The following is a 56352-nucleotide window of genomic DNA, read 5'->3' on the forward strand; positions in this document are numbered from 1 at the left end:
ACGAGTTCTGGCTGGCGCTGCTGGCCGAAGCCGGCGCCGACCGGCTGCTGACGGGCGAGGCCGAGGCGGACGGGATCGAGGCGGCGGACTGGCTCAGCCGTTGGGCACTGCACCGCAAGCACGGCTCCTCGGTCAGCGGCCGATCACCGGCCACCCTCGCCCTCGTGGAGCGCATGGCCCCGCGCCTGCGCGCCCAGGGCCGCCCCGTGGACCTCTTCACGGGCCGCTGGCACGCCGCCGCCGACCTCGACCTGCTGGACCTGTGCGCGGCGCAGGGCGTACCACTGACCCTGCCCGGCGCCGACGAGGACGTCTTCCTCCCCGTCAGCCAATGGCTGAACGAGACCAGGCCCGGACGGCGCGATCTGACGGCCGTCGCGGCGGACCCACGCTGCCGGCGCCTGCTGTACAGGTCCGTCGGCAATCTGAGCGGCCACCGCGTCGGCACCGGGCTGCTGGACGAAGTGGCCGGGCACCCCGTGCTCGCCGACGTACTGCGCGAGTGGCTGGACGACGCAGCAGGCGAGCTGGACGCCGCGGCCGGTCTGCCCGACGCGCGCGCGGCGCTGGAACGGCTGCGTCCGTTCCGTGCGGTCGCCACCCGGATCAGCGAGCAGGCCGTCGCCCGGGTCGCCGCACTCGACGTCGCGCCGCTGCTGGGCCGCACCCTGCGCGCCGGCATCCCGGACGAACTCGGCTGGCCCGCCCTCGACGAGGCGCTGCGGCGCCTCGACGCGGAGACCCGGCGCGACCGCGACGACACCCTCTGCGTCCACGAGGCCTGGCCGGCCCTGATCCTCTCCCGCGGGCACAAGGCGATCGTCGTGGGACCGCAGGACATCCTGCTGGAGCACGACCTGCGGCTGCCCGTGGAGCTGGACCGCAGGCAGCGTCCGTCGTTCCGTTACACGGACGGCGAACTGCTGGTGATGTGGCGGCAGGACAGCAAGCAGTACGGCTACTGGTCCGCCCGCCCGACCGAGGTGTTCCCGCTCGGCGGCGAGAGGCTCCCGCACTGGTACGGCAGCGGCGACGCGGGCGAGACCTCGATCCCGCTGCCGGGCGGCGGCCGCGCCACCGGTGGGCGCACCCTGCACGCCGGCGACACGGTCCTGCCGCCCGCCCGCCCAGTCCTCGGGGACGGCACCACGTACTGGCGCCAGGGCCGGCAGGGACGGCAGCAGGTGTGGCTCGAGTACGACCCGGCCACCGGCACCCACGGGCGCGCCTCGCTGCCCGCGTTCCTGCGATCCGGCATCCGCGAAGGCGCACGCCTGCTCCAGCAGCACTGCACGGTGCTGCCGCTCCTGCCCGGCCTCGAACACAGCCCGTTCGGCACGGACGGCACCGTCCTCGGCCGCTGGGTGCGCACCGAGAACGACGGCGACGAGCCCCGCACCACCGTCGGCACACCGGACGGCCGGACCGTCACCCTGCCCACGGCACCCGGCCGGAGGCCGGGCGTACCGCTCGGCGCGCTGCGACTGCCCGGCGGCGCCGAGCCCGTCGCCGTCGCCGGGCACCGGCAGATCGCCCTCTACACCGGCGACGACGGCACCGGGGTGCGGGAACTGGGCCGGGTCACCGTGCTGGAGCGCGGCGGCGAGTTCGCCGCCGGCACCCGACTCGTGCCGCCGGCCGACTTCTGGCACGCGCTGCGGCCGCGCGACGAGGACGCGTCGGCGCTGCTGCGGGCCCTCAGCGACGAGCAGGCCGGCGAACTGCTCCGCGCCGGCGCGCAGGCACTGGCGGAACGGCAGGCGAAGGTCGCGGCGGCGGCCGCACAGGAGAAGGCGGCCGGTGATCCGGACGCCGGGCGGCGGAACACCGCCGCGGCCACCACCCCGAAGCCCGCCGTGCCGACCGCCGACGAGGTCCTGCGGGACGTCGTTTCCCGCTCCCTGCCCGCCCTCACCGAACCCCACCTGATCACCGGCGTCGCCGCCCTCGTGCGCGCGGTGCTGCGCCTGGCGGAGTCCGTCACCACGTTCGTGACGCCTCCGGTGGAGCGGCCCAGGACCGAGCGGCGGCACGTCGAGGGCATGTTCGCCGACTACAGCCCCGAGGACGGTGACGACCAGACGCTGCGTGAGGCGACCGACGGTCTCGCCGTGCAGCAGGGCTGGTGGGGCGGCGGGCGGCGCTGGAGCGTGCTGCGTCAGATCCGCGCCGTCAACCACGTCCTGTCCGGGAAGCCCGCCGACGGCACACCCCTGCCCGACGCCTCACGGCTCGCCGGGACCGCCGACGGGTGGCGCAGCGACGAATTCACCGTTCCGGGCATCGGCGCGGTGTGGCCGTCCGTGCTGGACGTACTGCGCCCGCTCGCCTACCGCGCCGCCTCACCGGCCCTCACACAGGCGCACCGGCAGGCGCTGCTGCTGCTGTTCGAGGCCATCACGGACGGCCCGTTGGCCGCGCCGGGCGGCGCGCTGCGCGAGATCGTGCTGGGCGAACCGCACGGCAAGCAGGAGCGCGCCGGTCAGGTGCTGCGCCGGGACGGCCGCACCGTCGTCGTCCTCGGCTGCCAGAACGCCGACCGCCGCAACGGGCGCGTCACCTGGCTGGCCCTGGACCACGACCCGGCCGGCGCGTTCGGCGCGGTCGCACACTTCACGCTGGAGCGGGAGACCGCACACCCGCCGGTGTTCCCGGCCGACGCGCTGGCCGCGGTGACCGGGCTGATCCGGGACAAGGGCGCCGCGCCCTGGCAGCCGGAGGCGCCCGCCGCCCTGGCCGCCGCGACGCGCGACGGGGTGGGGCCGGTGCAGGCGGCGCTGCTGCTCGCCGGGAAGCCCTCGCAGCTCACCGACGAGGTCATCGCCGCCACCGGGCTGAAGCCGCGTCAGAAGCAGCTCGGGGACGCGCTGCTGTCCTCGCTGGAGTTCGGTGACCGGGCGGCGCTCGTCGGCGCACTGCTGCCGGAGAACCCCGGTGACCTGTGGACGGCCGGACCGGACACGGACACGGCGGGCCGGGTGTGGGCCGAGCGCCTCGACGGGTTCGTCCGCCTGCCCGAGGACCTCGCCGGGGAGCTCTCCCTGACGGGTCTGCCCACCGGCTCCGTCGAGCAGGTGCTCAACCCGCGCCGCACCCCCTGGATGAGCCGCACCACCGTGCTGCGGCCCGACAAGGACGGCAGACTCGTACCTCAGGACCCGCGCGCGCTGCCCGGGCGGTACGACCTGATCCGAGCCGTGGCCGCCCTCGGCGGGCTCGCCTACTCCCTGCCGTACGGACATCCGTTGCGCGCCGTCCTTCCGGAGGGACTGGCCGCGCTGCGCCGCCGCGTCGCGGATCCGCAGCTGCTGCTCGACCTCGACCTGGCATGGACGGAGAAGGGCTCGCCGACCGCCGTCGAGCTGCGCAAGGCGTACGGACTGCCCGCCACCGGCGGCGGCGACCCGCACGGCCTGACACCCGTCGGTGAGGCACTGGTACTGCGCCCCTGGTACGGCGACCAGGAGGCCGTCCTGGTGCGCGCAGGTGCCCTGACCAGCGCGGACGACCCCGTGTTCGGGCTGGTCGAGGGACTCGTCGGGCCCGGAGGGGGTCAGGGCATGCAGGCGCTGCGGACGATCCTGGACGACGAACTCGCCCGCGCCCTCGCGGCCGGGACCGATCCCGAAGGACCCACGGGCCACGCCCAGGATCCGGCCGGCAGCGTGCCCGACCTGGTGACCGAGGTCGCCGAAACCCACGGCCTGGGCGAGGATGCGGCGGTGCTCTACCTGCAACTGCTCGCCCTGCCCGACCCGACGGACCGCAACTGCGCCCGATGGACGGGCTGGAAACCCGCCCGCATGAAGAAGGCCCGCGCCGAACTGGCGGCCACCGGCCTGGTCGTCGAGGCGAAGCGGGCGCGTGCCGGGCGCACCCTCTTCCTGCCGTGCGGCTGGCTCGACCTGAAGTCCCCCGCGCTGCCGGTGGAGATCTGGAAGCAGGGCCTCTACCCGATCCGCGACCACTCCCGCGCGCTGCCGCTGATGCCGGTTCCCGAGCTGTTCACCCGCGCGTGGGACCGCGTCCGCGCCGGTGACGCCCCGGCCTACGAGGAACTCACCACCCGCGCCACCCGCAAGGGCCGCCGCCGATGACCACCGTCACCCGCAAGGGCCGCCGCCGATGACCACCGTCCACCCGCACCTGGAAGAACCCGCACCGATGACCACCATGGCTCCGCCCGCTCCGCCCGCCCGCCAGATCGTCCCGCCCGAGGACCGGTACGCGACCGAACTGGCCTTCCTCGCCGCCTACGACGACGGGCCGCGCCCGCCCGCGTGGCGGCTCACCCCGCGCGCGGTCGTCACGTTCGTCATGGGCAGCGACGGCGGGGCCCTGAAGCTGCCCGACGACGCGGAGGTGCCCGACGGGGTGCCGCGCCGCCTGGTGATCGAGGGCAAGTTCGTCGGCGACCGGGCGCTGGTCGAGCGATGCGTGGTGACCCTCGCCGGGGAGCGCGGTCTGCTGCTCGTCGGCGAACCCGGCACCGCCAAGTCGATGCTGTCGGAGCTGCTCTCCGCCGCCGTGTGCGGCACCAGCGGCCTGGTGGTGCAGGGCACCGCCGGCACCACCGAGGACCAGCTCAAGTACGGCTGGAACTACGCGCTGCTGCTCGCGCAGGGCCCCAGCCGGCAGGCGCTCGTGCCGTCGCCCGTCCTGACCGCCATGTCCCGGGGCGCCGTCGCCCGCGTCGAGGAGGTCACCCGCTGCCTGCCCGAGGTGCAGGACTCGCTGGTGTCGTTGCTCTCCGAGCGGCGGATCGCCGTGCCCGAACTGGCCGGCACCGACGACGCCCTGGCGCACGCGGCGCCCGGCTTCACCCTCATCGCCACCGCCAACCTCCGGGACAAGGGCGTCTCCGAGATGTCCGCGGCCCTCAAGCGCCGCTTCAACTTCGAGACGGTCGGCCCCATCGGGGACCTCGACGCGGAGACCGCGCTGGTGCGCGGCCAGGCCCGGGCGTCCGTGGAACGGGCCGGGGCCCCGTTCCAGGTCGACGACGCCGTGCTGGAGGCACTGGTCACCGCTTTCCGGGACCTGCGCGAGGGCCGGTCGGCGGAGGGCTGGGAGGTGGAGCGGCCGTCGACGGTGATGAGCACCGCGGAGGCCGTCTCCGTCGCCGGCGCGCTCGCTCTCGCCTCGGCGTACTTCCCGGGCGACCGCGACGTGCTCGCACTGCTGCCGGGTCACCTGCTCGGCGTGGTCCGCAAGGACGACCCCGCCGACGCCGCCCGGCTGCGCGGCTACTGGGACGGCCCCGTCCGGCGCCGCGCCGAGCAGGGTTCCGCGACCTGGCGCACCCTGTGGGACCTGCGTACGGTCCTGGAGGGCTGACGGCCGTGTCCCACTCCCACGGGGCTGCTTCCGCCCCGCCCGACCCCGGCGGCTCGACCGCCCCGCCGGAAGAGGCGCTCGCCGTCCTCACCGGACCGTCCGCGCCCTTCCTCGTCGGCGTACGGCACCACGCGCCCTCCCTGGCCGCCGCCGTGCCCGCGCTGCTGGACGAGGCGAAACCGGAGGTGCTGCTCGTCGAACTGCCCGCCGAGATGCAGCAGTGGCTGCCCTGGCTGGGCCACGAGGAGACGCGGGCCCCGGTGGCGCTCGCCGCCGCTCCCGGCGACGGGAGCGGCGCGGGACCGGCGTTCTATCCGTTCGCCGACTTCTCTCCCGAACTGGCCGCCGTGCGCTGGGCAGCCCGGCACGGCGTGCCGGTGGTGGCCTGCGACCTGCCGCTCGCCGACCGCGCGTGGACCGGGGGACGGCAGGCCGCGGGGACGCGGACCGGCGGCCCCGGTCTCGCCACCGCCGTGCGGGCCCGGCTCACCGGCCGCCCCGGGGACGACCTCTGGGACCGGCTCGTCGAGGCGACCGCCCCCGGCTCCCCGCCCGAGGCCCTGCGCCGGGCCGCCCTGCTCACCGGGTGGGCACTGCGCGAGGACGCGGAAGCCTCCGGCGGCGTACCGGAACTGGACCTGCGGCGCGAGCGGTGGATGCGCGCCCGGCTGGCGGAGGCCACCGCGCGGGGTGAGCGGGCCGCCGTGGTGGTCGGCGCGTTCCACGCCCCCGCGCTCGTACGGCAGGACACCGGCGAGGAGGACGCGACGGCCACCGACGCACAGCGCCCCGCCTGGACGACCTCGCTGATCCCGTACACGTACGCCCTCCTCGACGAGCGGTCCGGTTACCCGGCGGGCATCCGGGACCCGGAGTGGCAGGACATGGTCCTGCGCGCGGCGGGCGACCCGACGGCGCTGGAGGAGGCGCTGACCCGGGCGGCCGTACGTATCTGTGCCGAACTGCGGAGCCTTGGTCACCCCTCGGGCCCCGCCGACGCACGGGAGATCAGCCGGCTCGCCTCCGACCTGGCCCGGCTGCGCGGTCTGCCTGCGGCCGGGCGCGGTGAACTGGTCGAAGCCGTGCAGACGGTGCTCGCACAGGGGGAGCCCTACGGGCGGGGGAGGGCCGTGGCGCGCGCGATGGAGCGCGTGCTCGTCGGCGCGCGCGGCGGTCGCCCCGCCCCGCAGGCGCCGCGCAGCGGCCTTGCCCCCGCGGTCGAGGCCGAGGCGGCGAGGCTCGGCCTGCCCGGCCCGGAGGCGGGCGGCCCTGGCCCCGCACGCGACCTACGGCTGGATCCGTTGCGGTCCGACCTCGACCGGAGCCGTGAACTGCTGCTGCGCCGGCTGTCGGTGTGCGGGGTCCCCTACGGGGAGGCCAAGGAGGTCGTCGGCGCGGGCGGCGCCGAGGCCCTCACCTCCCGCTGGGAGGTGCGCTGGACACCGGCCACGGCGGCCATGCTGACCGCGGCCGGCGTGCGCGGAGTCACCCCCGCGCAGGCCGCCGAAGGCGTCCTGCGGGAACGGCGGCGCCTCGAGCGCGAGGAGGGCGGGCCGACGGCCGCACAGGCCCTCGAAGGGCTCGAACGGGCGGCGGAGTGCGGCCTGGCGCAGCTCGCGGACGAACGGCTCGGCGATGTCGCCGACGTCCTGCCCCAGGCCGCTACCCTGCCGGAACTCCTTTCCGGTCTGTCCCTGCTGGACCGGCTGCGGGCCGGTCATGTGCCGGGGCTCGGCGCCGAGCCGGACCGTGTGGCCCGGGCGGCCGCCGTCGCGGAACTGCTCACGGCGGCAGCGGTCCGGCAGGTGGACGGCCTGACCGGGTCCGAGGACCTCGCCGACGCCCATGCCCTGCTCGAACTCGCCCACCGTGCCGACCTGTTGGGCGGCATCCGGCTCGCCGACGCCCTGGGCCGCCTGGCCGCCGCCGGCTCGCCGCTGATGCGCGGTGCCGCCGGCGCCGTTCGTGTCCTGCTCGGGCACGAGGACGCGCGGGTCTTCGGCGACCGCGTGGCCTCCTGGATCGACGGGGCCACCGAACCCGACTCCCGCGCCGCGCTCACCGCCCGGCTCAGCGGACTGCTGACCGCCGCGGGCCCGTTGCTGGAGGCGGCGCCGCCCGCGCTGGAACCCCTGCTGACCCGCGTGTCCGAGCTGCCCGACAAGGCGTTCCTCGACCGGCTCCCCGCGCTGCGCGGCGGCTTCGAGACCCTGAGCCCCGCGGCCCGTGACCGTCTCTTCGCGACCGTCGAGGAGCGCCTCGGCGCCGCACCCGTCGGCGACACGGACGGCGTCGACCCGACCGCGCTCGCCACCTGGACCGGGGCGGACTTCGCGGCCCGCGAGGTGCTGCGGTCACTGGGGCTGCTGCCCGCGCCGCGCGGCGGTCCAAAGGACGTCATCGCGGAGCCCGTGCCGGACGTCATCGTGGAGCCCGAGCCGGACGACACCACGGAGCCCGCGCCGAGTGTCACGGCGACGGGCGGTCCCGCTGAGGCCGCCGCGCCCCGGACCGAGGACCACCACCTCGCCCCGGCCGACCGCTGGCGCCTCCTCCTCGGCCGCCGTACCGAGCGACTGCCGCCGTCCGCCGCCCGGTTGGCGACCGCGCTGGACGAGTTGTACGGCAGTGGACGCGGCGAAGGCAGCCGGGGGAATCTCACGGGCCCGGGCAACGGCGGCGGACGTGAGGCACCGTACCCCGGTGCGCGGGAGTGGTCCGAGGAACTGGCCGCGCTCTTCGGGCCGGGTATCCGGGAGGAAGTGCTGGCGGCGGCCGCCGCGTCGGGCCGCAGGGACGTTCTCACCGAGCTGGACGCGGACCGTGTGCGGCCCTCGGTGGACCTGCTGCGCACCGTGCTGCGGCACGCGGGCGGACTGCCCGAGGCCCGCCTGGCCGCGCTGCGCCCGCTCGTGCGGCGACTGGTCGACGCGCTGACCAGGCAACTGGCCACCCGGCTGCGCCCCGCCCTGCACGGCACGGTCCTGCCGCGCCCCAGCAGACGGCCCGGCGGCGGCCTGGACCTGCCCCGCACCCTGCGGGCCAACCTGGCGACCGCGCGCCGCGCCCCGGACGGCACGGTGCAGGTGATCCCCGAGCGCCCGGTCTTCCGTACCCGGGCGCGCCGGGCCGCCGACTGGCGGCTGATCCTGGTCACGGACGTCTCGGCATCCATGGAGGCGTCCACCGTGTGGGCCGCGCTGACCGCCTCGGTGCTGGCGGGTGTGCCGACGCTCTCCACCCACTTCCTGGCGTTCTCCACGGAGGTCATCGACCTCACCGGGCACGTCGACGACCCGCTGTCTCTGCTGCTGGAGGTCAGCGTCGGCGGCGGCACCCACATCGCCGCCGGACTGCGCCACGCGCGCGAACTCGTCACCGTGCCGTCGCGCACCCTCGTCGTGGTCGTCAGCGACTTCGAGGAGGGCTATCCGCTGGGCGGGCTGCTCGCCGAGGTCCGCGCGCTGGTCTCGGCCGGCTGCCACGTCCTGGGGTGCGCGAGCCTCGACGACACGGGCAGGCCCCGCTACGCCACGGGGGTCGCGGGTCAGCTCGTCGCCGCCGGCATGCCGGTCGCCGCCCTCAGCCCGCTCGAACTCGCCCGCTGGGTAGGGGAGAAGATCACATGAGCCCGGACCTGCCTCCGGTCGTCCCGTCCGTCACCGCCGAACTCGTCGAAGCGCTCTCGCCCCGGCTCCGCAAGCGGCTGGACGCGGGCATCACCAAACTCCTGGCGCGTCCGGTCGCCCGTGACGGCGACACCGTGCGGATCGCCGTCGACGACGAGACCGACGTCGTCCTGCACGCGCCCGGCGGGACGGTGACCGGCGCGGACGCGATCCATTGCGGATGCCTGCTGGCCCCCGACTGCCTGCACCGCGCGGCTGCCGCCTCGGCCGCACCGGTCGCGGACGCCGCCGAGGCCGCCGGCGCGGCGCGGGAGGAGACGGTGACGCGGGAAACGGCACCGACGCCGACCGGCGGCGTACGACCGGCGGAGGCGGAGACCGCCACGGCCGATCAACGCGCCGCCGCCCGAACGGTGTTCGACGCGGCCGCCGCCGTGCTGGAAGCCGGCACGGACGGCGCCGGGGCCGTGCTCCAGGCCGAACTCCTGCACGCCGCGCACACCGCCCGCCTCGCCGGCCTCCCGCGGGCCTCCGCCGCCGCGATCTCCGTGGTCACCGGGGTGCGCGCGGCCCGCTCGGCCGACCCCGGCTACCGACTCGCCGACCTCGCCGGCGCACTGGTCGACGTCCTCGGCGTCGCCCACCGCCTCCCGCACGCCACCGGCCCGGACCTGACCGAACTGCGCGGTACGGTCCGGCAGCCGTACCGCCCGGACGGCTCCCTGCGTCTGTACGGGCTCTTCTCCGAACCCGTCCTCACGGCCACCGGCTACGCCGGCGCGGTCACCTGGACCGCCGACGCCCACGGACGTCTGTACACGGTGTCGGACGTGGCCCCGGGCGGGCCCGCCCGGGCGACCGGCGCCGCGGACCGGGCCGTACGGATCGGCGACACCTCCCTGACACACCGTGAACTGTCGCGTGCCGGGCTGGCCGTCTCCGGTGCGACCGTCTCTCCGGCGGGCCGTCTCGGTGCGGGGGCCGGGGTGCGCGCGGTCCGCGCGCCGGGCGTCTCCTGGCGCTCCGAGCCGCTGGACCGGCTGTGGGCGGTACCGGCCGCCGAGCAAGTGGCGCGGGCGCTGAACGGCGGGCAGGACCTGCTGTTCCTCGAGGTGACCGTCACGGGCACGGTGCGCGAGACCACGGGCGACTGTCTGCTGGCCGACTGCGCGGGCGTGGCCCTGCGGCTGGCCACCGCCCACGACGATCCCTCACTCCCGTACCGCGACAACCTCCGTCTGCTCGCAGCCGCCAGGGGCAGACTGCTGCGGATCGTCGCGCGCCTGGCGCCCGGACCGCTTCCCCGTGCCCTGCTGCTCGCCGCCGAGCACCCCACCGACCCCGCCGCCCGGACGGACCTCGGCCTGGACCGTCTCCAGCACGCCGACCTGCCCACCGGGGCGGCGGCGCCACCGGCCGCGGTCGTCCCCACGGGGGACGAGGCGCCACTGCACCTGCTGCGGCGTCGCGTCCACCAGGCGGTGCCGGGAGGCCGCGGTGTCCTCGCCCTCACCGCAAGCGGGTCGGGCGACGGCGTCCGCCTGCGCCGCCTCGGCCTCGCCACCGCGGGCGACCTCCTCGACGCCCTCCACGCGGCCGCCGCGGACCGTTCCCGCGACCCCTTCGGCCGCCTGCTCCCGGCCGACACGGCCCACTTCGCCCGGTCCTGGCTCGCCGCAGCCCTCTACACCGACACGGTCGAACGGGCGCTGTGCGCGAACGCGTGGGGAGCCACCACGACCGAGGCGCCGGCCACGGCCCTCGCGCCGTCGACGGCCCGGTGACCGCCCACGGTGTCCCCCGCGTGCGCGGGGGACACACGGCGACGGGACGCCCCACCGGCAGAGGCGGCCGCCCAGGGAGATGCGCGGGCGGTGCCCGGCCGCCTGCCCTGGGGCGAACCGCTGCCGTCCACGCCGGGGGCGGCCCGACGGGAGAGGCGGGGGAGTGCCGGACGCGTACGAGGTCATGGAGGGGCGCCGAGTCGAGGAAGGCGTCCGACGCGTGGTCCGGCTGTCCGGACGCCCGGACGGGCGAGAAACCCGAGGTACGGGCCCGGTTCCGGGCCCTGCCCGATGCGGCGCGGACGGCCGCTGCCGAGGGCGATCCGGGCACCGCACGCGCCTTCGTGGGGGACATGTACGACGAGGCCCGCGCAGCCGGCCTCCCCTGGGCACTCTCGCGGCCCCGCCCGTGCGGAGCGGACCGGCAGGCGCGCGACTACGCCGAGGACGCCCTGCCGCAGGTGCTGCCCCTGGGCCTGAGGGACCGTCTCGACCAGGCCGCGCCCTTCCTGTCCGTCACGGCCCGTCGCCTTGAGGCCGCCCCGGACTCGACGCGGCGCTGCGCCAGGACAGCCTCTCCAGCGCGGCCCGCGCCGGAACGGCCCTCGACCTCGCCCACCCGACCGCGGCGCGACGCGGACTCGAACGCCTCACGGCGATCGCCCGACGCTGCGGCGTGGAACCCTGACCAGTCGAGCCGTGGTGGCTCGGACCGACACCGTACGAGGATCTGAGGACGACCCGGTGGACTCCCGTCTCCATGACCGCATGGCCTTCCGCATCCGCATCCGCATCCGCGCCCGCGGCGGTGGCGACCCCACACGGACCCGCCGTGCGGCGGTCGTCGCCGCGCCGGCGATCGTCGGCGCGGGGCTGGGGCTCAGGGCCGTGGCGGCGGGGGACGTGGCCAAGTACGGAGGGGACGCCCTGTACACGCTGCTGATCATGGCCCTCGTCATCGCCGTGGCCCCGCGGGTGACACCGCTGAAAGCCGCCGGAGTCGCGCTGGCCGTCAGTTGGGGGGTCGAGTTCCTGCAACTCACCGGGCTGCCGGCGGAACTCTCCCGGCACAGCACCGCTGCCCGCCTGATCCTCGGCTCCACCTTCAACGCGCCGGACCTGTTCTGGTACGCGGTCGGCGCGGCGGTCGGCTGGCCGGCCCTCAGCGGACGTATGGTCCCGGGGCGAAATCCCGGTCCGGACGTCGCCAAGTGAGCCCCCGAGCGGAGGCGTTGGGGCGCGGCCACTCGGCATGAGCGTCCGCCACCCGGCCCGCTGACCCCCTTCCGTCTGTACGAACGCCCGCCTCGTCGACGTATCCACACGTGCCGTTCCGCTGCGCAGAGGTTTGGCCCACGTGCGGACGCCGGCTGCGACCACGGCGGCGTTCACCCTGCTGCGCACACCACACGGCCGGGCCGCGGCAGGCCGGATCCTCTCCGGCGACAGGTCCTTTCCCGACCCCGCCCCTGTGTGAACGCACCGGCCCCGGCGTCGTACACGGGCGGAGACCGCCCGCGGGCCCACCGCATCCCCGCCGGTCGGCCGACCGGACGGCGGCCCGATCGGGCCGGGACCCCGGCATGCGCGCGGATGCCACTCATTGCACGCTGGTGTCATGGCGAGCGACCAGCCCATCGTGATCTACCCGCCCGGCGAGGACGGTGGCCGGCGCGTCCGTGCGGACGGGCGGTTCCTGGGCATGGCGTACGGGCTGCTGGACGTCGTGGAGTTCCTTCGCCTTGCCGGGCTGGAGAGCGTCGACGACGACTGGGTGCGGCAGTCCGCCCTGGTCGAGTGGCGGGGAGGCGGCCCGGACGCATGGAGTGCCCGCAGCTGATCGGGCGATGCCGCGTCGGTGCCGCGCCGCGGTCGGCCTGTGGCCGACGCACCCGGGCCGTCGTGGCCCGTGGTCCAGGCAGGAACGGGAATCCCGCCCCCGGTCGGCCGACGACCTCGCGGCGCGGTCAGCCCTTGACCATCACGCTCTCGCCGCCGGGAAGCCCCTTGTCCCACCAGTGCCCGTGGCGCCGGTAGACCTGTGGATCACGGCCGGCGAGCAGCGCCGACAGGTTCTCGGCCTCCGCGGTCAGACCTCGCCACGCGGCCCTGCCGAGCTGGTGGAACGCGGTCAGTTCCAGCCCGTCGCCGGTCGCGCGCCACACTCCCGCGACCTGCCCGTCGACGAGCAGGCAGGGCAGTACGTCGCCGTTGCGCCGGACCACCACGGGCCGGACTTCCGGGGACATGAACCGTCCGGGGACGGCGTGGGCCAGCAGTGTGCTGTCCCACATGGGCAGCAGCCTCGGCGGCGCCGGGGTGCTGTCGGCGGGCACGGTGGCGTCCGCCAGGTCGAACAGGGGGGCGCGGCCCGGCCCGGCCACCCGCACCACCCTCGGAGGGTGTGAGCCCGGTCGCGGTGAACCGGCGGTCGTACAGGCGCGACGCCCGCAGGGTGCTCAACATGGCCGCGCGGTAGGACGCGTAGTCCTCGGCATGGACGGCGTGCGGCGTGATCCGCATGAGGGACGCCTTCACGACCCGGCGGTCCGCGAACGCCGCGTCGAGATCCTCCGGCGCGAAGTCCCGCACGCGGTTCCACAGCGCGAGGTACGGCGATGCCGGTGACTGCGCCTGCAGAGCACACACCCGGCGAACGGCCTCCGCCACATCGAGGCGCCGCCGTTCCAGCAACAGCTGACGGTCCAAAGTGGCCAGGGCGAGCTGTCGGGAAGTGAGTGTCACACCCCGCATTGTGCGCGCCCCCTCGGCGGCGCTCCGGGCGACGGTGGTGCGGACGGGACCGTCCGGACCGCGAAACGACACTGGAATGAGAATCCAAGTGTTAGATTGTGATTCCAATGATGTACTCGTTGCCGAGACGGCACCGGTCGGGAAGGAGCACAGTGCTGCACACGGAATCGGGCGAATCCGCCGTCGGGGTCGCGGCGCTGCCCTACGGGGACTGCGTGGAGATCGAGGCGCTCGCCCGCCTGCGGACGGTATCGGGGGACGCGGATGCCGCCTGAGGAGCCGGAAGGGCAGCGGACACGTGAACAGGACGCGATCATCGCGGCATTGACGCCCGTGGTCGACGGCATCGCCGCGACCCTGGGATCCTTCTGCGAGGTGGTCGTCCACGACTTCCGCCGCCCCGAAAGGTCGGTCGTCGCCATCGCCGGATCGGTCACCGGACGCGCCGTGGGCGGATCGATGAGCGAGATCGGCATGGGCATCCTCGCCCGGGGCGACACGGCCGAGGACAAGCTCAACTACATCACCCGCACTCCCGGGGGAAAGCTGCTCAAGTCCTCCACGATGGTGCTGCGTGACTCCACCGGCACGGCCTTCGGGGCACTGTGCGTCAACCTCGACATCACCGCCGTACACCAGGTCGGCTCCCTGATCGGTCAACTCGCCGGTGTCCAGGACCCGGTCACCGTCCCCACGACGACATTCGGCAACGACATCGACTCCGTCGTGGACGCCCTCGTCGACGCCCACCAACTGCGCCACACCAAGCCGTGGAGCGCGCTCGACCGAGAAGAACGCCTACGGCTGTTCGCGCGTCTGGACGCCGATGGAGTCTTCGCGGTCCGCGGCGCACCGGGGCGGGTCGCGGAACGGCTCGGCATCTCCCGGGCGTCCGCCTACAACTACCTCGCCCAAGCCAGAAACGCACCACCCGACCTCGAGCCGGGCGGCCCCGAGCACGAGCACAACGATCGAAACGGAGAACGGACATGACGCTCACCCTGGACGACGTGCGAGACGCGGCGGCGCGGATCGAGGGAGTCGCGCACCGCACGCCGGTGCTGCGCTCCCGCACCCTGAACGCCCTGGTGGGCGCCGAGGTGTTCGTCAAGTGCGAGAACCTGCAGCGCGTCGGTGCCTTCAAGTTCCGTGGCGCGTACAACGCGGCATCACGTCTCACCCCGGAGCAGTTGGCCCGGGGCATCGCCGCCTACTCCTCCGGAAACCACGCACAGGCCGTGGCGCTGGCCGCCCGTGAGCTCGGCACCACGGCGGTGATCCTGATGCCGGAGGACACCCCGCGCTCCAAGGTGGAGGCCACGCTGGGCTACGGCGCCGAGGTGGTGACCTACGACCGTTACACCGGCGACAGGGTCGCCATCGGCGAAGCACTGGCCGCCGAGCGCGGTCTCACGCTGATCCCGCCCTACGAGCACCCGCACGTCATCGCGGGCCAGGGCACCGCCGCGCTGGAACTGATCGAAGAGGTCGGCGACCTCGACGCCCTGGTGGTGCCGGTCGGCGGCGGAGGGCTGATCGCAGGCAGCGCCACAGCCGCCAAGGGGCTGCTGCCCGGCATCAAGGTCATCGGAGTGGAACCGGAGGAGGGGGACGACACCAAGCGGTCCCTGGAGGCGGGCCGGCGGGTCTCCATCCCCGTACCCCGGACCATCGCCGACGGGCAGGCAATCGACATCCCGGGAGAACTCACCTTCTCCCTGAACCGTAAGCTCGTGGACGACATCGCTCTCGTCACCGACGACCAGATCCGTCAGGCGATGCGCACGGCCTTCGAACGGATGAAGATCGTCGTCGAACCGAGTGGGGCCACGTCACTGGCCGCTCTGCTCTCGGGCCGCATCGCCCCGGTGCCCCGCCGTATCGGTGTCATCGTCTCCGGCGGCAACATCGACACCCAGCGGTTCGCATCGCTCCTCGGGTGACGGCCGGGCGGCGGCCGTGCGAGAGAGCGGGCACCGGTCCCTCACACGGCCTCCGTCCGCGACCCGGTGGTGGAGGATGCCGCCGCTCGGGCGGCAGCACGGGCGCAGGGCACCACAACGCGCGCATCAGCGGCGCCGACGACGTGCGAGGCGGCGGAACGCCTTCGGGCCGCCGGTCGGTGTGGGCAGGGTGCCCGCCACCGCATCGGCCAGCAGGGAGCCGACGGTCTCGGCCGCGCAGGCGCGGTTGGCGCCGATGCCTCCCGAGGGTCCGCGCTTGATCCAGCCGACGACGTACGTCCCGGGCCTTCCGGTCACCCGGCCGCGCTCGTGCGGCACGGTCCCGGTGGCCTCGTCGAACGGCAGCCCCGCCTGGGGCACACCGCGATAGCCGACCGCCCGCAGGACCAGACCGGCCGGGATCTCCAGCTCGCCGGGGCCGCCGGTGACGCGCACGGCACGGGTCTCCTCGCCCCCGCACACCGCCACAGGTGCGGAGAGGAAGCGGAGCACGATGCGCCGCCGCTCTCCTGCCGCACCCGGCGACAGGGACCAGTCGACCGCCTCCCGTTCCACACCCCGCAGCACCGCCGCTTTGTCCGTCGAGGAAGCGGCATCGATCGCCGTGCCGATCCGCGGATCGTGGTCGTCGATGAGCAGGTCCACTCCGGAGAGGTGCTTCAGGGCGAGCAACTCGGACCTGGTGTACGCGGCGTGCTGCGGCCCGCGGCGACCGAGCAGCACCACCTCGCGCACCTTGCTGCGGCGCAGCTCCGCCAGCGCGTGGCCGGCGATCTCGGTACCGGCCAGCGTCTGCGGATCGGACACCAGGATCCGGGCGACGTCCAGCGCGACGTTGCCGTTGCCGACCACGACGACGCGTTCGGCCGACAGGTCGACGGCATCCGGCGCGACCTCCGGATGCGCGTTGTACCAGGCGACGAAGGTGGTCGCGGAGACGCTGCCCGGCCGGTCCTCGCCCGGGATGCCGAGCCGCCGGTCCGTGGCGGCACCGACCGCGTAGATCACCGCGTCGTGATGAGCGGCGAGTTCCTCCGCCGTGAGGTCGGCGCCCACGTCGAGGCCCAGATATCTCCGCACGCGCGGATGGGTGTGGAAGCGGGCGAAGCTCTCGCTCACGTTCCTGGTGGCCGGGTGGTCCGGAGCGACGCCGTAGCGAACGAGTCCGCCGGCGACCGGAAGCCGGTCGATGAGCGTCACCTCGGCGCGCGTGTGCAGCAGCAGGTCCTTGGCCGCGTACATGCCGGCCGGGCCGGTGCCGACGATCGCGACCCGCAGCGGCCCGAAGTCCGAGGGCAGTACGCGGTCGAAGACGGGCTCGCTCCAGGCGTGGAAGATGGGGCTTGAATCCCCCGGCTGCTGCGCCGGTGTCTCCACTGCCTCGGAGGACTCCGTCTCGACATGCTCGAAGTAGGCCGCGTTGATCTGCGCGTACTCCCGCTGCCCGTCGGCCAGCCGGTCGACGGGGAAGACGGCGTCCACCGGGCAGGCGTCGGCGCAGGCACCGCAGTCGATGCAGGTCTTCGGGTCGATGTGCAGCATCTCCGTGCTGCCGAAGGCCCGTTCCTCGGGCGTGGGGTGAATGCAGTTGACCGGGCAGACGGACACGCAGGTGGCGTCGTTGCAGCAGGTCTGGGTGATCGCGAAGGCCATGGTCGTCCGCTCCGCTGAAGGCCGGGATGGGTGCAGGCTGAAGGTCGTCAGATGAGGTTGGCGCGCCGGTAGAAATAGAGCGCGGGCCTGGTGAGCAGTCCCACCGAGGCCAGGAACTCCATCAGGCCCGAACAGCTCGCGCGCATCATGGACTTGTGGTGCTCGTTGGCCTTCGCCTCACGGATGGCGCGTTCCTCGTCCAGGCCCGCGTTCGCGTACACCTTCCGGTTCACCATGCTGGTGACGATGACGTACGCCGCGACGGCGATCAGGAGGGCGTGGATGCGGCGGCGCAGCCGTCCGGCACGCGCGAGATGCTTGCGCGTCTCGTCCCGGGCGAACTTCATGTGCCGCGACTCCTCGACGACATGGATGTTGTTGATGGTGCGGACGAAGGGAACGACCCGCTCGTCGCGCATCCAGTCGCGCTGCATGACGTCGAGGACCTCCTCGGCGACCAGGATCGCCGCGTAGGCGGCCTCACCGAAGGCGACGGTCTTGAAGAACCGGCCGAGCTCGACCGCGATGCGGTGCGGGCGGTAGGCCGGGGCCCCCAGCTTCTTCGCGCCGCGGGCGAACATGATCGAGTGCCGGCACTCGTCGGCGATCTCGGTGAGCGCCCACTGGACGGTGTCGTCCGTCGGGTCCTTGGCGTAGATGTCCCGCAGCACCATCTGCTGCAGGATCATCTCGAACCAGATGCCGGTGCTGGCGACGGATGCGGCCTCCTGGCGCGTCAGTGCCTTGCGCTGCGCGTCGGTCATCTCGTTCCAGTACGCCGTCCCGTAGAGCGTGCTCCACTCCGGGCTGGCGCCGTGGAAGTTCGTGTCGAGCGGCGTGTCCCAGTCGACCTCGGTGAGCGGGTCGTAGGAGAGCTGTGCGGACGAGTCGAGCAGCCGCCGGGCCACGCCGTCGTCCGAGGGCTGGTTCCTGGCCTGCGGCTTTGAGGTGCTGATGGCCATGCTGAAGGCTCCTCGAGTCGAGTCCGGGTGCTATTACCTCGGGTAACCATCCTGACTTGCTGACGAACTGTATAGCAAGAGGTGTCGTGTTCCTAGCCTGGTGACGTCTCGGGGTGTGGCGGGGAGTGGCGACCGCCGGGCCGGCCCGCACCGGCCGTGAGAGCTGTTTGGTGCGAACATGACAAAACGCGAAGCTGGGTCTTCGCGCCGGTGGTCGACAACCCGTACGGCAAGTGGGCCGCCGGCACGACGGCGACCACCCCGCAAGGGGAGGCGAGCGAGGACATCGAAAGGCCCAGGTGTCCTGGTCCGCCGTGTGCGGGCCCCGGCCGTGGTCCGTGTCGGTGCTGCGGGTGGGCCCGGCTGCCCGGCGGACAGGACAGCCGGGCAGCTCTCAGCAGCTGAGGTTGCCGCCGGGCTCCACGCCGAGGAGCTGAGTGAAACGCTCGTAGTGGTCGATCCGGCTCCGCACCTGGGCCGGATTGCCGCCGTCGCACTCCAGGCTGCCGTTGATGGCACGGATGGTCTCGCCGAACCCGGCGCCGTTGACCATGGCGTCGTGCGGTGTCATCGTGCCGGGCCCGCTCTGTGTGTTCCAGTACCACAGGCCCGTCTTCCAGGCGACGGACGCGTCGTTCTGCACGAGGTCGGGGTTGTTGAGCAGGTCGATGCCCAGGGCGTCGCCGGCGGCCTTGTAGTTGAAGTTCCAGCTGAGCTGGACCGGGCCGCGTCCGTAGTACTTGTCGTGGCCGGCCGGGCAGCCGTACGGCTGGGTGGTGTCGCAGTAGTGCGGGTAGTTGTCGGTGTTCTGCTCGACGACATGGACGAGCCCGCCGGTCTCGTGGCTGACGTTGGCGAGGAAGGCGGCGGCCTCCTGCTTCTTCACGGTGTCGCTGCCGGTGTTGGTGAAACCCGGGTAGGCGCTGAGCGCGGCGGTCAGGCCGCTGTAGGTGTAGAAGGGGTTCCTGTTCGGGAACATGTCGTCGAACTGCGCCTCGGTGACCACGAATTCCGCGGCAGCGGGTTTCGCTTCGGCCTTGGTCCCGGTCTTCTCGGCGGCGGCTGTCGGGGCCTGTGTGAGGGTGCAGAGGGCAGCGGCCACGCCGATGGCGGCGGCCAGGGGGAGTTTGCGCGGGTGCACGATCTCGGGTCTCCTGCGGTGTGTGGGGGGAAGACACGTGAGAGGGCGGGGAAAGAGGGGCCCGCCGTGAGGGGCGCCTCGTCCGGACGGTGCGCCGTGGTCCCGGAACGGGGCGCCCACTCGGGAATCGCTCCGGCGTGGACTGTCAGCCGCCGACGTTGACGTCGATGCAGGCGTAGAACGCGTTGTCGGTGTCGGCCACGTTCCAGACGGCGAGAACCTTCTGCTGTCCGGTGAGACCGCCGAAGTCGACCTGGTGGTTCACCACCTCGCCCGGCTGGGCCCCGCCGTCGTCGAACAGCGCGATCCGCTGCCCGCCGGCGTAGTACTCCCAGGTGGTGGTCGAGTGCCGTGCGGTGAGCTTCCACGAGAAGGTGGTGCTCTTCGAGACCGGTGTGACGGCCCAGCCCTTGCTGTCGTCGTCCAGTTCGGCGAAGCGGCTGTTGCCGCCGCTGCAACTGGTCAGTCCCTTGGGCCCTTCGACACTCTGCGGTTCGTAGGCGATGTCCCCGCAGGAGACCGTGCCCGCGGCGCACTGGGCCTGGCGGCTGGGCGGATCGGAGATGTACCCGTGTGCGCTCGCCGAGGAGGCGGGGAGGCAGACGGCGACGACAGGGGCGAGAGCCGCGCCGATCAGCGCGGCCTTCTTCTTGTTGGTACGCATGAGGAACTCCTTCACATCGGATCGTCCACGGGGCGCGTGTGGTCATCAGTGGGGGGACCGCACGCGGCAGGACGACCGCTCGTGGGTGGGGCCAAGAGGCGCGAAGGTGGCGCGCGTACTCACCGTCCCCGCGGGGAAGTGGTCGGGGCCCGCGAAGGATCAACTCCCGAAGTGGAGCGGCGAGTTCTGTTGGACTAGACCATACAAGCGGTGAGCGTGACCCTGTCAAGGGTGTGGTGCGTTGGCCCGCCCGCCGCCGTCCGGCGGCTCGACGAGCCCGCCAACCCGCCCGCCGGGCGGCCCGCGAGGCCGGCCTCAGAGCTCGGCGGCGACGTCGACCTCGATGCCGTACTTCTCGATGAGTACCTCGGCCTCTTCCCTGCGGACCCGGCTCAGGATCCGGGGCGCCGACTCGGGGATCCCGCCGCGCAGCGCCACGCAGACGACCGCGGTGACCGCGCTGCTCGCGAGTGACCGGCGCCGGCCTCCGTCGACGTCGGCGAAGAGCGTGCCGACGACCGTGGCGAAGGCGTAGCCGAGGTACCAGCTGATCTCCGGACCGGCGGGTACCAGCTGATCTCCGGACCGGCGAGGAGCTGTCCGCGGCCGTGGCGGGGCGCGTACTCCCACAGCAGTGGGGCGCCGATCGCGTACTCACCACCGATGGCCACGCCCATCAGCAGGCGGATGAGGAAGAGTTGGAGGCCGTCGGCGACGAAGAACCGGCTTCGAACGGACCGGCCGCGCCCTGCGCCCGGCACCCCCGGCCGACGGCGACTGGGAACGCGCGACGCTCGCGGCCGTACGCGAGACCTCCGCTTCCCGGGACATCACACAGCCGGGGCGGACCTTGGCGCCCGCCCCGACATGCTGCGGTCCATCGAGCGAGGAGCGCTCAACGCCGCGGTCACCCGCAACGCGCCTCGGCAGCCGGCCGAAGAGGAGATCCCCACCATCCTCGAAGCGACCTTCCGATTCCCCGCCGACTCGCCCTGCGGTGGTGAAACCGGATCCGGCACACAACGGTTCCCGGCGGCCGTGGCGGATCGCCGAGAAGCCGGCGACAACTCTAGGCCGCCGCCCGGCCGTCGACCGGGACGCCCAGCCGGCCGGCCACGGCGGTGAGGGCTGCTCCCAGGGGGAGCGCGACCCGGGCGAGGGCGTGCCGGTCGCCCCGCGTCGCGTCCCGGTTGACGATCAGCACCGGCTTCCCGGCCTGGGCCGCCTGCCGTACGAACCGCAGCCCGGACATCACCGTCAGTGAGGAGCCCAGGACCAGCAGCGAGGCCGCCTCACGGACCAGCTCGCGGCAGTGCTCGACCCGCTGTGGTGGAACGGTTTCGCCGAAGAACACCACGTCCGGCTTGAGGATGCCGCCGCAGACCGTGCAGGACACCACGCGGAAGTCCCCGACCTGTTCGTCGGTGAGGTCGGCGTCACCGTCCGGGTTGATCCCCGCGGCCACCGGCTCGAAACCCGCGTTGGCCTCCTCCAGCCGTCGGGCGAGTTCGCGGCGCGGGCTGAAGGTGCCGCAGGAAAGGCAGACGACCCGGTCCAGGCTTCCATGGAGCTCCACGACGCCCTCGCTGCCCGCGGCCTGGTGCAGGCCGTCCACGTTCTGTGTGATGACACCCGACAGCAGACCGTGCCGCCCGAACGCGGCCACGGCCCGGTGCCCGGCGTTGGGCAGGGCGCGGCCGAAGGTGCGCCAGCCGAGGTGGCTGCGCGCCCAGTACCGGCGCCGGGCCTGGGCGCCGCCGGTGAAGTCCTGGTACGTCATCGGGGTGTGCCGGCTCAGGCTCCCGCCCTCGCCCCGGTAGTCGGGGATGCCCGACTCCGTGGAGATGCCCGCCCCGCTGAGCACCAGCACACCGCCGGTGCTCAGGGCATCGGCGACCGGGGCCAGGTCCGTGGTGCCCGGCGGCAGGTCCTCGGTGGGTGTCCAGCTCAGAGTGGGGCGCATGCGCATGCCGCAAGGGTACGCAAGAGGGGGAGCGGCGCGCCGTGGTCCATGGCGCTCTCGGCGAAGGCAGGCGCCGAGGCGGGTTCGGGTGTCCGGACCGATGCCGTAGCGCTCCCGGCCGCCTTCGGCGAAGGCGGCCAGGCGGCGGAACGCCGGCGGTCGTGTGTGGCCGGGACGTGCTGTTGCCGGCCCTGAAGGAGGCCGACGTCCCGTCCCCGGCCCCGTGCCGGCCGTGATCGACGGAGCGCCAACTTCTACTGTTCGGGGGTGCGCGCGGTGAGGTCTTCGTCGGTGATGGTGCGGACGACTCGGCAAGGAGTTCCGAATGCGACGGTCATCGGGGGGATGCTGCGGCTGACGACGCTGCCGGCGCCGATGACGGACCCGTATCCGATGCGGACGCCGGGCAGGACGACTGCGTTGCTGCCGATCCACACGTTGTCCTCGATCACGATGGGCTCGGAGAATCGCCCGAAGTCAGTGCGTCGTGAAGGATGTACCGGGTGCCCGGTCGTGGTCAGTGTCACGCTCGGGGCGATCATGACACCGTCACCTATGCGGATGTCGACGTCGTCGACGAAGGTGAGGTTCACGTTCCCGAAGAAGTCGTCGCCGATGTGGACGTTGCTGCCGAACCCGGCGTGGAACGGCGGCAGGAGTACGGTGCGTTCGCCGACGGACCCGAAGATCGCGGCGAGCAGTGAGCGACGCTTCTCCGTTTCGTTCGGCGGTGTGTGGTTGTACTCGAAGATCTGCTGGGTGCGGCGACGAGGGGCCTGGAAGGCTGCTTCCGACTCGGTGTAGATGAGGCCCTTGGCGATCCGGGCCAGGACGTCGTCTTCATGAGAGTGCGTCACAGCGGAGCGCTCCGTTCGTTCGACCTTCGGGCACGCACCCGACGCACCCTCGGCGGCGCGCACCGAGAGCCTATGTGTACCGCGAAGCCTCATGAGTGATGTCCGTCGCGGTGGCCGGGGCCGACGCCGAGCAGTGGCGCCGGCGGATCCACGGTCACCTGTACCTGCGCGACCGGCGCGACCACAAGCCGTTCGACGACGAGGCCGTGCCGGTGCGGCGGGCGTCGCCATGGGCGACGCCCGCCTGTTCGGGCAGACGCGCGGGCGCCGAGTACGTCCCACGGCTGCCGCCGCCCGCACCGACCGACATCGAGCGCTCCTCGGCGGCCGCGGTCTGCCGGCCCGCCACCGCCCCCCGGCCACCACCTGGGCGGCGACTGGTACGACACCCTGCCGCGCCCGGACGGCAGCTTGCGCAGCCGTCATCGCGGCCGTCGAGGGCGCCACAGCGGCCATGGTGCGACGGGGTTCGGGGCCCGTCAGCCGCGCGCGAGCCGGGGATGGAGTGCCTCGACGCCGGCGGACAGGCCGGCCTGCACGTTCTTGCTGACGTCGTCGGCGACTACTTCCAGCAGGCCCTTCTCCAGGCCTTCGAGGGCGATCCGGGCGATCTCGGCAGGGTCGGCCTTCGGCACGTCGAGTGAGGCGATCATGTCGGTGTCCATGTAGCCGACGTGCAGTGCGGTCACGTGCGTGCCCTGATCCGCCAGCTGCACGCGCAGCGAGTTGGTGATCGACCATTCGGCGGCCTTGGCCGCGCAGTACGCGGCCGACTGCGGCAAGGACAGCCAGGACAGGACGGACAGCACGTTGAGGACGGCTCCACCGCCGTTGCGGGCGAGGACGGGAGCGAAGGAGCGGGTGACGTCGAGTGTGCCCAGGACGTGGGTGTCGTACTCGAGCCGGAAGGCGGCGAAGTCGCCGTCGAGGATTCCGGCGCCGGTGGACGATCCGGCGTTGTTGATCAGCAGGGTGACGTCCTGTGCCTGTTCGGCGGCGGCGAGCACGGAGGCGTGATCGGTGAGGTCCAGGGCGATCGGCACCACACCTTCGGCGGTGATGGTTCGAGGGTCCCGGGCTGCTGCGTAGACCTTGCTCGCGCCGGCTTCGAGCAGGGCTTGGACGAACTTGTCGCCGAGGCCGCGGTTGCCGCCGGTGACGAGGGCGACGGAGCCGTTGAGGGTCATGAAAGGGACCTTCCTCCCGGGATGTGACCGTGATCCGGTCGCAGCCGCACGACAGAACAGGAAACCGATCGGTTTCCTGGATGTGGGTCCGACTGTAAACCGATCGGTTTCCCGTGTCGAGTCGGCGAGGTAGCCTCACGGGTATGACCACGAAGAAGGCCGCAGCCGGAACGCCCGGCAAGGCGACGCCGCGTGACCGGCTGCTCGACGCCGCGGGCGAGCTGTTCTACCGCGAGGGTGTCGGCATCCCCACCGACGCGCTCTGCAAGGCCGCAGGTGTCTCGAAGCGCTCGATGTACCAGCTCTTCGACAGCAAGGACGCCGTGTTCGCGGCCGCCTTGGAGCGCGGCGCTCCCGCCCTCGTCGCCTGGCTGCTGCCTCCGCCGGAAGGTGAGCTCGGCCCTCGCGAGCGCCTGCTGTATGTCTTCGAGCGGCTCGAGCAGGCTGCCCGGTCGCCGAACTACCTCGGCTGCCCCTACGCGGCCGCGCAGGTCGAACTCAAGGACCCTTCACACGCGGCGAGCGTTGTGGCTGCCCGGGCCAAGCGGCAGCTGGTGGACTTCTTCCGCGCTGAGGCCCAGCGGGCGGGAGTCGCCGAGCCCGACCTGCTCGCTCGGCAGCTGGCCGTGGTCTACGACGGTGCCAGCACTCGTGCCGGTATCGGCGCGGACGACTTGCGAGGACTGGCAGTCGCCACGGCTGCCACACTCATCGATGCCGCCCGCCTCGCCGAGTGACCCGCACGAGCCGCCTGACGTGCGGTGGGCGACGAAGGCGAGCGGACTGAGGCGGTGCTGCGCACGGGAGTCTGAAGGCGATGTCGCGCCCCGCGACGTCTCTGGCGGCTGTGTCCCACCCAGCCGCGGATCACCCAGGTCGGGGCCGACCGCGGCTACGCCGGAACGTCCGTGGCGTGTTCTCGGTGCGCTCCCAGCCCTCGTCGATGAGGTCGTTGGCCACCTTCGTGATGTCCACGGCGGTATGAAAAAGGTGAAGTCGAAGGGTGTGTATACCGAGGTGGACCAGCCCTTGGCCGCCGAACGACGCGCTGGAGGGGCACAGGTGGGTGTTCGCGCACAAGCCCCGGCAATGACGTCCGCAACGCTCACGGCGACGTCCGCACAGGGCCCGGCATCCAGCACTCCGCCCGGACCACGGCGCCTCCAGCCAGGAAAGCGCCGAAGTGCTGTCCGCGCTCGACCTCTGGGGGAGCGAGCGGCACCCTGACCACGACTCCAATTCTCATACCGGTATAACATTAACGGTATAGTTATTGGTCGCGTGAGAAAGGCGCCACATGATCGAGATCCTGAACCCCACCCTGCTGGCCCGAGCAAGAGGCACAGGCGCACTGGTCGCCGACATCCTGCAGACGCTGAAGAGTCGCAGCACCATCGGCACGAACCTTCTGGACATCGACCGGTGGGCCAAGGCCATGATCGTCGAGGCGGGAGCCACGTCCTGTTACGTCGACTACGAACCGTCCTTCGGACGCGGCCCGTTCGGCCACTACATCTGCACGGCCGTCAACGACGCGGTCCTCCACGGGCGACCGTACGACTACACGCTTGCCGACGGCGATCTGCTGACACTCGACCTCGCCGTCTCCCAAGGCGGAGTCGCCGCAGACGCCGCCATCAGCTTCCTCGTGGGCGACGCGAAGCCCCCGGAGAGCGTCGCCATGATCAGTGCAACCGAACGCGCGCTGGCCGCCGGCATCGCCGCCGCGAGGCCCGGGGCCCGCATCGGCGACATCTCCCATGCCATCGGCACGGTCCTCAGCGAGGCGGGGTACCCGATCAACACCGAGTTCGGAGGTCACGGCATCGGATCGACGATGCACCAGGACCCGCACATCTCGAACACCGGACGGCCCGGCCGTGGATACAAACTGCGCCCTGGACTGCTGCTGGCACTGGAGCCGTGGGTCATGGCGGACACCGCTCAACTCGTCACCGATGCCGACGGGTGGACGCTCCGAAGCGCGACAGGCTGCCGGACGGCACACAGCGAGCACACGATCGCCATCACCCACGACGGAGCCGAAATCCTTACCCTGCCGAAGCAGGCGCAGCCGTGAGGTCATAGCCCCGCATTCCGCTGCCCTGACTCCCCGAAGCCATCTCGGCGTCGCTCGTCAAGGGGCTGTCCGGGCGGTCATGTGACTGCCCCGTGCCTGGATCGTTGTCGTGGCCATGGGGCGGGGCGATCTGGCAGATCAGAACACCGGGGCGAAACACCGTGGCAAAGCCTGCTCGCCCGGCTGGTGGAGGTGGTGCGGGAGGTGAGGATGTGGGGCCGCACGCGGGGCGGGTTCACCAGCCAGCTCCACCTGAGCGCGGACGGCCGTTGCCGCCCGCCGTCCCTGGTCGTCACCGGCGGACAGCGGGCGGACTGCACCCAGTTCCAAATGGTGCCGGCGAAGTTCCGCGTTCCGCGAATCGGTCCGGGCCGTGCCCGCACGCGACCCGGCAGCCTCGCGGCCGACAAGCGGTACAGCAACGGCCCGTGCCGCGCGTACCTCCGGTGCCGGGGCGTCCGGCACACGATTCCGGAGAAGTCGGAGTTGAGTCCCGACCTCACGGAGCGATCGTTCGATACGCCAAGGCCTGATCGACTACCTCATCAGCCGAAAGCTCCCGCTCCGGCGGCCAGAAGACCAAGTCGCCGACATGACCGGACGGGCATGCCAGGACCTTGTCGAGCGTGTCCAGCCAGCCGTCCACCGCGTCGTCTGAGGTGTAGTCCGCGTCCATGATCCGCTGCACGAGCGCGACGGCATCCGCGCGACTCATCTCCACAGCACTCATCAAATCCCTCCGCCGAGTCACCCTAGTCCAGGGTGTAGGCAGCTCGGCCCGGTCCCCGCAAGTGAACTGGCGGGCGGATTGCGGGGGACAGCGGAACGACTGCGACCCTCACGGTCCCTTGAGAACCAGTGAACGGAAACACAATCGAGTAGGCGTGAGGCATGACCTGTTCCTTCCCTGACGGGCAAACAGTTTCCGGCTCTGCCTGCTGGAGGCGTTGCACCTCATCGTTCTCGGCGTCAACCGCGTGCCGGCGCTGAGGAAGTGGTGCTCGGCCGGAAGTCAGCTGACGGAAGGTGCGCCGTACAGCTGTGCGGGGTCGGCGGAGAGGGCCGCCTTCACGAAGCGGCTGGGGTCGTCGACCAGTACCTCGATGGCTTCCGCCTGTACGCCGTCGAGGGCGGCGCGTGCGACGTCCGTCGGGTCGACCTTGAGCGTGTCGCGTCCCGCCATCATGTCGGTGTCTGCGGCTCCCAGATGTACGCCTTGGACGAGGGTCTTCTGGCCGGCGAGCTCGACGCGTACACCGTTGGTCATGTTCCACTCCGCGGCCTTGGCCACTGAGTACGACCCCGATCCTTCGGCGGTGGCCACCCACGACAGCACGGAGAGGATGTTGACGATCGCGCCGCCGCCGTTGGAGGCCAGGGCCGGGGCGAAGGCGCGGATGACCCTCAGGGTGCCGAAGAGGTGCGTCTCCAGGTCCTGCCGGATCAGGTCCAGGCCGCTGGTCAGGAGGTCGGCGCCGGTGGTGATGCCGGCGTTGTTCACCAGCAGCGTGACGTCCGGCGCCGCTGCGGCCGCCTGTGAGATCGATTCCTCGTCCAGCAGGTCCAGATACAGCGGCACGACCCGAGAGTCCGAAAAGCTGATCGACTCCGGGTGGCGAGCGGATGCGTAGACCCTCACGGCTCCGCGCTCCAGCAACTGCTCGACGAAGCGTCGGCCGATCCCGCGATTGGCCCCGGTCACGAGTGCGGTGGAACCGGCAATGTCCATGGTCGTTCCCTCTCCCGGGCGGGCATACGGTTCGTTCCCGCTCCGTGTCGCCTACGCTAGAACTTGACGTCGGCGTGAAGTGCAAGTCGGCGGGCGGCGACAGCACGAGCAGAAGGAGTCCCGTTGCGTATTGGTGAGCTGGCCGAGCAGGCCGGAGTCAGCACGCGGGCTCTGCGCTACTACGAGGAGCAGCTACTGCTCAGTCCGCAACGCACGTCCGGCGGCCAGCGCGTCTACCCCGAGACGGCTGTCGGCCGAGTGAAGATCATCCGGCAGCTCTACGCCGCAGGCCTCAGCAGCCGCCTGATCGCCGAGCTCCTGCCCGCCATCGATGCCCGCTCGATGGAGCCCGAGCTGTTGGACCGGTTGTCCGCCGAGCGTGCCCGCATCGAAGCGAAGGCCGCCGAGCTCCAGGCCGCGAGCCGTAGGCTGGAGGTGCTGATCGGCCTCGCCACGCATCCCGACACGGAATCCTGCCCGGCTTCACTCGACCCGGGCCCGAGCGGTGCGAGGCGGGACAACTCCCCTACCAGCGGTGTCGGCACTGACGCGGAACTGCCCTCTCTTCGCCGTGTCCCGGCATACAGCACGTGAACTGCGCGTGCCCCGGGAGTGGACCGCGAGGGCCACTACCTGCCGGAGCACGCTAGCGGCACGCGAACTGGTCAAGCGACAGGTACTCGAAGAACCACCGCAGCGTGCGGTCGGCACCGCTCAATACATCGCTCGAAGGGCCACTGAGGCGGGGACGGATGCAGCTGCTTTCCTCCGCCGCGCCGGCGAGTCGCGTGCCGCCACCGAGCTCGCGGAGGGGGTGCGTCAAGGCGTCCATCCTGATGACGTCGCACTCTGTCTTGACCTCGACCGGTTCCCCTTTGCCATGGTGGCGACCTCGGAAGACTCGCTCATGGTCCTCCGTCCGTGCGCCGTACCTTCGCTGACCGACGAGGCTTCGATCTGACCGCTGGTGAGGCTCGCCGTACGAGAGCCCGCATCCGGTCGGGAACGCGGCATCACCGAACTCGTCACGTGGTCCGCGACGGCTGTCGACCGCCCGGGTTGTCGATACGTTGGTCGAGGCGCGGGAAGCCGCAGCAGCGCCAAGGAGCTCGACGTCAACCGCTCGCAGACGTTCAGTCTCTTCACTGCACCGGCGTAGGTGCTTGACGCTGCACTGCCTCTTCTCCGTTCAAGGCACCGGCAGGCAGGCAGGGGCGGTGTGGGCCCTGCCTGCGCGCCTCGGTGATGCAGTCGTCCAGCCGGTTGCGCGCGTCCCGCAGGTCCGTCATCTGCCGGTCGAGGCGGTCGCGTTCGGCCGCGAGCAACTCCAGCAGTTCCGGCGACGCCTCACCGGAGTCGGCGAAAGGCAGTATCTCGCGGATGGTTCTGCTGGGCAGGCCCGCGGAGTAGAGCCGTTGGATTGTCCTGACCCGTTCGACGGCACCGGCCGGGTACTGGCGCTGGCCACCCGGATTCCGGGTGGAGTGCAGCAGGCCCTGCTGCTCGTAGTAGCGCAGCGCCCTGACGCTGACTCCCGCCTTCGCGGCGACCTCACCGATCCGCAACCCCGGCCTCCCGACTCGATGTCCGCGTCCGGCTTGCACCTGACGTCGGCGTCAGGTTTTAGCGTAGCGAACACCGGCGCGAGCCATCCCTTCCGAACTCTGGAGCCTGCCTATGACCAGCGCGTTCTCCGTAGCGGACCGCAATCGGGAGATCGTCCGCACGGTGTGCGAAGTCGCCGACAGCGCTGCGCTCGACGAACCGGGCGCATACCTGACCGACGGCTGCACCCTCACCCGGGCGGCGGCGGCCCTGCGCCCGGTCAGTGGGCCGGAGCCGGCGCCGACAACCACCCTGAGCCGGCTGTTCCCGATGGCCGGAACCCGCTGCGTGACCGTCCGCCAACTCGTCGCCGATCGCCCGAACCGTGTCCTCGGCCTGGTCGACACACCCATCGCGTGAGCCCGGCCGGCGACTCCTGGACCATGCCCGTCGCCAGGCTCTTCCGGAGCGAGGACGGGAAGGCCACCGACATCCGCCCCCCCCCACCGCTGGGACCCGTCGAGTTCCGCCGCATCGCCGGCATGGACTGAACGACGGCCACCTCCAGCTCACTTCTCAGTCACACCCCCAGGAAGGATCAGCAATGCTCATCAGGAACACGGCCGCGATCGTCGAGAGGGCAGCGTGGTCGGCATGACCGACATGGACAAAGTCGTCGTCGTCCTGGGCGCCACGGGACAGCAGGGAGGATCGGTCGCCGCGGCACTGCGGGCCGACGGCTGGGCGGTGCGCGCGGTCGTGCGCGATCCGTCCGGCCACCGGGCCCGGTCCCTCTCCGCCGCCGGCGTCGAAACCGTTCGCGGTGACCTCGGCGATCCTGAGTCTCTCCGCGCGGCCTTCTCCGAGGCCCATGGTGTCTTCAGTGTCCAGCCGAGTGCAGGCCAGGCCGGCGCCGACGTGACCAACGAGGAAGAGGTCCGCTTCGGCACGACGGTGGCCGACGTCGCCGAGCGCTGCGGCGTCGCCCACCTCGTCTACAGCTCGACGGTCGCTGCGGGGCCGACACCGACGGGCGTCGCCCATCTCGATACCAAGAGCCGTGTCGAGGCCCATGTCCGCAGTCTCGGCATCGCGACCACCATCATTCGGCCGGCCACGTTCATGGAGCTCCTGATGCTCCCCGGAATGGGCCTCGCCCGGGGACACCTGTCCTTCCTGATGAGCCCCGACCGGGTCCACCAGTTGATCGCGGTACGCGATATCGGCCGGATCGTCGCCACGGTCTTCGGCTCACCCGACCGGTACGCCGGCCGCACCATGGAGATCGCCGGTGACGCTCTCACCGGCAAGGCCCTGGCCGAGCATCTGACCCAGGCCGCTGGCCGGCCGATCAGCTACAGCCGTCTGCCGGCGACGCTGCTGGCGCAGGATGAGGTCCTCGGCAAGTTGGCAGCACTCGCCGACGACGGCAGGCTGGCGGGAAACGCGAACCTCGACGCATTGCGCGCGGAGTTCCCCTTCCTGCTGCGCTTCGACCGCTGGCTGGCGGGCCCCGGTGCGGGCCTCCTCGAGGAGGCGCTCCGTTCCGTGGACACGGGCACCGCTCTGCGCTGAACGAGGCCCTGTGTCCGATCCGGTCAGACCCTGCCGGCGCACCGGTTCGCGAAGCGGCCGATCCGCGGTAGGTAGTTCCGCTCCGTGAGGGGCGAGTGGCTCTGTAAGTGTGTTCTGCGACTGCAGCGCCACTGCACTCCGGTGCGATCTGCGTACAAGATCGCGCGCAGCTCTCGGGCGGCTGCCCGAAGGCCGGGCCCGGCTGTGGCGCTCGGCCCGCCGGGACCGGCTTCACCAACTCTCAGCGGACATTGGACACAGCGCTCGGATACGCACGCCGGTTGTCCGACCGGTCCGGCCGGGCCGCTCAGTTGGCGGAACCGGTTCCGGCACCGCCTGGCCGGGGCACTCGTCCGAGTGCGGTGACCACGAGGGCGCCCAGGGCGAGCGCGCCGCCCAGCCACAGCACGGGCCGGGTGCCGAAGGCGTCCACCACTCGGCCGCCCGCGAAGGCGCCCAGGGCGATGGCCCCGTTGAACACGGCCACGAACAGCGAGGTGACGCCCTCCCGGGCTCTCGGGGCGGCCAAGGCCAGCCAGGTCTGGGTGCTCACCGACACACCGCCGTAGGCCAGGCCCCACACCGCCAGCAGGATGGCCGCACCCGCCGTGGACAGCCCGAGCAACGGCACCAGCAGCACGGAGGCGGCCAGCGCGACGCCGACCACCAAAAGGGTGCCGCGCACCGACCGGCCCACCCGGGCGCCGGCCGCGAAGTTGCCCGTGATGCCGCCGATCCCATAGACCAGCAGCAAGGTACCTACCGTCGACGCCTCGACACCCGAGACGTTCTCCAGGATCGGCCGCACGTAGGTGTACGCGGCGAAATGGCCGGTCACCAGGAGGGCCACCACCGCGAGCCCGGTGGCCACCTGAAGCTTGCCGAACAGTCGCATCACACCGCCCAGTGCGACCGCCTCCTCGGCGGGCAGCGGCGGCAGCAGCACGGCCATGGCCACGGTCACGAGCAGCGCCAGTCCGCCGACCGCGTAAAACGCCGCGCGCCAGCCGACCAACTCACCGATGTACGCACCGGCCGGCACGCCCACCACTGAGGCGATGGCGATTCCGCTGAAAATCATGGAGGTCGCGGGCCCGATGGACTCGGATGCGACCAGCCGCACCGCCAGACCGCCGGCGAGCGCCCAGACGCCGCCCATTCCGATGCCGACCAGCACCCGGGCCAGCATCATGACCGCGAAGTTCGGTGACCACGCGGCCAGCACGTTGGCCGCCGCCACGAGGACCATGAGGGAACAGAGGATCGCACGCCGGTCGATCCGGCCCACCGCCGCGGTGACCAGCGGCGCGGAGAAGGCACCGACCAGACCGGTGTCGGTGAGCGTCAGTCCGGCCGTGCCCTCGCTCACCTCCAACGAACCGCTGATGGGTGTGAGCAGGCCCACCGGCAGCATTTCGGACGTGACCACGGTGAAGGTACCGGCCGCCACCGCTACCACCGCGGGCCATCCGCCCCTCGGGGATCTCCCCGGCGCGGGCGCGTCCACAGACAGGTCATCAACTTTCGCCATGGCCCCAGCCAACTTTCCCGCGAGGCCCGGAACAAGCGCGAAGTTCTCATGCTTCCATGAGGTGAGCTAATCGAACTACGGTGTGGACGAAGAGCGGACCGCACCGGGGCGGGGGCGACACCGTGACAGTCAACGGACCGGGGAGTGCCGGTGGGCAGTGGGCACCAGCGAGCACGGTCGAGATCCGCGAGCTGGAGTGCTTCCTCGTCCTCGCGGACGAACTGCACTTCGGACGGACCGGGGAACGGCTGTACGTGTCCCAGAGCCGGGTCAGCCAGCTGATCCGCTCCCTGGAGCAGCGCATCGGCGCCCGTCTGGTGGACCGCACCAGCCGCCGGGTGCGGCTCACCCGACTCGGCGAGGACTTCCTCCAGGCCCTCCGCCCCGCCTACGCCGCACTGCGCGACACCGTCGACAACGCCCGCGCCGCAGCTTCGGGGCTCAACGGGCCGCTGCGCATCGGGTTCCAGGGCATCGTCGGATACGCATTCATGGACGTCATCGGCGAGTTCGAGGACCGGTACCCCGAATGCGCCGTCCGGCTCACCGAACTGCCGCTGTCCGACCCTTTCGGACCCCTGTACCGCGGTGAGGTGGACACCGCGGTGGTGCTGCTGCCGGTCACGGAGCCGACGCTCGTACTCGGGCCGGTATTCTCCCGCCAGCCGCAGTACCTGGCGGTCTCCCGCAGGCATGCCTTCGCCACCCGGACCACCCTGGACGCCGAGGACCTGGCAACGACACCACTCCTCGGCGTCGCCGCCCCCGCACCGGACTACTGGCGCGAGGCGCAGGCACCCACCCGTACCCCGTCCGGCACCCCGGTGCCGCAGGGACCGACGATCGGCACTCTCCAGGAGGGTCTGTCGCTGGTGGCCGCCAACCGGGGCGTCATGCTGCTGTGCCACCCCACCACCGAACACCACCACCGCCGTGACGTGGCATACGTCCCGGTGACCGGCCTACCCGACTCCGCACTCGGTCTCATCTGGCGCCGCGACCTCCACAACGCCCGGGTGCGCGCCTTCGCCGAGGCGGTGGCCAACGCCTCGGTCCACCAGCAGGACTCGACAGAACCGATCCAGCAGCAGGCATCATCTGTTCACTGACGCCGCCGCAGCCCGCCCGCTGCCACCTTGGTCGTGCCAGGCGGGGTTGGCCCGCTCCTTGCCGTTGCCGATGCCGGTGTCCACCAGGATGCGCAGCCCGCCGACGGTGAACGCGAAGCTGTGGCCGTCGATGTGCAGAACGTCCTCGTCATCGGCGAAGTGGGGGCGCAGCCAGTCCTGTTGGTTGACGACGTCCGGGGTGGCGCCGGGCAGCAGCCACGGTCCGGTGACGGGCGGCAGGAGGACCTCGTCGATGCGGTGGACGGTGACGTCGCCCACGGCCCAGGAGGGGATGGCGGTCGGGCAGGCGGCCGGGGGAGTGCTCATGATCGGTCGTTTCCTCATGTCTCGTCACGGAAGGTCGTTGAGTGCGCTGTGGGGGCTGCCGCGTCGCGACATGGCGAGTGCTGCCAGGGCCACGACGGCGAGCAGGGCGGCGGTGATGGCGCAGGCGTGGGCGGTGGTACGCAGCCCGTAGTGCTGGGTGGCGACTTCAGCGGCAAGCCGTGCAGGAACACGGTCGCAAGGCGCGAGCCGCAGGCAGTGGCGTTGAGAGGGCGCCGTCGCTGACCTCGATGGCGCTGGTAGCCGAAGCCCGGGGATGCCCGGTGCCACTGTGCTGCTTTTGCACAGGGTTTCTGACGGCAGTGTCAGAGGTGCCGCCTAGATTTCGCTCATGCCCGGACCCTTGAGTGAAGATCTCAGACAGTTGTTGAACGACTTGCCGCCGGGTCGGCTGGTGGGGCGGTGTCTTGCTCCGCATCCGATGGTGTGGATGAGCGACGGACCGGTCCTGGACGCGGCCGACTGGTGGAAGCGTCTGTACGCGCGCCGGTATGAGACCGGCCTGTACCCGCTGCTGCTGGAGTACCCCGATGACTCATTCGATCCGGTGGGTGGTGACTACGGGGCCGACATCGATGCCGCCTCGTACTTCCGGAGCCAGTGGACGGACGATGCCTGGCCGCCTTTTCGTAAGTGGCCCGGTCTCGCGAGGCCGGCGGCGGCGTCCACTGACGTTGACGTCTGCGCGGGTGAAGTGGCGTCCGCTGTCGTCCACGACGGCCGCGCCCGGTGCCTCGCACTCGTCCAGGTCACGCGAGGTGCTGACGCGCCCGCCGCCCTGAACTGGCTCGGGATGACGAATCACATGACCGCGCAGGAACTGTCGGCAGTGCTGCGATCCTGGGAGGACCGGTTCGGTCTTCGTGTCATTGGCTTCGGACACGGGAGTCTGTATGTCTCTGTTGCCGCCCGGCCGACGGATGTCCACCAGGCCCACGTCCTCACAGCGGAGCACTACCTTGCCTGCCCGGATGTGTTTCATGTGGACCCCGGTCTGGACTGGTCCACGTACCACGAGGACCTCATGAAGCGTCGCGCATGGTGGTTCTGGTGGGACTGAGAAGCCAGTGGACCGCGCCGTAGGAGCGGAGCTTGTCGGTGACGATCAACCGCCGCACCGTGCGGATCATCTTCATCAGCCTGCGGAAGAAACGCCTGGCCGCAGCCTTGTCCCGGCGGTCCTGCACCAGGACGCCCAGCACGTTGCCGTCGTGGTCGACGGCACGTCACAGGTGCTTCCGTTCCCCCATGGATGCCGATGGAGACCTCGTCCAGGTGCCGTGTGTCACCAGGCCGAGGCTGCCGACGGCGCAGCGCGCTCGCGTACCGCTGTCCGAACCCGGCGCACCAGAGGCGCACCGTCTCGTGGGAGACGACGATCCCGCGCTCGAGCATGAGCTCCTCCAACGTGACCGTGCCCCTGGCGGAGTTCTCGGCGAACGTGAACAAGCACACGCGCCGCCTGAGAGGCAGCGGAGCCCAGAAGGGCCGTTCGGGTGCATCGCGCCCGAACCGGTGGGAACATGGAGGTGACTCGGTGGTTCGGCAACCCACCGCCCCGAGGGGAGGAGCGTCTGACCTTCCCAGCGGGGCCCATGTGCCCGCCACCCCAGCAGTAACCGAACACGTCCCCACAGCGCTCACCCGGCCCCGCCCCTCACCGAGCCCCCGTCGATCCCGATCCGCCGCGTCGCGGCGCCCCTGCCCACCGCAGCCCGGCTCCTCCAGCTACAGAGTCTGAGGTGCCTGGCGATCTTCGGAACAGGTTCGGACGAGCCGTTCCTGCTTTCGGAACGGTGAGCGGACCTGGTCGGGGACGATGAGGGACGGTGACACCCGGGACGTCATCGTCCGACTGATCCCAATCCGACGGCCTCGTCCAACCTTCGACGAGCATCCCGACAGCGAGGACGCCCCCTGAGCAGCGGCACGATCAGGTCGTCCGAGGAGGCCGGCCAGGTGGAGTTGCACGGGGAAGGCGACTACCTGCTCACCCACAGGCTCGCGCCGGTGGCGATCCCGTGACCGGCGGCAGGACAGAAACGAGGTGGTCACCGTGGTGACGGTGACGACACCGGTGGCCGCGACGGTCACCGGCATCAGCGAGGCGAACGGGCTGAACAACTCGGGAGCCGTCGTCGGCCAGGAGGACACCGTCTTCCCCTTCGTCTGGAACCCGCAGCAGCCGAACGGCACGACCGGCACCGCAACCCAGCTTCCGCTGCTCTTCACCGGCGGCGCCCCGGGAACCGGGCGGGCGGTGTCCATCAACAGCGCCGGCGACATCTGCGGCTCGTCGGAAGGGCTCGACGCGAACGGGAACGCTGTCACTCGGGCCGTCCGGTGGATCGGAGGCGCCGTGCAGGACCTGGGAACCCTCATCCCCGACCCTTTCAACCCCGGCTTTTTCCTCGGCGACAGCCGCGCCATCGACATCAACGACGCCGGCCAGATCGTCGGAGCCTCCGACACGGTGGTCGGCTCCGAGCACGCCTTCCTGTTCGACCCGGCCCTGCAGGTCATGCGTGATCTCGGCTCGCTGGCACTCGTCCCTCCCAACCCCGGCCGGGCCACCAGCATCAACGGTGCCGGTGATGTCGTCGGGGTCTCCGCCGCGCTCGACGCCGCCGGGAACAGCGTCGAGCGGGCGTTCGTCCTCGCGGCCGGCGCCCTGTTCCCGAGCGATCTCGGAACGCTGATCCCGGACCAGGCCAACCCGGGGAACTTCCTCGGCAACAGCGCAGCCTTCGGCATCAACGACAACGGCCGGATCATCGGAACCTCGGATGACGGAGTGTCCTCCGCCGGCACCCAACTGACCGGGGCTGTCAGGTTCTTCACGGCGGGGGCACCGGTCCCCCTGCTCCCCGTCCACAGTGACGGATTCGACGTCGGGCCGGCCAACGACGTGGTGGGCAGCTTCAACCAGCCTGCTCAGGGATTCTCCTTCAACACGGCCACCGGAATGGTCGATCTCACCGCCCTGGTGGCGACCACCGGCACCGACGTGGTGATGGGGACCGGCGTCAACGCCTCCGGGCAGATCACCGCCCAGGCGGAGATCGGAGGCTCGAGTGTGGGCATCCTCATCACTGTGTGAGCAGTCATCAGGCCTTGAACCGTGCCCTATGTGGTGAGGCGGATGGGTCTCTCGCAGCAGCGCAGGGCGGCGAGGCGGAGAAAGGCCAGGTAGTTCCGTCTGTCTCAAACCCCGCCAGTCATCACCGTCTCGGGCCTCACGGTTGGCGCCTACCTCGCCTTCGCCGCCTGAGGCAGGACGGCACATCTTCTGAACCTGGTGGCACGCACAGAGTACGGGCCACTCATTCGGAAACGATCAGTAAGTACTGCGGGGGTGTTGCGCCGGGATACACGTCAAGCGCGTGCTCCGGCCGGCGGGCCTGTTGCGTGTCAGCTGTCGCAGCCGGTGCCGTCGCCGTCACGGTCCAGGTGGGAGCCGTACCCGGGTTCGCCCCGGCGGACGGGTGCGGCACCGGCGGCGCGGGCGGCGTCGCAGTTCTGGTAGTAGACGCTGCCGCCGCCGCTGCTGTCATCGCCGCTGCTGTACCCGCCGCCGGATCCGCCGGCGGGTTCTTCGGTGACGGTCTCCGTCACCTCCACCTCCACCTCCACCTCGACGGTCTTGGTAACCGTAGGGGCGGGCTTCGGCTTGGCGGTGGGGCTCGCCGTGACGGTTTCGGTGACCGTCGCGGACGGGACCGCCTTGGCCGCGACAGGCTTTGCATCGTTCTGCGGCTGGGGGTCGCTGGCGCCGGCTCCGATACCGATGAAGAACGCGAAGCCGAGCGCAGGCAACACGTACCGCTTACGCGCCCACTTGGGGGCGGGGCGGCCAGTGGCGGGAGGTACGGGCGTGTATGGGCTGGTCATTGATTTCCCGTCAGGTGGGTGTGGACGGGTTGACGGTAGCGTTCGAGTGAAGGGAATGTGAAACCGTGACATCGGGTTCGATCATGGGATGGTCATGGTGATTCCGCCCCTCGGGTGACATGCCTGCAGTTCAGGCCGATGCAGAGGGCGAGGACCGGTGCCGCCGGGACATGCCAAAAATCTTGCTGCGCGGTTCGCTCGCCGCCGCCTTCCTAGGGCCTGTCTGACAATTTCCGCCTGCCTCGCGACGCCATGCACGCACTCCCGCCGCACCGGGCGCAGAGCCGAGTACATCCCGTACGAGGCTCTACGCCCGGCACGCCGAGAGCACGCACCTGACGCCGCGAGGCCGCCCTGCGGGCGACGACGCGAATGGTCAGACAGGCAGGCGACCACAGAACCACTCGAAGAGTCACGAACCGTCCTCTGAAACCCGGCCTACCCCGGTCCGCCGGGCTCGGACCTGTGGGTTGGCCCCGAGGAGCTGGTCGCTCGCCCTCGGCCAGAAGGCGGCGGCCGGTTTCGCTTGGGTGTGTCTCGGTCGGATAAGCGGGGCGGTCGGGGGTAGAACGGCTTCAGGCTCCTGCAGTGGCAGGAGCTGGAGCATGCCCGGTTCGAAGGGCTGTTCCCAGGCATGAACGAAGGATCGACGGTATGGCCAGCGGCACCGTGAAATGGTTCAACTCCGAGAAGGGCTTCGGTTTCATTGAGCAGGACGGCGGGGGTCCGGATGTCTTCGCGCACTATTCCGAGATCCAGGGCAGCGGGTACCGCGAGCTGACCGAGGGCGAGCATGTGACCTTCGACATTGGCCAGGGGCAGAAGGGGCCGCAGGCACAGAACATCGTCCGGGGCTGAGCGGGCGGGGGAAGCGTGGAGTGAGGCGGCTGTCCGGTCCGGCAGCCGCCTCAATTCATGCAGCGGCGCAATTCCCGCCCGACCTCCAAGGGTCCGGGTCCACGCGGTGCGCCGCTCGGACCGCCTGGGCTCGCGCTCCCGGCGGCACACCGTTCGCCGTGCCCGCTGCCCCGAGATCCCGCCTGCGGCCGTCCCGCACGGACCAAAAGGCCCGCTACGTCCTGGAGCAGCGAACGACGTCGCCACGGTGGAGCAGACCTGCCGGACGTTCGAGGCCGCCGCCAACATGGCCGCCAAGCTCCAGGACGGCATCCGGGACCGCGCCTTCGCTTACGGCCCCGACACGGCCGCAAGTGGAACGCGCAGGTCAGATCGCGGCCAGGTGGGTGGCGAAGCAGGCGGTGAGTTTGGCGATGGCCGGAGTGACGTGCTCGTCCTTGTCGTAGAGGGAGATGTGGGTGGCCCCGTCGATGACGAAGAGTTCTTTGGGCTCGGCTGCCTTCTCGACGGATTCACGGCTGATGTATGCCGTGTTCGCGTCGGATCCGATGATCATCAAGAGAGGGCGGGGTGAGATGAGGCGGATCAGGGCGTAGGAGTCGTACTGGATGATCTGGTCGAGGGTGCGGACGGGCCAGGGCTGGACCGCGCGGGGGTGGTGACCGCGTGGGGTGCGGTAGTACTCGTAGGTCTCGGCGTCCACGGCCTCGGTGATCCACTCCTGCCGGGGGACGCCCTCGCCGCGGGCCTCCGCGGTGCGTGCGGCATTCGCGAGCTGGAGCATCGAGCGCAGGGTCTGCGGGTCCTGGGTGCGGCCGAGGCCCTCACGCATCACCGATCCCAGGTCTCCCGCGCTGATGGTGGCGACGGCCTTGATGCGCAGGTCGGTCTGGGCGGCGTAGGGGACGTAGCCACCGGAGGCATAGATGCCCAGAGCGCCGATCCGGTCCGGATCGATCTCGTCGCGGGTGGCCAGGAAGCTCACGGCGGACTTGATGTCCTCGGCGCGCTGGAAGGGGTCCTCAAGACCGCGAGGCTCGCCCTCGCTCTCGCCCTGGTAGGCGGCGTCGAACACCAGCGCGGCGAAGCCCCCGCGGGCCAGGCGCTCGGCGTAAATGCTCGCGGTCTGCTCCTTCACGCCGCCGCTCGGATGGCCGACGACGACGGCAGGGAGCCGATCGGCGGTGGGCGTGTCGGGCAGGAAGAGGATGCCGGCGAGCGTGAGATTGCCGCTGAGGAAGGTGACGTCTGTCTTCATGCCCTCGACCCTGGCAGGCGTCACACACTGGGATAAGGGGACAGAACCGGCCCCCCCAACGGCCGGTCCTCGGTGCGAGACTTGATCGCATGAGCAGCGAACTGGGGGACTTCCTCAAGGCCCGACGCAAGGAGCTGAGCCCCGCCACGGCCGGCCTGCCCGACGACGGGCGGCGGCGGGTTCCGGGCCTGCGCCGGGAGGAAGTCGCCTTGCTGGCGTCGATCAGCCCCGATTACTACACCCGCCTGGAACAGGGGCGTCGCCGGGCCTCCGAGCCGGTACTGGACGCCCTGGCACGCGCGCTGCGGCTCAGCAAGGACGAACGTGCCTACCTCTTCGAGCTCTCCGGCAAGGATGCCGGCCGACCGCCCCGGCGGCCCGCGCAACGCGTCCAGCCGCAGCTGCAGCGCCTGCTCGACGATCTCACCAACACCCCGGCCCTCGTCCTTGGCCGGTGCACCGACATCCTGGCGTGGAACCCGCTGGCCGCCGCGCTGTTCACCGACTTCGCACTCCTCCCGGAGCACAGACGCAATTTCGTACGGTTGGTGTTCTGCGACCCGACCGTACGGGCCCTGTATACCGACTGGGACTACATGGCGCGGGCCTGCGTGGCGCAGCTGCGGATGGAGGCAGCCCGGGACCCGGAGAATCCGCGCCTGACGATGCTGGTGGGGGAGTTGTCGGTGCGGGACCCGGACTTTCGGACCTGGTGGGGCGACCACCGCGTGGCCGTGCGCACCGCGGGCACCAAGGCCCTGCGCCACCCGTTGGTCGGCGCACTCGCCCTCGACTGGTCCACACTGACGGACACGGCCGACCCGGACCAGCAGCTCATCGCCCTGACCGCCGCGCCCGGCACTGCCTCCCACGACGGCCTGCGCCTCCTGGGCGCCGTCACCGCAAAACCATCCGCACCGCTACGACCAGCGCGTGGCTCCGCTGACCGCCCCGACAGTTGCTGAAGGCGTGGAGGATGCGGTCATGGTGCTGACCGAGGGCCGTCGACGGGCGTGACGGCTGCGCGTTTGCTGCTGGCCGTCAAACGGAGGCTGCAGCACCGCGGCCGGCCGAACCGCTCGGCGGGGACGTGGTCGGGTCGTTGTCGAACCTGGCATGGCAGGTCAGGTGAAGAGGGCACGCGATGCCGCTTCGCACAACGGGGTGGATGTCTCCATACTCGTCTGCCTGGCGGTCCTCGACCCGATGGTCGTAGTGCTGGTGGGACTCGTTCGCCCGCGGGTGTCCGGCTGGTACTCCAGCGGTATTTCGTGGCTTGAGCTGGGGAACGTGGAGCGGTGGGAGTGCAGCGGGCGGGTTGCTGTCACGGCCGGCTTCTGCTCGCACGGCCCGCGAAGGAGTGACCACGACGGCAAGGCCGACCCGGGGCCCAGGGAAGCCTCGGGTCGTGATCACCGAACAGGCAGCCGAGACGCGAACTGGCCGCGGCCGTCTGGTCATCCGTCGAGGAAACGCAGGAGCTCGGCGGTGACGAACCGGGGGTTCTCCTCGACGAGCCAGTGCCCGGCGTTCGGCACGTCCACCGCCCGCACGATGTTGGTCATGCGCGGGGCCACTGTGCCCTGGATCGCGTCGAGCTGCCCTTGGGCCGTCATGAGCAGGGCCGGGACGCGTATCGGTGCTGCTGCCACGGTGTCGCGGACGTCTTCGTCGAGGGCGCGGTAGAGCTCGAAGCCGCCCGACAGGACCTCGGGCCGACTGTAGGTCCGTGCGTACTCGTCGATCTCGGTGCTGGTGAACGGGGACCGGTCAGAGGTGCCCCCGAACGCCGGGCCGCCGAACGAGACTTGGGGATAGAACAGTGCCAGGTACTCGCGGACATCGTCGCCCACGACCGTCTCGGGGACCCGTCGCTGGGAGTGGAAGGCGATGTGCCAGCTCAGTGAGCGGTAGGTGGTTGCATCGATCGCGGGCCCGGGCAGCGGCAGGTCGAGGTAGCCGAGGCGTGCGGTGTCGTCGGGGAATTGGCTGGCGTACTGGAATGCCACTGCGGCGCCGAGATCGTGCCCGATGACACGGGCGTCACTCACCCCGAGCTGATCGGTGATCAGCTTGTGCACATACCGTGCCAGCGTGGCTTTGTCGTAGCCGGTCGGTGAGCCGGTGCTGTCACCCAGTCCGGGAAGGTCGACGGCGTAGACGGTGTGGTGCTCGGCGAGTTCCGGCATGATCGGCCACCAGCTGTACCAGGTCTGTGGCCAGCCGTGTATCAGCACTACCGGCGTGCCGCTGCCGCCGGTCACGTAGTGCATACGGACGCCGTCGACGTCGGCGAACTCGTGTCGGAAGGTGTCCTGGAAGCGGGGATCGTCGTGGGTGACGGCGGCGTGGACGGGAACGTCGTCGCCGGCTGTCGGCGTGGAACAGGCTGCGCTGCCCATCGTGAGCAGGAGGGTGAGTACGACGGTTGCCACCGTGCGCGCGGGTCGCAGGAAACGGCGCGGCAACGGCCGTGGTGGGGTGATCATGTGTTCCTGTCCTGGTGAAGGTGGATCAGCGGCCGGTCGTGCCGTCGATGAGTTCGCGGAGGAGGTCCGCGTGGCCCGCGTGCCGGCCGGTCTCCTCGATCATGTGGGTGAGTGCCCAGCGGATGCTGGGAGCGGGGCGGTCCGGCCGCGGTCGGGGGACGGGTGCGCCGAGATCGGTGCACCCGTCGAGAACGTCGTTCGCGCGCTCGACCGCCTCTCGGTAGCGGGCGACGACATCGGCCACGCTGTCCGCAGGTGCGGCCCGGAACGTCGCCTGCCAGTCGGTGACGTCGTCGCCGAGGAACATCGAGCGCTCGACGAAAGTCAGGTGGTTGAGCAGGCCCAGCAGGTTCGTGCCCGACGGCACTGCGGCTGTTCGCACCTGCGGTTCGGGGGCGCCGTCGACCTTCGCGGCGATCGAGGTCCGGAGGTAGTCGAGGAATCCGCGCAGGACCTCCGTCTCGTCGCTTCCGGTCCGGGGCGGCGGGGTGTCGCGGCGGTTGCGGCGCGTGGTGCCGGGCACCGTGGTCTCCCTTCCTCTGCCGGGTGCGGGCGCCGGCCGCCGTGTCATGCGGTGCGGCGGATGAGGAGGACGTGGTCGGTGACCTCCGCGGTGCGCCCGTCCGGCCCGGTCGCGATCCGGCGGGGTGCGTCGGCCCGCTCGACCGTCCATGTCCGCGGGGTCAGGCCGATGCCCTCGGCGACTTCCCGCGGGCTCGGGTAGCGGATGTCGGGATCCTGGTTCCACGACCACGGCGCGGTCGAGCCGTGGTCGACGACCAGCAGCCGCCCGCCCGGGCGCAGTGCGTGCGCGGCCGAGCGCAGGACGGTTGATCGGTCCAGGTCGAAGGGGGTGTGCAGGTAGTGGGCGCAGATCAGGTCGAATCCGCCGGGCGGGAAAGACCTGTGCAAGTCGGTCCGCACGGTGGTGACGCGGTCGCCCAGGCCGTGTGAGCGGGCGAGGGCGGCGAGCCGCTCCACCGCCACGGCCGAGATGTCGACGGCGGTGACCTGCCACCCCTGGCCGGCGAGCCACAGCGCGTCGCCGCCGTCGCCGCATCCGAGGTCCAGCGCGTCACCGGGCGGCAGGCCCGTCACCGTCTCGGTGAGGCGGGCATTCGGCTGCGGGCCACTGGCTGCCGGTCGGCCCGCGTAGACGCCGTCCCAGAACGTGACCGCATCGGTGGTACTCATCAAGGCTCCTTGTGCCGGTGTGTCGGTGTGCACTCAGTCTTGCCAGGCACCCCACGAGCTGGCACGCAATCTTGCGGTTACGGCAAGATGGTCCGATGGATCGCAAGACGGACGACGAAGTGCTCGACACGGTGGGGCGGCGCCTTCGTGCGCTGCGTCGTGACCGCGGCATCACCCTCGCCGACCTCGCGGCGACGACCGGCGTGTCGGAGAGCACCCTGTCCCGGCTGGAGACCGGGCAGCGCCGGCCGAGCCTGGAACTGCTGCTGCCGCTGGCCCGCACCTATGACGTTCCCTTGGACGACCTCGTCGGCGCCCCGCGTACCGGCGACCCCCGGATCCACCTCAAGCCGATCAGGCGGTTCGGGATGACCTTCGTGCCTCTGTCCCGGCGGCCGGGCGGGGTGCACGCGTTCAAGATGATCATCCCCGCCCAGCCGGAACCACTCGAACCGACCCCGCAGACCCACGAAGGCTTCGAATGGCTGTACGTGCTCAACGGACGCCTGCGGCTCGTGATCGGCGAGCGTGACCTGACGCTGCCGCCCGGTGAGGCAGCCGAGTTCGACACGTCCTTGCCCCACTGGCTGGGCAGCGCCGACGGCGGCGTGGTCGAGCTTCTCATCCTGTTCGGCCTGCAAGGGGTGCGCGCGCACGTCCGCAGCGACCCTCATCAGCCGTCTCAGGCCGGGAAGCGGCGGTGAACTACACAACGACCGGCGGAGGCCGGTCGGAACGGTACTGCTCGTCAGGCGGTCGGCCCAGTGCGGAGCCGCCGCACGTCCCGCGCGAACGCGTACGAAGCGCTGAGGAAGATCACGGCTCCAGCCACGAGCCAGAGGACCGACGCCCCAGAGCGGTACCCGCGAACGGCGAAGACGAGCAGCATCCCGCCGGCAAGGACGCCGAAAGGCCGAGATCAGAGCGCTGATGCGATGAGTCACACGGACATCGTCAACGACAACCTCAGCCGGCGGAAGTGATCCCGACGAACCGGCCCGGCCACGCCGTTGTGCAGTTCGGCGACCCGGGCGACCGGGAACCACGGGTGCCCGGGCGCTTCGTTCTCGGCCGGATCCATCGTCACACCCCTGTTGTGGACGACGTGACACGTCGGCGCCGACCAGTCGTCGGACGGCGGACGTATGAGAAGGGCAGAGGAGCTCGCCGACGGCCTCAGCGGCTACCGGTAGAGACCGTGGGCTGCGGCCCCGGTCCGGCCGGAGGGCAGGCGCGAGCCCGGCCTCCCGGCGTCGTGACCTGCCGCCCGGCTTGTCGCCGCAGTGAAGGTTGAGCGTTTCTCATCGAAGGTTGAGCGATGCCTTCGCTGAATCCCTCGCGCCCTATGTGACTTCGCTCGACTGCTCGGCGGAGCGGGAGCGTCGATGGGCTGCGACTCGTTCGCGGGTCGCGCATCGGCGGGAGCAGAAGCGGCGTTCCGGACCGCTGCCCTGGGTGATGAAGACGTTCTGGCAGCCGGGTGATGCGCAGATCCTGCCCGGAGGGCATTGACGGTCCCAGACGAGGACGGTCAGGGCCATGCAGGACGAGGCGAGGAACCACTCGTCCCAGGGGGCGTCGTCGTCGTGGTCCAGGTGGGGATGCCAGGGGGTGCTGCCGCCGTGTGAGGTCAGGCGGAGCGGTCCGGTGCGGTCCTTCAGGAGGCGGTTGAGGGTGGCCGCGGCGTCGTCGGCGTGTTCGGCGGCGAAGACTTGCCGCAGCAGTGCGGCGGCTGCGCGCATCCCGGCAATGTCGCGGGTGGTGAGGTCGAGGGTCGGTCTCGCCGTACGCGCGGAGCACGCCGGCGACGTCTTCCCAGTGCTTTGGCACTCGCCGCGAGTGTGGCGGTCCTCGCAGTACTGGCCTTCTTCGCCATGCCGTCGATAACCGCCAACTCGTTCGGGGACCGCGCGATGTCGACTTGAGCGTTCCCATCGAAGAGTTCCCCTGTCGCCGAGAAGAGCGTTGGGAACGTTGAGTCACTGCTCCTCGACTTCGCCGCGCGCGGTGCTCCTGGCGGAGCCGCGCCTTCTTGCGCAGGTAGGGGAGCCGGTTGCGGCAGGTAGGTCAGCACGTGACGCGAATATGGTGTGTGCGGCCTCGTCCAGCCGTCTCGACCGTCGAACGTGATATGTACGCGATTCGTGCGGTAAAAGTACGCCAACTTTACGCTTTGTCGAGTAGGCTCCGGGTCAGGAGGTATTCCTTGTCCGAGTTGTTCGACGCGGTCGACGCGCTGGTCGCGTCCCGCTCTCCGCTGCCGCCGGCGGAGGAGCGCAAGCGGCTGCGGGTTGCGCACGGCCTGACGCTGGACGAAGTCGCTGCCGCACTGAAGGTGCGCCGGGCGACGGTGTCCGGCTGGGAGTCGGCCAAGAAGACGACCGAGCCGCGGGGTCCGGAGCGCGAGGCGTACGCGCGACTGCTGGAGAAGCTCGCAGAGCTCTACCCCGCCCCCTCGGTGACGGAGGCTCCGGCCGCCCCATCGGCGCCGGCCACGTTCACCGGTACGCCCACCGCCCCGGCGGACCCACGGACCCCCTCCACGGGGCAGGCGTCCGAGGCTGCGGCCACGGCTTCAACCGAGAACGCCCAGACCCCTGCCACTGCTCCCGTCGCCACTGCTCCGGCGGCCGCGCCGCGTCCGGCTCGCACCACCAGGCCATCGTCGACGTCGCGCCGTCCGGGCGCGAAGCAGGCGGCCCCGGTCGGCACCCCGGCAGGCGGCGCCGACTCGCGGTTCGAGAACGGTCCGCTGGCGGTCGTCGACGTCGAGGACGGGCAGGTGCTGGCGTACTGCACCGGCGGCCTGGTCCTGGACGTGCCCGCCAAGTCGATCCCGGCCCTGGTGGAGTGGACGTTGAAGGAGGCGAAGCTCGGGCAGCCGAAGCTGTCCGGCCCCGGCAAGGACGCCGACCCGCTGCTCGTGCTCACCGAAGCCGCCCTGGAGCGGTATGGCCTGCCCGCCACCCTCACCGAGGAGGAGAAGCTCGCCGGGCGGCTCCCGGAGGGCCACAAGGTCATCAAGCAGCTGGCCCGCGCGGAGTGGAAGCTCACGAAGCGGGGCTTCGGGCCGTGGGCGCGGATCTACCGCCCCGCCACCGGCTCGGGGCGGTCCTGCGTCCAGCTGTGCATCCCGTCATGGCACGCGCTGGACACCCGGCACTGGGGTGAGGCCGGGCAGCTGCCGCCGGCGGAACTCGCCCGTGTCATGGGTGTGTACGCGTCCCGGGTGATGACGCCGCGCGGCTCCACCGCCGTGACCGGCCTGGAGCTGATGACCGCGCTGCACCCGGCGACCCGGGCCTCCGAGCCGGACGCCGACGGCGAGCGGCACTCCGAGCACAACCCCGGCTCGCTGGGCAAGGACCCGGTCGACTGCGCGCCGTGTGAGGCTCCGGACGGGCACCCGCTGCTCAAGGACCTGCCGCGCTTCCATGTCCGCGGCCCGGCGGAGAAACTGTTCGAGGAGGCGTACGACTGGGCACGGCCGATGACGGATGCCGAGTGCATGCTGCGGCACCTGGTCGGCATCGACGTGAACATGGCCTTCGCCGCCGGCGCCAACGGTCTGGTCGTCGGCCTCGGTGCGCCGACGCACGTCAAGGCCCCGGTGTTCGACCCGAAGCTGCCCGGGTCGTGGCTGGTGGACCTGTCCCACGTCGACCTGTCCCGGGTGAAAGTCGGCAAGGACAAGTGGGCCGACCTGGACGCCGGCCTGCTGCCGAGCCCGTTCACGCCGAAGGGCGAGCGCCCCGCCGGCCCGGCCTGGTATGCCACACCCACCGTCGCCTACGCGGTGGAACTGGGCTACGAGGTGCGCCCGATCGAAGCATGGGTGCGCCACGAGAACGGCCGCTACCTGGACGGCTGGTACAACCGGTTGCGCGACGCCTACCTCGCCACGATGGCCGATCTCGGCGTCGACGCCGACCTCGCGCCCGAGGACTTCCTCGCCGCGATGGACGGCTACAAGGAGCGCGACCCGGAGCTGGCGATCGTCGTCTCGGCGATCAAGGCGACGGTCAAGGGCGGCCTGGGCAAGCTGCGCGAGCGGCCCCGCGGCGAAGGCTGGCGGCCCGGCCGGCCATGGCGGGCCCTGGCCCGCCCGACGTGGCGGCCGGACATCCGGGCGGCGGTCATCTCCCGCACCCGGATCAACCTCCACAGGAAGATCGTCAAGCACGCGGCGTTCACCGGCCGGTACCCGGTGGCGATCCTGTCCGACTGTGTCGTGTACGCGGCCGACGGCACCAGCCCGCTGGACTTCCTGCCCTACCGGGACGGCAAGCCGCTGCCCGGAGGCTTCAAGCTCGGCATCAACCCCGGCCTGGTCAAGCACGAGGGCACCCAGACCGTCCTGTGGGGTGAAGGGGTCCGCGAGCGGTTCAACGCCCCGGAGCTCAACCTCGCCCGCTATATCAAGGACGGCACCGTCACCGACATCGACAACGGGGAGTAGGAGAGGGCTATGACCCTGTTCGGGGACGGCCTGGAAGCCGCGGTGCACAAGGCGTTCACCCGCCCGGCACCCAAGAGCGCGGGCGCGCAGATGCGGTACCTGGTCAAGCAGCTCAAGGGCACCAAGGCGGTCGCCCAACTGCTGCGGGTCTCTCAGCGCACCGTCGAGCGGTACGTGAAGGACCAGATCAAGAAGCCCCGCCCGGACCTCGCCGCGCGCCTGGAGCGCGAGGTGAAGAAGCGGTGGCAGCCGCAGATCCGGGCCAGGGCCAAGGAACGCGCGGCGACCACCGGCGGTGTCGTCATCGACACCCGCGCCCGGATCGGCTACACCGCCCCCATCGGCACGACCGACGACGCCCGCCTGCGGCACCTGACCGTGGCGCTGCCGCCGCAGTACGCCGCCCGCCTCTTCGACGCACAGGAGGCCGGTGCCGGCGACCAGCAGCTCAAGGAGATCACCGCCGAAGCGCTCAGGGAGGTCTATTTCCAGGACGGCGGCCGCCGCGCCGGCAGCCTGGAAGAGGTCCGCTTCACCGACATCGAGCACCTGGAGTTCGACCTGTAGCAGCCGCCCCCCGGACAGCCTGCGAGACCCGGCCCGTGAGCCGAAGCACCAGTGTTTTCACGCAGGCGGGTTTGTTGTCACCGCCCGCGGGTGCTGTGGGGGAGCCGCCCCGGGCGTACCACCATCTTTGGCCGATTCCGGCAGTTCACCCGGTTCTGCCGTGGGAGTAGCGTTAGGCGCCCCTGCGGCGGGCCGCCGGGGTGCCGGATCACGCGGCACAGCCCAAGAGCACCGACCGACGAGGAGGACCACGATGTCGTGGGTGACCAGCAGCCTTCGGGCGCTCAGCGGTGAGATGCGTGCACGGTGGCACGGCTACTTCGTCGGCTACGGGCAGCAGGACTGACGCTCGGCAGCCGGGCCGGGCACAGCCCCGACCGGCAAGGAGGACAGCCGCGATGTCATGGATCATCAGAAGCCTTCAGGCGCTCAGCGGTGAGGCGCGTGCGCGCCGAAACCAGTACGGCGACAGGTACGGGCACAACGCCTGACAGCCTCTCCGCAAAGGGATGGGACGAGCGCCCGGACCGCCGCGTGTCCCGTTCTCCGTCGGATGGGCGGACGACCCATGCTCCTTGACAGGAAGAGTCTGTGGCCGCAACTGCGGCGCTGGGAGGAGCAGGCCGCAGGCCGCGACGGTCCGTTCAGGCTCCGCTTCGGCACCCTCTTCGTGGCCGATGCCGACGCGGCCCGGGACGTGCTGGTCGACCCGGCCGGCGACTACCTGTCCCAGTCCGGGTTCTTCCGCCTGGGACGGGAATCCCTGTCCCAGGCGGTCCGCAGCGAAGCCTCCCGTGAGCTGCTCAGGGTCCTGGCCCGGCACGACCTCGCGTCGTCGTTCGACCTCGACTCCGCCCTCGGTGAGGTGAGTGACGGCCGCGGCCGCCTGCGGCACCAGCGCTGGGGCGTCGAACTGGTCCGGCGGTACTTCGCCCCCGTCATCGCGCACCGGCGTCACACCGAGATCAACGCGCTCGTCGACGCCTACGTGACGTCGAGCGTCGTCACCGACGACATCGTGGGCCATGTGCTGAGGCGCTCGCACCGTACGGTGCCCGCCGTTCGGGCCGGGCTCGCCGAACAGCTCGGCCGACTACCACTGCGGGAAAGCGGCGCGCAGGACCTGGTCGATTTGGTGCTGGGCCTGCCCGGAGAGCTGTCCACGGCCGATCGCGCGCAGTTGCTGCAACGCCTCGTCCTGTCCACGGTCGGCTTCACCGGCGTGACCCTCGAATGGGTGGTGATGCTCGGCATCAGGCACGGCTACGATACCCCGGCGGTGGGGCAGGAGCAGGTCCATCGGCTGGTCAAGGAGGCGCTGCGGCTGTATCCGACCGCCTGGCGCCTGATCAGAGTGGCCGCCGCCGACCACGACCTGGCCGGCTGCCGGGTCCGCGAGGGCGAGCACGTCCTGATCGGCACGCACGCGATCCACCGGTCGGCGGCCGTCTGGGACGAACCCCTGGACTTCCGCCCCTCACGCTGGGAGCAGCCGACCGACGACCAGCGGCGCTCCTACCTCCCCTTCGGCAAAGGCGAGGGCATGTGCCCGGCGAACGGCTTCGCCGTCAAGGCACTCGAACACCTCGGTCACCTCATCCTCCACGGTCACCGGGGACACGTGCGGTTGCGCACCCGAAAGCCTCACGTCCGCACGCTCCTGGCCCCACCTGCCGGCTGGACCCGCCTCACCCCCGCCGCGGCACCCGATCGCTGAACCCGCCCCCTCGGCACCGCCGTCCCCGCCAAGGACGTCGGCACCTCCGGCCCCGGACCGCCGGCAGGGCCACGAGGGCACCACCCGCACAGGCCCGCGGCCACCGGCCCTGGGATTCCTGCCCGCGCGGGTCGGCAGCCGCAGTGCACCGGCAGCTTGTGCCGTCTCCCGGTCCGCTCGACCGCAGGCCTTACAGGGCTACATGTGCCGCAGGAGTGTCCAGCAGCGCGCGGGTGCGCGTCCCCTCGGGATCGTCGCGCAGTTCGTAGATCTCCAGGCGCTGGTCGGGACGGTCCGCCTGAGCCCAGAGCTGGAAATCGACGGTGATCTCGCCGGCATGGGGATGGATCATGCGTTTCGTGCCGGCGACGCATTCGCCGACGCGCCCTGAGGCCCACAGGGCGGCGAAGGCGTCGTCACGGACGCACAGCTCACCGATCATGCGGGTCAGAGCCTCGTCGTCCGGGTACTTCCCACTGATCAGCCGCAGGTAGGCGACGTAGTCCGCGGCCTCCTGGCCCCAGTCCCGGTACAGGGCGCGGGCCCGGGGGTCGAGGAAGAGCAGGCGGGGCAGGGACGGCCGGGTGTCCGGGTGGTCGGGAGCGTCCGCGCGCAAGTGCGCAGCGATCAGCGCGTGCCCGAGCTCGTTCCAGGCCAGGACGTCGTTGCGTCGGCCGAGGACGACCGCGGGACGCTCAGCGACCAGGGACAGCAAGGTCTGTGCGTTCGGGCTGACGGTTTCGGGGCCGGAGTCCGTGGCTGCGGCGGGGGTGCGTGGAGTCCGCGCCAAATCCAGCAGGTGCTCGGTCTCGGTGACGGACAACTGCAGCGCCCGGGCCAAGGCCAGCAGGACCTCGTCGGAGGCGCGTCGACTGTGCCCCTGTTCCAGGCGCGTGTAGTACGTGACGCTGACCCCGGCCAGCTGCGCCACCTCTTCCCGGCGCAGGCCAGGCACCCGTCGACGGACCCCGAACCCGTTCATGGGGGTCGCCTCCGGCGGGAGGGCGGCACGTTTCGACCGAAGGAAAACAGCCAGATCACCCGGATCGTTCATATATCAACCGTAGAGGGTGTGCCCGAACGCGACCATATCCCTGTCGGTGCCACCCTTCCCGAGGGGTGCAAAGAGCGGGATCTGGTAGCTGACCAGCGCATCTTTCACGATCGCCGGCATGCCTCTACCCATCCTCGCTCTCGCCCTGACCGCCTTCGCCCTGGGAACAGCCGAACTCGTCCCCAACGGTCTGCTGCCCCTCATCAGCGACGATCTCGGCGTTTCGGTGTCCCAGGCGGGCTGGGTGACCACCAGCTTCGCGCTCGGCGCGATGAGCGGCGGCCCGCTCGTCGCCGCCGCCACCCTCCGCCTTCCCCGCAAGCCCCTCGTGACCGGCCTGGCCCTCGTCTTCCTCATCGCCAACGCCGCTACAGCCCTCGCGGGCAGCCTGCTCCTGGTGTCCCTCTCCCGCGCCCTGGCTGGAGCGATGCTGGGCGGATTCCTCGGCGTCGCGATCACCATCGCCGGCGGCATGGTCGCCCCCACCCGGCGCGCCATGGCCATCGCCGTTGTCTTCACCGGATTCACCGTCTCCAACGTGATCGGCGTCCCCATCGGCAACATCGTCGGGCGCGCGGCCGGCTGGGAGTCGGCCTTCTGGGTCGTCTCGGGCCTCGCCGCCATCGGCGCCCTCGCCATGTGGCTGCTGTTGCCCGGCACACCCGCAGGTGGCGATGGCGAGGACCGCGGCCTCGCCGTCCTGCGCAGCGGGGCGCTGTGGGCCGCTTTCCTCGCCATCGCGCTCGGCTACGGCGGCTTGTTCGTCGTCTACACCTACATCGCCCCGTACCTGACCACCGTCACCGGGGTGTCCGCCGGCTCCGTCACCTGGCTGCTGCTCCTGTTCGGCGCCGGCCTGATCGCCGGCAACGCCCTCGGCGGCCGCTACGCCGACCGCTCGGTGACCCGCACGGTCGTCGTCATCCTCAGCATCCTGGTCGTCGGGCTGCTGGCCCTGTGGGCGCTGGGGTCGGTCCTGCCCGCCGTGCTTGTGCTCCTGGTCCTGCTCGGCGGCGCGGGCTTCGGTATGGTGCCCCCGCTGCAGTCCTACGTCCTGCACATCGCCGGCACCGCGTCCGCCCTGGTGTCCGCCCTCGCGGCCGCCTCGTTCAACGCAGGCGTCGCACTCGGCTCCGCAGTCGGCGGTCTCGCCCTGAACCACACCTCCCATTACCCGGTGCTGGCTCTGGCCGGCGCATCCATGACCCTGCTCGGACTGATCGTCTTCCTGCTCACCCACCACCGGCACAACGCCCGCCGAACAGCGGCGCAGGACAGTTCAGCGGCCCCACACGCCTGAACATGTCGGCAGGGACAACGCATGCGATCGTGCCGACCCTCGGTTGAAGGGCGCCGGTGATCAGCGCTCCTCATTCCGCCGTGCGCCGTTTGGTCCGTGGACCGGGTGCGCGGCGGGCGATGACCCAGGCCTCCCGCCCGGCCGCCGTCGGCAGCGGTCGAGCGGAAGGCACCGTGCCGGTCAGCTGAAGCCCCAGTGGTGGCTCCAGTAGCTGTCGGCCGTGATCTCCTCGGCGGTGTAGGTCTGCTCATCGACGAGCAGGCCCCGGCAGCCGACCTCCAGGTCCCAGCCACCCGGCGTGCGGACGTAGAAGGACACCATCTTGTCGTTGGTGTGCCGGCCCAGCGTCGAGGAGATGTGGTAGCCGGCGGAGGTGACTCGGTCCAGGGCCCGGCCGACCTCGTCGAGGGTTTCGCACTCGACCATGATGTGCACCGGCGCGGGCGATCTGAGATCGGGCGTGGGCATCAGCGCCAGGCTGTGGTGGCGTGCGTTGACCCCCATGAAGCGGATGTGCATCGGGTCCACGTCCGGCGGCGTGGGCAGCCGGAATCCACCGCGGGCCAGGAAACCGAGCGACTCGTAGAAGCTCCGGGCCGCCGCCATGTCGCCGACCGGCACCACCACGTGGCCGGCGCCGAGGCCACCGGTGACGAACCGGTTGCGTAGGGGGTGTTGAGCGGGCTGTGGTCCAGGGCCGGGCCGTGGAAGACCTCGACCGGCGTGCCGCCGGGAGCGAGGAAGGAGATGGCCTCCTCCACGCGACGGGCCGCGGTGTCGGCAGTGGACAGCGGCTTGACCGCGACGCCGGCCTGCTCGACGGCGGCCTGCACGCGTCGCAGCGCCAGGTGGTCCCGGACCTCCCAGCACGTCAGGTGTAAAAAAGGGGCGAACACGCCGAGCACCTTCCAGGGAACGCGCGACCACGGGATGACACCCGGGCGCAGACGGCAGCAGTGCCGTCCCCGCCCAACGCGAGACCGTCCTCTCGCACAGGCCCGCACTCGGCCGAGTTCTGCAAGGGGACGCTCGCGTACCCCGGCGCCATTTCCCGGCCGGCCCCGACGCGGTCCGGCTCGCCCAGGCCAAGTGATCCGGCAAGCAAGGTGACGCCGCGCCGGCCAGGTCTGGATGCTGTCCCTGGTCCGCGACCCCACACGCTCGGGGCCCTCCGCACGCCGCACGGAGAGCCCCGAGCGTGTGGGGTCGATCCTGACAGGCGTAGCCCGACGCGGTTTTGGCTTCGCTCCGGCATGTCGGAAGCGGCCAGTAGCCTCGGGCACCATGGGGATTCAGATCAACGTAGTGGTGGATTACCCGATCAACGATGAGGTGGAGAGGGTGCTCGGGTTGGCCGAGGCGGTCGGCGAGCCCGTCACGGTCACGTTCATGTGGGAGGGGCGGCAAGCTGAACACGCGGTGCTGGTGCCCGCGGCCACGCTGGCGCTCTGGGAGCATTGGGCCCCCACCGCCTACCCGACGACGAGTGGCGCCGGGGACGAGAACCGGGCTGGGGCGCAGGTCCCGGAACTGGCCCACCCCAACGGAATGCGGCGCGTTCATGCTCTTTCGCCGTCGCGTAGGAGGGCGCACGGCGGTTGCTCGCAACGGCGTGGTGGTCGCCGAGCTACTGAACCCCGACGAGGCGCACTGGCTCCAGGAGAAGGCCCGCAACGTCCGCCAAGGCTTCATGGATCCGAAGCAGAAGGCGGCGTTCGAGGAGTTCCTTGCCCGCCAGTCATCCCTCGATGAGCAGTGACGCTTGACGGCGATCCGTTCCACGTGAAGACCAGCCGCTGAGGGAAGGGCCGTGCATGGAACTCCTGGCCGAGTACAGCGTCGACGCCATTCCAGGCCGTCGCTTCATCGAGATCTATGACGCTGACGCCTACCTTGCCGACGCAGCCTCCATGGACGCCGCACGGCAACAGGTGGTGGCCGGCAACGGCTACCACCTGTACCTGCACAGCCTGCAGCCCGACATCCCCGCCCGGATCGATATCCGCATCTGGGACACACCACCCTCCGTACCGACCGATGCCGAAGGACACACCGGCGTCACCGTCGAATCCGAGACCGGAACGCTGGTCGTCAACCAGTTCACCTACGGTCCTGCCGGCGAGATGATCCTGCCCCGCCCCGGCGTATACGAAGGCCATGCCTGGTGGGCCGGTCGCCAAGCCGTACGCGACTACCACGACAGGGTCCTGCGCGATCTGACCGCCTCCGGGCAGGGCACCCGCCTGCCGGACGACTGGCGGCGCAGCCCGCACACCGAACGCTACGTTCTCGACCTGGCATGGATCCGCGACTCCTCGCCGCTCGACAACGAGGACGAGGACGAGCCAGCGCATCGCCCTCCGGCCTCGCCCATGCACTCAGCATCCCCGGGAGCGACGACACCCGGACTCATCCCCTGCCTCCGGCCCCCGTGTCCACCGGCTGGTACGCCGCCACCACCGAGCGCCGTTGGGCCGCGGGCTTTTTGGGACCTTCGTTCGTCCGGCGCCTGAAGGGCCGGTCTTCGGGAGACGGCCGCACCCCCGAACGCCCCTCCTCCTCCCCGTGCGGCCAGATGGCAGTACCCCGTCGAGGTCCGATGCTCACTGACCGCGCGGTTCAGATCCGATCCGCCGGTGTCGAGGCGTCAGGCGTTGTGCCAGTCGGGGGAGGCAACCTGGCGAAGGAGAGCCAGGAGGGACTTCCGGGCTCTTCATCAAGCCCGGGAAGCCAGTCGCTGGAGGATCTGCGCCGCGGGCTCCGCGGTCGCGCTACGGTACCCCGTTCCCGCCCACAGATTGATCCGCTCGGCATCGTTCGCCGCCGCTGCGGCGCTGCGCATCGAGCGGGTCAGGTGGTGCAGGGCGGGGTAACCGTATGGCGCCACGTCGCCGTACCGGTCGGTGAACTCGTTGCGCAGGGCCCGCGCCGGGCGGCCGGTGAAAGCCCGCGTCACCACGGTTTCACGGGCGGCCGGATCGGCGAGTGCGGCGCGGTGGGGGGCCGAGGTCCCCGCTTCGTCGGCACGCAACAGGACGGTGCCCACCATGACCGCCGCAGCCCCGGCGGACAGCGCCTCGGTCACGGCGTGCGGCGTGGCGATGCCGCCCGCGGCGACGAGGGGCAGGGACACCTCCTTCCGCACCGACCTCAGCAGGTCGGGCAACGGCACGGCGGGGGGCGTGCGCTGCGGGGTCCACGTGCCCAAGTGGCCTCCAGCGGCTGAAGCCTGCACGGCGAGTACATCGACACCCGCTTCCGCGGCGGCGCGCGCCTCCACCGGTGAAGTGACCGTCTGGACCACCAGGGTTCCCGCCGTACGCAGGGCGTCGACGATGCCCGACTCCGGCAGGCCGAAGGTGAAGCTGACGACCGGAACGGGGGAGGAGAGCAGGAGATCGACCTTGTCCGCCCAGTGGTCGTCGTCCTCGGTAACCGGGAACCGGGTGGTGTCGAGACCGTAGGCCCGGGCCTCGGGCGCGATGGCGTGAGCGAAGGCGCGGAAGGCCGTGGGATCGACCGGCGAGGGGTTCGGGGCGAACAGGTTGACCCCGAAGCCGACGCCGGCCGAGCGAGTACGGGCGATCTGCGCTTCCAAGGCCTCGACGGTCTTGTAGCCGCCCGCGAGGAAGCCGAAACCGCCCGCGCCGGCCGCCGCGACGACCAGTTCGGGGGTGGTGGGGCTGCCGGCCATCGGCGCGGCCAGTACCGGTGTCTCCACACCGACGTCAGTAAGCGGCGAAGCCATAAGAGAAC

At 71.3% G+C, this 56352-nt stretch carries 48 protein-coding genes and 7 pseudogenes (1 of these 55 cut by a window edge); 29 read left to right on the forward strand and 26 right to left on the reverse strand.

Translation table 11 applies throughout. The annotated features are described in order from the left end of the window. The 7 genes and pseudogenes from IE178_RS28655 to IE178_RS28680 all read left to right on the forward strand — a co-directional run. Window positions 1–4097 carry the 3' portion of a hypothetical protein gene (locus IE178_RS28655; RefSeq protein WP_193514314.1) on the forward strand. Its footprint begins 964 nt before the window's first position, so the window shows 4097 of its 5061 coding nt (coding positions 965–5061); its start codon lies off the left edge, out of view; the stop codon is at window positions 4095–4097. A 67-nt stretch (window positions 4098–4164) separates the two neighbouring features. Further along, window positions 4165–5337 (forward strand): ATP-binding protein, encoded by a 1173-nt coding sequence (locus IE178_RS28660; RefSeq protein ID WP_184764898.1) that lies wholly within the window; start codon window positions 4165–4167, stop codon window positions 5335–5337. A 5-nt stretch (window positions 5338–5342) separates the two neighbouring features. Beyond that, entirely contained in the window at window positions 5343–8966 is a 3624-nt protein-coding gene (locus tag IE178_RS28665) for a vWA domain-containing protein (RefSeq protein ID WP_193514315.1), read from the forward strand. Then, window positions 8963–10750 (forward strand): hypothetical protein, encoded by a 1788-nt coding sequence (locus IE178_RS28670; protein WP_193514316.1) that lies wholly within the window; start codon window positions 8963–8965, stop codon window positions 10748–10750. Before IE178_RS28665 ends, IE178_RS28670 begins: the two co-directional genes overlap by 4 nt. Before the next feature lie 768 nt (window positions 10751–11518). Continuing rightward, window positions 11519–11965 (forward strand): ribosomal maturation YjgA family protein, encoded by a 447-nt coding sequence (locus IE178_RS28675; RefSeq protein ID WP_193514352.1) that lies wholly within the window; start codon window positions 11519–11521, stop codon window positions 11963–11965. 121 nt (window positions 11966–12086) lie between these two features. Continuing rightward, window positions 12087–12227: pseudogene (locus IE178_RS36305) on the forward strand (FAD-binding monooxygenase); the annotation flags it as partial. Between the two features lie 141 nt (window positions 12228–12368). Next, a complete protein-coding gene (locus tag IE178_RS28680) occupies window positions 12369–12590 on the forward strand; it encodes a hypothetical protein (protein ID WP_184764825.1) in 222 nt (73 codons plus the stop codon). Between the two features lie 127 nt (window positions 12591–12717). Here the strand turns inward: IE178_RS28680 and IE178_RS36640 are convergent, their stop codons facing one another. Next, window positions 12718–13044 carry a DNA glycosylase AlkZ-like family protein gene (locus IE178_RS36640; RefSeq protein ID WP_369075355.1) on the reverse strand — a complete coding sequence of 109 codons (327 nt, stop codon included), beginning with the start codon at window positions 13042–13044 and terminating at the stop codon, window positions 12718–12720. Next, window positions 12983–13504, reverse strand: a pseudogene (locus tag IE178_RS36645) (DNA glycosylase AlkZ-like family protein); the annotation flags it as partial. The pseudogene IE178_RS36645 and the gene IE178_RS36640, both read right to left, overlap by 62 nt. 152 nt (window positions 13505–13656) lie before the next feature. Here IE178_RS36645 and IE178_RS36310 point away from each other — a divergent pair. From IE178_RS36310 to IE178_RS28695, 3 genes are read left to right on the forward strand one after another with little or no spacing between them, the layout of a single operon-like run. Further along, window positions 13657–13779 carry a hypothetical protein gene (locus IE178_RS36310; RefSeq protein WP_268250099.1) on the forward strand — a complete coding sequence of 41 codons (123 nt, stop codon included), beginning with the start codon at window positions 13657–13659 and terminating at the stop codon, window positions 13777–13779. Further along, window positions 13769–14497, forward strand: coding sequence for a helix-turn-helix transcriptional regulator (locus tag IE178_RS28690; RefSeq protein WP_193514317.1), 729 nt, complete (start codon window positions 13769–13771; stop codon window positions 14495–14497). Before IE178_RS36310 ends, IE178_RS28690 begins: the two co-directional genes overlap by 11 nt. Next, entirely contained in the window at window positions 14494–15447 is a 954-nt protein-coding gene (locus tag IE178_RS28695) for a threo-3-hydroxy-L-aspartate ammonia-lyase (RefSeq protein ID WP_193514318.1), read from the forward strand. Before IE178_RS28690 ends, IE178_RS28695 begins: the two co-directional genes overlap by 4 nt. Window positions 15448–15573: 126 nt before the next feature. Here IE178_RS28695 and IE178_RS28700 read toward each other — a convergent pair whose 3' ends face one another. The 8 genes from IE178_RS28700 to IE178_RS28735 form a co-directional block, all read right to left on the reverse strand. Next, on the reverse strand, window positions 15574–17121 hold the full coding sequence (locus tag IE178_RS28700) for an FAD-dependent oxidoreductase (RefSeq protein ID WP_193514319.1): 1548 nt from the start codon (window positions 17119–17121) through the stop codon (window positions 15574–15576). Window positions 17122–17168: 47 nt separating this feature from the next. Next, entirely contained in the window at window positions 17169–18083 is a 915-nt protein-coding gene (locus IE178_RS28705; protein WP_193514320.1) for an AurF N-oxygenase family protein, read from the reverse strand. A 394-nt stretch (window positions 18084–18477) separates the two neighbouring features. After that, entirely contained in the window at window positions 18478–19224 is a 747-nt protein-coding gene (locus tag IE178_RS28710; protein ID WP_193514321.1) for a chitinase, read from the reverse strand. 145 nt (window positions 19225–19369) lie between these two features. After that, window positions 19370–19888 carry a lytic polysaccharide monooxygenase auxiliary activity family 9 protein gene (locus IE178_RS28715; RefSeq protein WP_184764819.1) on the reverse strand — a complete coding sequence of 173 codons (519 nt, stop codon included), beginning with the start codon at window positions 19886–19888 and terminating at the stop codon, window positions 19370–19372. Window positions 19889–20203: 315 nt separating this feature from the next. Then, window positions 20204–20518 carry a hypothetical protein gene (locus tag IE178_RS28720; protein WP_318280294.1) on the reverse strand — a complete coding sequence of 105 codons (315 nt, stop codon included), beginning with the start codon at window positions 20516–20518 and terminating at the stop codon, window positions 20204–20206. Between the two features lie 439 nt (window positions 20519–20957). Further along, on the reverse strand, window positions 20958–21857 hold the full coding sequence (locus tag IE178_RS28725) for an NAD-dependent protein deacetylase (protein ID WP_184764818.1): 900 nt from the start codon (window positions 21855–21857) through the stop codon (window positions 20958–20960). A 248-nt stretch (window positions 21858–22105) separates the two neighbouring features. Beyond that, a complete protein-coding gene (locus IE178_RS28730) occupies window positions 22106–22708 on the reverse strand; it encodes a sugar O-acetyltransferase (RefSeq protein ID WP_318280295.1) in 603 nt (200 codons plus the stop codon). 479 nt (window positions 22709–23187) lie between these two features. After that, complete coding sequence (locus IE178_RS28735; RefSeq protein ID WP_184764816.1) at window positions 23188–23895, reverse strand: SDR family oxidoreductase; 708 nt, start codon at window positions 23893–23895, stop codon at window positions 23188–23190. Window positions 23896–24038: 143 nt separating this feature from the next. Between IE178_RS28735 and IE178_RS28740 the strand changes: the two genes are divergently transcribed. Both IE178_RS28740 and map read left to right on the forward strand, forming a co-directional pair. Continuing rightward, window positions 24039–24632 carry a TetR/AcrR family transcriptional regulator gene (locus tag IE178_RS28740; protein WP_193514323.1) on the forward strand — a complete coding sequence of 198 codons (594 nt, stop codon included), beginning with the start codon at window positions 24039–24041 and terminating at the stop codon, window positions 24630–24632. Window positions 24633–25192: 560 nt separating this feature from the next. Further along, window positions 25193–25975: a type I methionyl aminopeptidase gene (gene map / locus IE178_RS28745; RefSeq protein WP_193514324.1), complete on the forward strand. Its 783-nt coding sequence runs from the start codon at window positions 25193–25195 to the stop codon at window positions 25973–25975. Window positions 25976–26474: 499 nt separating this feature from the next. Here the strand turns inward: map and IE178_RS28750 are convergent, their stop codons facing one another. After that, window positions 26475–26705, reverse strand: coding sequence for a bacteriocin immunity protein (locus IE178_RS28750; RefSeq protein WP_193514325.1), 231 nt, complete (start codon window positions 26703–26705; stop codon window positions 26475–26477). 282 nt (window positions 26706–26987) lie between these two features. Beyond that, on the reverse strand, window positions 26988–27704 hold the full coding sequence (locus IE178_RS28755; protein WP_184764812.1) for an SDR family oxidoreductase: 717 nt from the start codon (window positions 27702–27704) through the stop codon (window positions 26988–26990). Window positions 27705–27827: 123 nt separating this feature from the next. Between IE178_RS28755 and IE178_RS28760 the strand changes: the two genes are divergently transcribed. Together IE178_RS28760 and IE178_RS28765 are read left to right on the forward strand one after the other, a co-directional pair. Then, the gene (locus IE178_RS28760) at window positions 27828–28298 is read left to right on the forward strand and encodes a MerR family transcriptional regulator (RefSeq protein WP_184764811.1); all 471 of its coding nucleotides are present in this window, start codon (window positions 27828–27830) and stop codon (window positions 28296–28298) included. A 118-nt stretch (window positions 28299–28416) separates the two neighbouring features. Next, window positions 28417–28665, forward strand: a pseudogene (locus IE178_RS28765) (2-phosphosulfolactate phosphatase); the annotation flags it as partial. A gap of 181 nt (window positions 28666–28846) precedes the next feature. Here the strand turns inward: IE178_RS28765 and IE178_RS28770 are convergent. Beyond that, window positions 28847–29269, reverse strand: coding sequence for a MerR family transcriptional regulator (locus IE178_RS28770; protein ID WP_193514326.1), 423 nt, complete (start codon window positions 29267–29269; stop codon window positions 28847–28849). A 112-nt stretch (window positions 29270–29381) separates the two neighbouring features. Between IE178_RS28770 and IE178_RS28775 the strand changes: the two genes are divergently transcribed. The 3 genes from IE178_RS28775 to IE178_RS28780 all read left to right on the forward strand — a co-directional run bounded on the left by IE178_RS28775 (window position 29382) and on the right by IE178_RS28780 (window position 30824). Next, on the forward strand, window positions 29382–29669 hold the full coding sequence (locus IE178_RS28775; RefSeq protein WP_184764809.1) for a hypothetical protein: 288 nt from the start codon (window positions 29382–29384) through the stop codon (window positions 29667–29669). Continuing rightward, window positions 29666–29800 carry a hypothetical protein gene (locus IE178_RS36315; protein WP_318280296.1) on the forward strand — a complete coding sequence of 45 codons (135 nt, stop codon included), beginning with the start codon at window positions 29666–29668 and terminating at the stop codon, window positions 29798–29800. Before IE178_RS28775 ends, IE178_RS36315 begins: the two co-directional genes overlap by 4 nt. 103 nt (window positions 29801–29903) lie before the next feature. Beyond that, window positions 29904–30824, forward strand: coding sequence for an NmrA/HSCARG family protein (locus IE178_RS28780; RefSeq protein ID WP_318280297.1), 921 nt, complete (start codon window positions 29904–29906; stop codon window positions 30822–30824). Between the two features lie 307 nt (window positions 30825–31131). On the opposite strand, the gene IE178_RS28785 is transcribed toward IE178_RS28780, so the two are convergent. Continuing rightward, on the reverse strand, window positions 31132–32283 hold the full coding sequence (locus IE178_RS28785) for an MFS transporter (RefSeq protein WP_318280298.1): 1152 nt from the start codon (window positions 32281–32283) through the stop codon (window positions 31132–31134). Window positions 32284–32477: 194 nt separating this feature from the next. Between IE178_RS28785 and IE178_RS28790 the strand changes: the two genes are divergently transcribed. Beyond that, a complete protein-coding gene (locus IE178_RS28790) occupies window positions 32478–33464 on the forward strand; it encodes a LysR family transcriptional regulator (protein ID WP_193514328.1) in 987 nt (328 codons plus the stop codon). A gap of 30 nt (window positions 33465–33494) precedes the next feature. Here IE178_RS28790 and IE178_RS28795 read toward each other — a convergent pair. Then, a pseudogene (locus IE178_RS28795) lies at window positions 33495–33791 on the reverse strand (MBL fold metallo-hydrolase); the annotation flags it as partial. 448 nt (window positions 33792–34239) lie between these two features. Here IE178_RS28795 and IE178_RS28800 point away from each other — a divergent pair. After that, entirely contained in the window at window positions 34240–34869 is a 630-nt protein-coding gene (locus IE178_RS28800; protein WP_318280299.1) for a DUF4253 domain-containing protein, read from the forward strand. Here IE178_RS28800 and IE178_RS28805 read toward each other — a convergent pair. Beyond that, window positions 34859–35216 (reverse strand): annotated as a pseudogene (locus tag IE178_RS28805) (DDE-type integrase/transposase/recombinase); the annotation flags it as partial. The gene IE178_RS28800 and the pseudogene IE178_RS28805 sit on opposite strands and share 11 nt — an antisense overlap. Window positions 35217–35874: 658 nt before the next feature. Here IE178_RS28805 and IE178_RS28810 point away from each other — a divergent pair. Beyond that, a complete protein-coding gene (locus IE178_RS28810; protein WP_193514330.1) occupies window positions 35875–36909 on the forward strand; it encodes a hypothetical protein in 1035 nt (344 codons plus the stop codon). Between the two features lie 311 nt (window positions 36910–37220). On the opposite strand, the gene IE178_RS28815 is transcribed toward IE178_RS28810, so the two are convergent. Continuing rightward, window positions 37221–37700 (reverse strand): excalibur calcium-binding domain-containing protein, encoded by a 480-nt coding sequence (locus IE178_RS28815; RefSeq protein ID WP_193514331.1) that lies wholly within the window; start codon window positions 37698–37700, stop codon window positions 37221–37223. 654 nt (window positions 37701–38354) lie between these two features. On the opposite strand from IE178_RS28815, the gene IE178_RS28820 reads away from it, so the two are divergent. Beyond that, the gene (locus IE178_RS28820) at window positions 38355–38558 is read left to right on the forward strand and encodes a cold-shock protein (RefSeq protein WP_107465662.1); all 204 of its coding nucleotides are present in this window, start codon (window positions 38355–38357) and stop codon (window positions 38556–38558) included. 367 nt (window positions 38559–38925) lie between these two features. On the opposite strand, the gene IE178_RS28825 is transcribed toward IE178_RS28820, so the two are convergent. Further along, a complete protein-coding gene (locus IE178_RS28825; protein WP_193514332.1) occupies window positions 38926–39816 on the reverse strand; it encodes an alpha/beta hydrolase in 891 nt (296 codons plus the stop codon). A gap of 89 nt (window positions 39817–39905) precedes the next feature. Between IE178_RS28825 and IE178_RS28830 the strand changes: the two genes are divergently transcribed. Beyond that, window positions 39906–40781: a helix-turn-helix domain-containing protein gene (locus IE178_RS28830; protein ID WP_193514333.1), complete on the forward strand. Its 876-nt coding sequence runs from the start codon at window positions 39906–39908 to the stop codon at window positions 40779–40781. 492 nt (window positions 40782–41273) lie between these two features. Here the strand turns inward: IE178_RS28830 and IE178_RS28835 are convergent, their stop codons facing one another. From IE178_RS28835 to IE178_RS28845, 3 genes are read right to left on the reverse strand one after another with little or no spacing between them, the layout of a single operon-like run. Next, window positions 41274–42305, reverse strand: a complete 1032-nt coding sequence (locus tag IE178_RS28835; RefSeq protein WP_193514334.1) for an alpha/beta fold hydrolase — start codon at window positions 42303–42305, stop codon at window positions 41274–41276. A gap of 25 nt (window positions 42306–42330) precedes the next feature. After that, window positions 42331–42828 (reverse strand): DinB family protein, encoded by a 498-nt coding sequence (locus IE178_RS28840; RefSeq protein ID WP_193514335.1) that lies wholly within the window; start codon window positions 42826–42828, stop codon window positions 42331–42333. Window positions 42829–42872: 44 nt separating this feature from the next. Then, window positions 42873–43499: a class I SAM-dependent methyltransferase gene (locus IE178_RS28845; RefSeq protein WP_184764799.1), complete on the reverse strand. Its 627-nt coding sequence runs from the start codon at window positions 43497–43499 to the stop codon at window positions 42873–42875. Between the two features lie 95 nt (window positions 43500–43594). On the opposite strand from IE178_RS28845, the gene IE178_RS28850 reads away from it, so the two are divergent. Further along, entirely contained in the window at window positions 43595–44203 is a 609-nt protein-coding gene (locus IE178_RS28850; RefSeq protein ID WP_193514336.1) for a helix-turn-helix domain-containing protein, read from the forward strand. Between the two features lie 236 nt (window positions 44204–44439). On the opposite strand, the gene IE178_RS28855 is transcribed toward IE178_RS28850, so the two are convergent. Both IE178_RS28855 and IE178_RS28860 read right to left on the reverse strand, forming a co-directional pair. Next, window positions 44440–44580 carry a hypothetical protein gene (locus IE178_RS28855; protein WP_193514337.1) on the reverse strand — a complete coding sequence of 47 codons (141 nt, stop codon included), beginning with the start codon at window positions 44578–44580 and terminating at the stop codon, window positions 44440–44442. A gap of 262 nt (window positions 44581–44842) precedes the next feature. Next, window positions 44843–45356, reverse strand: a pseudogene (locus IE178_RS28860) (CGNR zinc finger domain-containing protein). A gap of 349 nt (window positions 45357–45705) precedes the next feature. Between IE178_RS28860 and tap the strand changes: the two are divergent. The 3 genes from tap to IE178_RS28875 all read left to right on the forward strand — a co-directional run bounded on the left by tap (window position 45706) and on the right by IE178_RS28875 (window position 50242). Further along, a complete protein-coding gene (gene tap / locus IE178_RS28865) occupies window positions 45706–47958 on the forward strand; it encodes a telomere-associated protein Tap (protein WP_193514338.1) in 2253 nt (750 codons plus the stop codon). 9 nt (window positions 47959–47967) lie between these two features. Next, complete coding sequence (tpg, locus tag IE178_RS28870; protein ID WP_193514339.1) at window positions 47968–48525, forward strand: telomere-protecting terminal protein Tpg; 558 nt, start codon at window positions 47968–47970, stop codon at window positions 48523–48525. A 568-nt stretch (window positions 48526–49093) separates the two neighbouring features. Beyond that, window positions 49094–50242: a cytochrome P450 gene (locus IE178_RS28875; RefSeq protein WP_193514340.1), complete on the forward strand. Its 1149-nt coding sequence runs from the start codon at window positions 49094–49096 to the stop codon at window positions 50240–50242. Between the two features lie 190 nt (window positions 50243–50432). Here the strand turns inward: IE178_RS28875 and IE178_RS28880 are convergent, their stop codons facing one another. Continuing rightward, complete coding sequence (locus tag IE178_RS28880; protein WP_193514341.1) at window positions 50433–51296, reverse strand: helix-turn-helix domain-containing protein; 864 nt, start codon at window positions 51294–51296, stop codon at window positions 50433–50435. 118 nt (window positions 51297–51414) lie between these two features. Between IE178_RS28880 and IE178_RS28885 the strand changes: the two genes are divergently transcribed. Further along, entirely contained in the window at window positions 51415–52596 is a 1182-nt protein-coding gene (locus tag IE178_RS28885) for an MFS transporter (RefSeq protein ID WP_193514342.1), read from the forward strand. Between the two features lie 180 nt (window positions 52597–52776). Here IE178_RS28885 and IE178_RS36320 read toward each other — a convergent pair whose 3' ends face one another. Then, window positions 52777–53202 carry a VOC family protein gene (locus IE178_RS36320; protein ID WP_318280303.1) on the reverse strand — a complete coding sequence of 142 codons (426 nt, stop codon included), beginning with the start codon at window positions 53200–53202 and terminating at the stop codon, window positions 52777–52779. Window positions 53203–53880: 678 nt separating this feature from the next. Here IE178_RS36320 and IE178_RS28895 point away from each other — a divergent pair. Together IE178_RS28895 and IE178_RS28900 are read left to right on the forward strand one after the other, a co-directional pair. After that, window positions 53881–54355: pseudogene (locus IE178_RS28895) on the forward strand (hypothetical protein). Window positions 54356–54410: 55 nt separating this feature from the next. Beyond that, window positions 54411–55109, forward strand: a complete 699-nt coding sequence (locus IE178_RS28900) for a hypothetical protein (RefSeq protein WP_193514343.1) — start codon at window positions 54411–54413, stop codon at window positions 55107–55109. A gap of 203 nt (window positions 55110–55312) precedes the next feature. Here IE178_RS28900 and IE178_RS28905 read toward each other — a convergent pair whose 3' ends face one another. Next, window positions 55313–56344: an NAD(P)H-dependent flavin oxidoreductase gene (locus IE178_RS28905; RefSeq protein ID WP_193514344.1), complete on the reverse strand. Its 1032-nt coding sequence runs from the start codon at window positions 56342–56344 to the stop codon at window positions 55313–55315. Between the last annotated feature and the right edge of the window lie 8 nt (window positions 56345–56352).

Source organism: Streptomyces griseoloalbus, from assembly GCA_014650015.1.
Classification (GTDB): domain Bacteria; phylum Actinomycetota; class Actinomycetes; order Streptomycetales; family Streptomycetaceae; genus Streptomyces; species Streptomyces griseoloalbus.

Bases quoted from the DNA above. Each gene is read 5' to 3' on its own strand.
- IE178_RS28660 (WP_184764898.1), top strand. From the start codon at position 4,165: ATGACCACCATGGCTCCGCCCGCTCCGCCCGCCCGCCAGATCGTCCCG.
- IE178_RS28670 (WP_193514316.1), top strand. From the start codon at position 8,963: ATGAGCCCGGACCTGCCTCCGGTCGTCCCGTCCGTCACCGCCGAACTC.
- IE178_RS28675 (WP_193514352.1), top strand. From the start codon at position 11,519: ATGGCCTTCCGCATCCGCATCCGCATCCGCGCCCGCGGCGGTGGCGAC.
- IE178_RS28680 (WP_184764825.1), top strand. From the start codon at position 12,369: ATGGCGAGCGACCAGCCCATCGTGATCTACCCGCCCGGCGAGGACGGT.
- IE178_RS36640 (WP_369075355.1), bottom strand. From the start codon at position 13,044: ATGTGGGACAGCACACTGCTGGCCCACGCCGTCCCCGGACGGTTCATG.
- IE178_RS28690 (WP_193514317.1), top strand. From the start codon at position 13,769: ATGCCGCCTGAGGAGCCGGAAGGGCAGCGGACACGTGAACAGGACGCG.
- IE178_RS28695 (WP_193514318.1), top strand. From the start codon at position 14,494: ATGACGCTCACCCTGGACGACGTGCGAGACGCGGCGGCGCGGATCGAG.
- IE178_RS28700 (WP_193514319.1), bottom strand. From the start codon at position 17,121: ATGGCCTTCGCGATCACCCAGACCTGCTGCAACGACGCCACCTGCGTG.
- IE178_RS28705 (WP_193514320.1), bottom strand. From the start codon at position 18,083: ATGGCCATCAGCACCTCAAAGCCGCAGGCCAGGAACCAGCCCTCGGAC.
- IE178_RS28715 (WP_184764819.1), bottom strand. From the start codon at position 19,888: ATGCGTACCAACAAGAAGAAGGCCGCGCTGATCGGCGCGGCTCTCGCC.
- IE178_RS28725 (WP_184764818.1), bottom strand. From the start codon at position 21,857: ATGCGCATGCGCCCCACTCTGAGCTGGACACCCACCGAGGACCTGCCG.
- IE178_RS28735 (WP_184764816.1), bottom strand. From the start codon at position 23,895: ATGACCCTCAACGGCTCCGTCGCCCTCGTCACCGGCGGCAACCGCGGC.
- IE178_RS28740 (WP_193514323.1), top strand. From the start codon at position 24,039: ATGACCACGAAGAAGGCCGCAGCCGGAACGCCCGGCAAGGCGACGCCG.
- map (WP_193514324.1), top strand. From the start codon at position 25,193: ATGATCGAGATCCTGAACCCCACCCTGCTGGCCCGAGCAAGAGGCACA.
- IE178_RS28750 (WP_193514325.1), bottom strand. From the start codon at position 26,705: ATGAGTGCTGTGGAGATGAGTCGCGCGGATGCCGTCGCGCTCGTGCAG.
- IE178_RS28755 (WP_184764812.1), bottom strand. From the start codon at position 27,704: ATGGACATTGCCGGTTCCACCGCACTCGTGACCGGGGCCAATCGCGGG.
- IE178_RS28775 (WP_184764809.1), top strand. From the start codon at position 29,382: ATGACCAGCGCGTTCTCCGTAGCGGACCGCAATCGGGAGATCGTCCGC.
- IE178_RS28780 (WP_318280297.1), top strand. From the start codon at position 29,904: ATGACCGACATGGACAAAGTCGTCGTCGTCCTGGGCGCCACGGGACAG.
- IE178_RS28800 (WP_318280299.1), top strand. From the start codon at position 34,240: ATGAGCGACGGACCGGTCCTGGACGCGGCCGACTGGTGGAAGCGTCTG.
- IE178_RS28815 (WP_193514331.1), bottom strand. From the start codon at position 37,700: ATGACCAGCCCATACACGCCCGTACCTCCCGCCACTGGCCGCCCCGCC.
- IE178_RS28820 (WP_107465662.1), top strand. From the start codon at position 38,355: ATGGCCAGCGGCACCGTGAAATGGTTCAACTCCGAGAAGGGCTTCGGT.
- IE178_RS28825 (WP_193514332.1), bottom strand. From the start codon at position 39,816: ATGAAGACAGACGTCACCTTCCTCAGCGGCAATCTCACGCTCGCCGGC.
- IE178_RS28830 (WP_193514333.1), top strand. From the start codon at position 39,906: ATGAGCAGCGAACTGGGGGACTTCCTCAAGGCCCGACGCAAGGAGCTG.
- IE178_RS28835 (WP_193514334.1), bottom strand. From the start codon at position 42,305: ATGATCACCCCACCACGGCCGTTGCCGCGCCGTTTCCTGCGACCCGCG.
- IE178_RS28845 (WP_184764799.1), bottom strand. From the start codon at position 43,499: ATGAGTACCACCGATGCGGTCACGTTCTGGGACGGCGTCTACGCGGGC.
- IE178_RS28850 (WP_193514336.1), top strand. From the start codon at position 43,595: ATGGATCGCAAGACGGACGACGAAGTGCTCGACACGGTGGGGCGGCGC.
- IE178_RS28855 (WP_193514337.1), bottom strand. From the start codon at position 44,580: ATGGATCCGGCCGAGAACGAAGCGCCCGGGCACCCGTGGTTCCCGGTC.
- tpg (WP_193514339.1), top strand. From the start codon at position 47,968: ATGACCCTGTTCGGGGACGGCCTGGAAGCCGCGGTGCACAAGGCGTTC.
- IE178_RS28875 (WP_193514340.1), top strand. From the start codon at position 49,094: ATGCTCCTTGACAGGAAGAGTCTGTGGCCGCAACTGCGGCGCTGGGAG.
- IE178_RS28880 (WP_193514341.1), bottom strand. From the start codon at position 51,296: ATGAACGATCCGGGTGATCTGGCTGTTTTCCTTCGGTCGAAACGTGCC.
- IE178_RS28885 (WP_193514342.1), top strand. From the start codon at position 51,415: ATGCCTCTACCCATCCTCGCTCTCGCCCTGACCGCCTTCGCCCTGGGA.
- IE178_RS36320 (WP_318280303.1), bottom strand. From the start codon at position 53,202: ATGGCGGCGGCCCGGAGCTTCTACGAGTCGCTCGGTTTCCTGGCCCGC.
- IE178_RS28900 (WP_193514343.1), top strand. From the start codon at position 54,411: ATGGAACTCCTGGCCGAGTACAGCGTCGACGCCATTCCAGGCCGTCGC.
- IE178_RS28905 (WP_193514344.1), bottom strand. From the start codon at position 56,344: ATGGCTTCGCCGCTTACTGACGTCGGTGTGGAGACACCGGTACTGGCC.